The 51,783-nt window shown below is 70.8% G+C and carries 52 protein-coding genes; 30 read left to right on the top strand and 22 right to left on the bottom strand.

The genetic code is table 11. The features are described 5' to 3' along the window. The 6 genes from AB0H32_RS20625 to AB0H32_RS20600 form a co-directional block, all read left to right on the top strand. Nucleotides 1-648 (top strand): F0F1 ATP synthase subunit delta (locus tag AB0H32_RS20625; RefSeq protein ID WP_361122352.1); only part of this gene is annotated, 648 nt, incomplete at its 5' end. A gap of 139 nt (nt 649-787) precedes the next feature. After that, nucleotides 788-2,380 (top strand): F0F1 ATP synthase subunit alpha, encoded by a 1,593-nt coding sequence (gene atpA / locus AB0H32_RS20620; protein WP_361122349.1) that lies wholly within the window; start codon nt 788-790, stop codon nt 2,378-2,380. A 21-nt stretch (nt 2,381-2,401) separates the two neighbouring features. Continuing rightward, complete coding sequence (locus tag AB0H32_RS20615) at nt 2,402-3,319, top strand: F0F1 ATP synthase subunit gamma (protein ID WP_361122346.1); 918 nt, start codon at nt 2,402-2,404, stop codon at nt 3,317-3,319. Next, nucleotides 3,319-4,755: a F0F1 ATP synthase subunit beta gene (gene atpD / locus AB0H32_RS20610; protein ID WP_361122343.1), complete on the top strand. Its 1,437-nt coding sequence runs from the start codon at nt 3,319-3,321 to the stop codon at nt 4,753-4,755. Before AB0H32_RS20615 ends, atpD begins: the two co-directional genes overlap by 1 nt. A 111-nt stretch (nt 4,756-4,866) precedes the next feature. Next, complete coding sequence (locus tag AB0H32_RS20605) at nt 4,867-5,244, top strand: F0F1 ATP synthase subunit epsilon (protein ID WP_361122340.1); 378 nt, start codon at nt 4,867-4,869, stop codon at nt 5,242-5,244. Between the two features lie 164 nt (nt 5,245-5,408). Continuing rightward, nucleotides 5,409-5,855, top strand: a complete 447-nt coding sequence (locus tag AB0H32_RS20600; protein WP_361122337.1) for a DUF2550 domain-containing protein — start codon at nt 5,409-5,411, stop codon at nt 5,853-5,855. 89 nt (nt 5,856-5,944) lie between these two features. Here AB0H32_RS20600 and AB0H32_RS20595 read toward each other — a convergent pair whose 3' ends face one another. The 3 genes from AB0H32_RS20595 to AB0H32_RS20585 all read right to left on the bottom strand — a co-directional run bounded on the left by AB0H32_RS20595 (nt 5,945) and on the right by AB0H32_RS20585 (nt 9,734). Further along, nucleotides 5,945-7,777 (bottom strand): glycoside hydrolase family 18 chitinase, encoded by a 1,833-nt coding sequence (locus AB0H32_RS20595; protein ID WP_361122333.1) that lies wholly within the window; start codon nt 7,775-7,777, stop codon nt 5,945-5,947. Nucleotides 7,778-7,914: 137 nt separating this feature from the next. Next, nucleotides 7,915-8,565: a response regulator transcription factor gene (locus AB0H32_RS20590; protein ID WP_361122331.1), complete on the bottom strand. Its 651-nt coding sequence runs from the start codon at nt 8,563-8,565 to the stop codon at nt 7,915-7,917. Beyond that, nucleotides 8,562-9,734 carry a histidine kinase gene (locus AB0H32_RS20585; RefSeq protein WP_361122328.1) on the bottom strand — a complete coding sequence of 391 codons (1,173 nt, stop codon included), beginning with the start codon at nt 9,732-9,734 and terminating at the stop codon, nt 8,562-8,564. The genes AB0H32_RS20590 and AB0H32_RS20585 overlap by 4 nt, the downstream gene beginning before the upstream one ends. A gap of 152 nt (nt 9,735-9,886) precedes the next feature. Here AB0H32_RS20585 and AB0H32_RS20580 point away from each other — a divergent pair, with 152 nt between their 5' ends. Both AB0H32_RS20580 and AB0H32_RS20575 read left to right on the top strand, forming a co-directional pair. After that, nucleotides 9,887-10,483: a hypothetical protein gene (locus tag AB0H32_RS20580; RefSeq protein WP_361122325.1), complete on the top strand. Its 597-nt coding sequence runs from the start codon at nt 9,887-9,889 to the stop codon at nt 10,481-10,483. Beyond that, complete coding sequence (locus AB0H32_RS20575) at nt 10,480-10,983, top strand: DinB family protein (protein WP_361122322.1); 504 nt, start codon at nt 10,480-10,482, stop codon at nt 10,981-10,983. Before AB0H32_RS20580 ends, AB0H32_RS20575 begins: the two co-directional genes overlap by 4 nt. 22 nt (nt 10,984-11,005) lie before the next feature. Here AB0H32_RS20575 and AB0H32_RS20570 read toward each other — a convergent pair whose 3' ends face one another. Genes AB0H32_RS20570 through AB0H32_RS20560 form a run of 3 tightly spaced genes read right to left on the bottom strand, consistent with a single transcriptional unit; the run spans nt 11,006 to nt 13,177 of the window. Further along, nucleotides 11,006-11,578 (bottom strand): cob(I)yrinic acid a,c-diamide adenosyltransferase, encoded by a 573-nt coding sequence (locus tag AB0H32_RS20570; protein WP_361122319.1) that lies wholly within the window; start codon nt 11,576-11,578, stop codon nt 11,006-11,008. Nucleotides 11,579-11,591: 13 nt separating this feature from the next. Continuing rightward, nucleotides 11,592-12,341: an ABC transporter permease gene (locus AB0H32_RS20565; RefSeq protein WP_361122316.1), complete on the bottom strand. Its 750-nt coding sequence runs from the start codon at nt 12,339-12,341 to the stop codon at nt 11,592-11,594. Nucleotides 12,342-12,391: 50 nt separating this feature from the next. After that, complete coding sequence (locus AB0H32_RS20560) at nt 12,392-13,177, bottom strand: ATP-binding cassette domain-containing protein (RefSeq protein WP_361122313.1); 786 nt, start codon at nt 13,175-13,177, stop codon at nt 12,392-12,394. 79 nt (nt 13,178-13,256) lie between these two features. Between AB0H32_RS20560 and AB0H32_RS20555 the strand changes: the two genes are divergently transcribed. The 4 genes from AB0H32_RS20555 to AB0H32_RS20540 all read left to right on the top strand — a co-directional run bounded on the left by AB0H32_RS20555 (nt 13,257) and on the right by AB0H32_RS20540 (nt 18,248). Continuing rightward, on the top strand, nt 13,257-13,898 hold the full coding sequence (locus AB0H32_RS20555; protein ID WP_361122310.1) for a TetR/AcrR family transcriptional regulator: 642 nt from the start codon (nt 13,257-13,259) through the stop codon (nt 13,896-13,898). Between the two features lie 122 nt (nt 13,899-14,020). Continuing rightward, nucleotides 14,021-14,869, top strand: a complete 849-nt coding sequence (locus AB0H32_RS20550; protein WP_361122306.1) for a 3-hydroxyacyl-CoA dehydrogenase family protein — start codon at nt 14,021-14,023, stop codon at nt 14,867-14,869. A gap of 156 nt (nt 14,870-15,025) precedes the next feature. Continuing rightward, nucleotides 15,026-15,349 carry an STAS domain-containing protein gene (locus tag AB0H32_RS20545; protein ID WP_067300662.1) on the top strand — a complete coding sequence of 108 codons (324 nt, stop codon included), beginning with the start codon at nt 15,026-15,028 and terminating at the stop codon, nt 15,347-15,349. Nucleotides 15,350-15,617: 268 nt separating this feature from the next. Then, nucleotides 15,618-18,248 (top strand): ATP-binding protein, encoded by a 2,631-nt coding sequence (locus AB0H32_RS20540; protein ID WP_361122303.1) that lies wholly within the window; start codon nt 15,618-15,620, stop codon nt 18,246-18,248. Nucleotides 18,249-18,755: 507 nt separating this feature from the next. On the opposite strand, the gene nucS is transcribed toward AB0H32_RS20540, so the two are convergent. Continuing rightward, nucleotides 18,756-19,427 carry an endonuclease NucS gene (nucS, locus tag AB0H32_RS20535; protein ID WP_361122300.1) on the bottom strand — a complete coding sequence of 224 codons (672 nt, stop codon included), beginning with the start codon at nt 19,425-19,427 and terminating at the stop codon, nt 18,756-18,758. A 299-nt stretch (nt 19,428-19,726) separates the two neighbouring features. Here nucS and AB0H32_RS20530 point away from each other — a divergent pair, with 299 nt between their 5' ends. Next, complete coding sequence (locus AB0H32_RS20530; protein WP_014675028.1) at nt 19,727-20,119, top strand: SCO5389 family protein; 393 nt, start codon at nt 19,727-19,729, stop codon at nt 20,117-20,119. A 115-nt stretch (nt 20,120-20,234) separates the two neighbouring features. On the opposite strand, the gene AB0H32_RS20525 is transcribed toward AB0H32_RS20530, so the two are convergent. After that, a complete protein-coding gene (locus tag AB0H32_RS20525; protein ID WP_361122296.1) occupies nt 20,235-21,263 on the bottom strand; it encodes an LLM class flavin-dependent oxidoreductase in 1,029 nt (342 codons plus the stop codon). Nucleotides 21,264-21,483: 220 nt separating this feature from the next. Here AB0H32_RS20525 and AB0H32_RS20520 point away from each other — a divergent pair, with 220 nt between their 5' ends. Further along, nucleotides 21,484-21,816, top strand: coding sequence for an ATP/GTP-binding protein (locus tag AB0H32_RS20520; protein ID WP_361122294.1), 333 nt, complete (start codon nt 21,484-21,486; stop codon nt 21,814-21,816). A 1-nt stretch (nt 21,817) separates the two neighbouring features. Here the strand turns inward: AB0H32_RS20520 and AB0H32_RS20515 are convergent, their stop codons facing one another. The 8 genes from AB0H32_RS20515 to mce all read right to left on the bottom strand — a co-directional run bounded on the left by AB0H32_RS20515 (nt 21,818) and on the right by mce (nt 31,723). Next, nucleotides 21,818-22,699, bottom strand: a complete 882-nt coding sequence (locus AB0H32_RS20515; RefSeq protein ID WP_361122291.1) for an ABC transporter permease — start codon at nt 22,697-22,699, stop codon at nt 21,818-21,820. After that, nucleotides 22,696-23,976, bottom strand: coding sequence for an ABC transporter ATP-binding protein (locus tag AB0H32_RS20510; RefSeq protein ID WP_361122288.1), 1,281 nt, complete (start codon nt 23,974-23,976; stop codon nt 22,696-22,698). Before AB0H32_RS20510 ends, AB0H32_RS20515 begins: the two co-directional genes overlap by 4 nt. A 130-nt stretch (nt 23,977-24,106) precedes the next feature. After that, nucleotides 24,107-24,880: an ABC transporter permease gene (locus tag AB0H32_RS20505; RefSeq protein WP_361122285.1), complete on the bottom strand. Its 774-nt coding sequence runs from the start codon at nt 24,878-24,880 to the stop codon at nt 24,107-24,109. Between the two features lie 3 nt (nt 24,881-24,883). Next, nucleotides 24,884-25,837: an ATP-binding cassette domain-containing protein gene (locus AB0H32_RS20500; RefSeq protein ID WP_361122282.1), complete on the bottom strand. Its 954-nt coding sequence runs from the start codon at nt 25,835-25,837 to the stop codon at nt 24,884-24,886. A 9-nt stretch (nt 25,838-25,846) separates the two neighbouring features. Next, a complete protein-coding gene (locus tag AB0H32_RS20495; RefSeq protein ID WP_361122279.1) occupies nt 25,847-26,053 on the bottom strand; it encodes a hypothetical protein in 207 nt (68 codons plus the stop codon). Nucleotides 26,054-26,103: 50 nt separating this feature from the next. After that, nucleotides 26,104-27,039, bottom strand: coding sequence for a cellulose-binding protein (locus tag AB0H32_RS20490; protein ID WP_361122276.1), 936 nt, complete (start codon nt 27,037-27,039; stop codon nt 26,104-26,106). Between the two features lie 184 nt (nt 27,040-27,223). After that, the gene (scy, locus tag AB0H32_RS20485) at nt 27,224-31,072 is read right to left on the bottom strand and encodes a polarized growth protein Scy (RefSeq protein ID WP_361122273.1); all 3,849 of its coding nucleotides are present in this window, start codon (nt 31,070-31,072) and stop codon (nt 27,224-27,226) included. Nucleotides 31,073-31,282: 210 nt separating this feature from the next. Beyond that, the gene (gene mce, locus AB0H32_RS20480; protein WP_361122270.1) at nt 31,283-31,723 is read right to left on the bottom strand and encodes a methylmalonyl-CoA epimerase; all 441 of its coding nucleotides are present in this window, start codon (nt 31,721-31,723) and stop codon (nt 31,283-31,285) included. Between the two features lie 148 nt (nt 31,724-31,871). Here mce and AB0H32_RS20475 point away from each other — a divergent pair, with 148 nt between their 5' ends. The 3 genes from AB0H32_RS20475 (at nt 31,872) to AB0H32_RS20465 (ending at nt 35,592) form a co-directional block, all read left to right on the top strand. Then, nucleotides 31,872-33,071, top strand: coding sequence for an acetyl-CoA C-acetyltransferase (locus AB0H32_RS20475; protein WP_361122267.1), 1,200 nt, complete (start codon nt 31,872-31,874; stop codon nt 33,069-33,071). Between the two features lie 138 nt (nt 33,072-33,209). Next, a complete protein-coding gene (gene meaB, locus AB0H32_RS20470) occupies nt 33,210-34,166 on the top strand; it encodes a methylmalonyl Co-A mutase-associated GTPase MeaB (protein ID WP_361122264.1) in 957 nt (318 codons plus the stop codon). Between the two features lie 181 nt (nt 34,167-34,347). Beyond that, nucleotides 34,348-35,592 (top strand): MFS transporter, encoded by a 1,245-nt coding sequence (locus AB0H32_RS20465; RefSeq protein WP_361122261.1) that lies wholly within the window; start codon nt 34,348-34,350, stop codon nt 35,590-35,592. 84 nt (nt 35,593-35,676) lie between these two features. On the opposite strand, the gene AB0H32_RS20460 is transcribed toward AB0H32_RS20465, so the two are convergent. From AB0H32_RS20460 to AB0H32_RS20445, 4 genes are all read right to left on the bottom strand, one after another. Then, entirely contained in the window at nt 35,677-36,153 is a 477-nt protein-coding gene (locus AB0H32_RS20460; RefSeq protein WP_361122258.1) for a MarR family transcriptional regulator, read from the bottom strand. Nucleotides 36,154-36,245: 92 nt separating this feature from the next. After that, complete coding sequence (locus AB0H32_RS20455; RefSeq protein WP_361122255.1) at nt 36,246-37,052, bottom strand: AIM24 family protein; 807 nt, start codon at nt 37,050-37,052, stop codon at nt 36,246-36,248. Continuing rightward, nucleotides 37,049-37,699, bottom strand: coding sequence for an AIM24 family protein (locus AB0H32_RS20450; protein ID WP_361122252.1), 651 nt, complete (start codon nt 37,697-37,699; stop codon nt 37,049-37,051). The genes AB0H32_RS20455 and AB0H32_RS20450 overlap by 4 nt, the downstream gene beginning before the upstream one ends. Before the next feature lies 1 nt (nt 37,700). Then, nucleotides 37,701-38,333, bottom strand: a complete 633-nt coding sequence (locus tag AB0H32_RS20445; protein ID WP_361122355.1) for an AIM24 family protein — start codon at nt 38,331-38,333, stop codon at nt 37,701-37,703. Nucleotides 38,334-38,527: 194 nt separating this feature from the next. On the opposite strand from AB0H32_RS20445, the gene AB0H32_RS20440 reads away from it, so the two are divergent. From AB0H32_RS20440 to AB0H32_RS20425, 4 genes are all read left to right on the top strand, one after another. Then, complete coding sequence (locus tag AB0H32_RS20440; protein ID WP_361122249.1) at nt 38,528-38,878, top strand: DUF3817 domain-containing protein; 351 nt, start codon at nt 38,528-38,530, stop codon at nt 38,876-38,878. Beyond that, nucleotides 38,875-39,168, top strand: coding sequence for an MTH1187 family thiamine-binding protein (locus AB0H32_RS20435; protein WP_361122246.1), 294 nt, complete (start codon nt 38,875-38,877; stop codon nt 39,166-39,168). The genes AB0H32_RS20440 and AB0H32_RS20435 overlap by 4 nt, the downstream gene beginning before the upstream one ends. Nucleotides 39,169-39,313: 145 nt before the next feature. Further along, on the top strand, nt 39,314-40,066 hold the full coding sequence (locus AB0H32_RS20430; RefSeq protein WP_361122243.1) for a hypothetical protein: 753 nt from the start codon (nt 39,314-39,316) through the stop codon (nt 40,064-40,066). Between the two features lie 28 nt (nt 40,067-40,094). Beyond that, nucleotides 40,095-40,808 carry a TetR family transcriptional regulator gene (locus AB0H32_RS20425; RefSeq protein WP_361122240.1) on the top strand — a complete coding sequence of 238 codons (714 nt, stop codon included), beginning with the start codon at nt 40,095-40,097 and terminating at the stop codon, nt 40,806-40,808. A gap of 112 nt (nt 40,809-40,920) precedes the next feature. On the opposite strand, the gene AB0H32_RS20420 is transcribed toward AB0H32_RS20425, so the two are convergent. Then, nucleotides 40,921-41,901 (bottom strand): DUF5937 family protein, encoded by a 981-nt coding sequence (locus AB0H32_RS20420; RefSeq protein ID WP_361122237.1) that lies wholly within the window; start codon nt 41,899-41,901, stop codon nt 40,921-40,923. A gap of 99 nt (nt 41,902-42,000) precedes the next feature. Between AB0H32_RS20420 and AB0H32_RS20415 the strand changes: the two genes are divergently transcribed. The 5 genes from AB0H32_RS20415 to AB0H32_RS20395 all read left to right on the top strand — a co-directional run bounded on the left by AB0H32_RS20415 (nt 42,001) and on the right by AB0H32_RS20395 (nt 46,594). Continuing rightward, a complete protein-coding gene (locus tag AB0H32_RS20415; protein ID WP_361122234.1) occupies nt 42,001-43,242 on the top strand; it encodes an MFS transporter in 1,242 nt (413 codons plus the stop codon). An 11-nt stretch (nt 43,243-43,253) separates the two neighbouring features. Next, nucleotides 43,254-43,763: a MarR family transcriptional regulator gene (locus AB0H32_RS20410; protein WP_361122231.1), complete on the top strand. Its 510-nt coding sequence runs from the start codon at nt 43,254-43,256 to the stop codon at nt 43,761-43,763. Between the two features lie 43 nt (nt 43,764-43,806). Next, nucleotides 43,807-44,145 carry a DUF3817 domain-containing protein gene (locus AB0H32_RS20405; RefSeq protein ID WP_361122228.1) on the top strand — a complete coding sequence of 113 codons (339 nt, stop codon included), beginning with the start codon at nt 43,807-43,809 and terminating at the stop codon, nt 44,143-44,145. Nucleotides 44,146-44,261: 116 nt separating this feature from the next. After that, the gene (locus AB0H32_RS20400) at nt 44,262-45,962 is read left to right on the top strand and encodes a methylmalonyl-CoA mutase family protein (protein ID WP_361122225.1); all 1,701 of its coding nucleotides are present in this window, start codon (nt 44,262-44,264) and stop codon (nt 45,960-45,962) included. A 23-nt stretch (nt 45,963-45,985) separates the two neighbouring features. Beyond that, nucleotides 45,986-46,594: a hypothetical protein gene (locus AB0H32_RS20395; protein WP_361122222.1), complete on the top strand. Its 609-nt coding sequence runs from the start codon at nt 45,986-45,988 to the stop codon at nt 46,592-46,594. 6 nt (nt 46,595-46,600) lie between these two features. On the opposite strand, the gene AB0H32_RS20390 is transcribed toward AB0H32_RS20395, so the two are convergent. Continuing rightward, complete coding sequence (locus AB0H32_RS20390) at nt 46,601-47,224, bottom strand: TetR/AcrR family transcriptional regulator (protein ID WP_361122219.1); 624 nt, start codon at nt 47,222-47,224, stop codon at nt 46,601-46,603. Between the two features lie 209 nt (nt 47,225-47,433). Here AB0H32_RS20390 and AB0H32_RS20385 point away from each other — a divergent pair, with 209 nt between their 5' ends. From AB0H32_RS20385 to AB0H32_RS20370, 4 genes are all read left to right on the top strand, one after another. Then, nucleotides 47,434-48,405 (top strand): tetratricopeptide repeat protein, encoded by a 972-nt coding sequence (locus tag AB0H32_RS20385; protein ID WP_361122216.1) that lies wholly within the window; start codon nt 47,434-47,436, stop codon nt 48,403-48,405. 622 nt (nt 48,406-49,027) lie between these two features. Beyond that, nucleotides 49,028-49,666, top strand: coding sequence for a DUF6230 family protein (locus AB0H32_RS20380; RefSeq protein ID WP_361122213.1), 639 nt, complete (start codon nt 49,028-49,030; stop codon nt 49,664-49,666). Between the two features lie 117 nt (nt 49,667-49,783). Then, on the top strand, nt 49,784-50,338 hold the full coding sequence (locus AB0H32_RS20375) for a DUF6114 domain-containing protein (protein WP_361122210.1): 555 nt from the start codon (nt 49,784-49,786) through the stop codon (nt 50,336-50,338). Continuing rightward, complete coding sequence (locus tag AB0H32_RS20370) at nt 50,328-51,689, top strand: hypothetical protein (protein WP_361122206.1); 1,362 nt, start codon at nt 50,328-50,330, stop codon at nt 51,687-51,689. Before AB0H32_RS20375 ends, AB0H32_RS20370 begins: the two co-directional genes overlap by 11 nt. Nucleotides 51,690-51,783 lie beyond the last annotated feature (94 nt).

Genomic DNA, 51,783 nt, shown 5'->3' with positions numbered 1-51,783 from the left:
GCCGGGGAGGCCAAGGCCGAACTGGTCCGGAGCCTGATCGGCGGCCAGGTCAGCGGCGAGACCGCCGACCTGGTGGCCGGCACCGCCCGCGCTCGCTGGTCGCAGTCCCGCGACCTGGTCGACGCGCTGGAGGAGCTGGCGAGCACCGCCGACCTCACCGCCGCGGAGAAGACGGGCACGCTGGACGACGTGGAGGACGAGCTGTTCCGGTTCGGCCGGATCGTCGTCTCCAGCACCGAGCTGCGCGCCGCGCTCACCGACCGTGGTGCCGGCACCTCGGCCAAGACCGAGCTGCTGCACCGGCTGCTCGGCGGACGGGCCAAGCCGGTCACCGAGCGTCTGGTCACGCGCCTCGTCACCGCGCCGCGGGGACGTAGCCTGGAAGCGGGACTGGAGTCCCTGTCCAAGCTCGCCGCGGAGCGCCGCGACCGGGTCGTCGCCGTCGTCACCTCGGCCGTGCCGCTGAGCGACACGCAGAAGCAGCGCCTCGGCGCGGCCCTCGCGAAGCTCTACGGCCGCCGGATGCACCTGAACCTGGACGTGGACCCCGAGGTCCTCGGCGGGATCCGGGTGCAGGTCGGTGACGAGGTCATCAACGGGTCCCTCGCGGACCGGCTGGACGAGGCCACCCGCCGCATGGCGAGCTGAGCAACGCTCGGTAATAGACAAAAGCAGTACGTACTTACGGCCCTGGTTGGGCCGTGCAGAGGATTCACCTCTTTCAGGGGGGAGTCCCCATCCCCCCAAAGTGAAACTTCGGGCCCAACAAGGAGAGCAGGGAACCCAGATGGCGGAGCTCACGATCCGGCCGGAGGAGATCCGGGACGCGCTGGAGAACTTCGTCCAGTCGTACAAGCCGGACGCGGCCTCGCGCGAGGAGGTCGGTACGGTCACCCTTGCCGGCGACGGCATCGCGAAGGTCGAGGGCCTGCCCTCGGCCATGGCCAACGAACTGCTGAAGTTCGAGGACGGCACCCTCGGCCTCGCGCTCAACCTGGAAGAGCGCGAGATCGGCGCCATCGTCCTCGGTGAGTTCAGCGGCATCGAGGAGGGGCAGCCGGTCACGCGTACCGGTGAGGTCCTCTCCGTCGCGGTCGGCGAGGGCTACCTCGGCCGCGTTGTCGACCCGCTCGGCAACCCGATCGACGGTCTCGGCGAGATCGAGACGTCCGGCCGCCGCGCCCTCGAGCTGCAGGCCCCCACGGTCATGCAGCGCAAGTCGGTGCACGAGCCGATGGAGACCGGCTACAAGGCCGTCGACGCGATGACCCCGATCGGCCGTGGTCAGCGTCAGCTGATCATCGGTGACCGCCAGACCGGCAAGACCGCCCTGGCCGTCGACACGATCATCAACCAGCGCGACAACTGGCGCTCGGGCGACCCGAAGAAGCAGGTCCGCTGCATCTACGTCGCCATCGGCCAGAAGGGCTCCACCATCGCCGGCGTGCGCCGCGCGCTGGAGGAGAACGGCGCCCTGGAGTACACGACCATCGTCGCCGCCCCGGCGTCCGACCCGGCCGGCTTCAAGTACCTGGCGCCGTACACCGGTTCGGCCATCGGCCAGCAGTGGATGTACGAGGGCAAGCACGTCCTCATCATCTTCGACGACCTCTCGAAGCAGGCCGACGCCTACCGCGCCGTGTCCCTGCTGCTGCGCCGCCCGCCGGGCCGTGAGGCCTACCCGGGTGACGTCTTCTACCTGCACTCCCGGCTGCTGGAGCGCTGCGCCAAGCTCTCCGACGACATGGGCGCCGGCTCGATGACCGGTCTGCCGATCGTCGAGACCAAGGCCAACGACGTCTCGGCGTTCATCCCGACCAACGTCATCTCCATCACCGACGGCCAGTGCTTCCTGGAGTCGGACCTGTTCAACGCCGGTCAGCGCCCCGCGCTGAACGTCGGTATCTCCGTCTCCCGAGTCGGTGGTTCCGCGCAGCACAAGGCGATGCGCCAGGTATCCGGCCGCCTCCGTGTCGACCTCGCCCAGTTCCGTGAGCTGGAGGCGTTCGCCGCCTTCGGTTCCGACCTGGACGCGGCCTCGAAGGCCCAGCTGGAGCGCGGTTCGCGCATGGTCGAGCTGCTGAAGCAGAACCAGTACCAGCCGATGGCCACCGAGGACCAGGTCGTCTCCGTCTGGGCCGGCACCAACGGCCGTATGGACGACGTCCCGGTCGTCGACATCCGCCGCTTCGAGAAGGAACTGATCGACTTCCTGCACCGGAAGCACCAGGGCCTGATGACCTCCATCAAGGAGGGCGCCAAGATGTCGAACGACACCATCCAGGCGATCGACGACGCCGTGGCCGAGTTCAAGAAGCAGTTCGAGACCTCGGACGGCAAGCTGCTCGGCGAGGACACTCCTGCCGCTGCCGCCAAGTGACGTAAGGAAGGGACCTGACTCATGGGAGCCCAGCTCCGGGTCTACAAGCGTCGCATCCGATCCGTCAGCGCGACCAAGAAGATCACCAAGGCGATGGAGATGATCGCCGCCTCGCGCGTCGTCAAGGCGCAGCGCAAGGTGGCGGCCTCCACGCCGTACGCGACCGAGCTGACGCGCGCGGTCACGGCGGTCGGTACGGGTTCGAACACCAAGCACCCGCTCACCACGGAGGCGGAGAACCCGGCCCGTGCCGCGGTCCTGCTCCTCACGAGCGACCGCGGTCTGGCCGGCGCCTTCAACTCCAACGCCATCAAGGCGGCGGAGCAGCTGACCGAGCGCCTGGAGCGCGAGGGCAAGCAGGTCGACGTGTACATCGTCGGCCGGCGCGGTGTGGCCCACTACAACTTCCGTGAGCGCAAGATCGCGGAGTCGTGGACCGGCTTCACGGACGAGCCGACGTACGCGGACGCCAAGAAGGTCGCGGCGCCCCTGATCGAGGCGATCGAGAAGGACACGGCCGAGGGTGGTGTGGACGAACTCCACATCGTCTTCACCGAGTTCGTCTCGATGATGACGCAGACGGCTCTCGACGCCCGGCTGCTGCCGCTGCGCCTCGAAGAGGTCGCCAAGGAGGCCGCCCCCACGGGGGAGATCCTCCCGCTGTACGACTTCGAGCCCTCGGCGGAGGACGTCCTCGACGCCCTGCTGCCGCGCTACGTGGAAAGCCGTATCTACAACGCGCTGCTCCAGTCGGCCGCTTCGAAGCACGCCGCCACGCGGCGCGCGATGAAGTCGGCCACCGACAACGCGGGCGAGCTGATCAACACGCTCTCCCGTCTTGCCAACGCGGCCCGCCAGGCCGAAATCACCCAGGAAATCAGCGAGATCGTCGGTGGCGCGAGCGCCCTGGCCGACGCGACCGCGGGGAGTGACCGATAATGACCACCACTGTTGAGACCGCGACGGCTACGGGCCGCGTCGCCCGGGTCATCGGCCCGGTCGTCGACGTGGAGTTCCCCGTCGACGCGATGCCGGACATCTACAACGCCCTTCACGTCGAGGTGGCCGACCCGGCCAACGCCGGCGAGAAGAAGACGCTGACCCTGGAGGTCGCCCAGCACCTGGGTGACGGCCTGGTCCGCACCATCTCCATGCAGCCCACCGACGGTCTGGTCCGCCAGGCCCCGGTCACCGACACCGGCAACGCCATCACGGTGCCCGTCGGTGACTTCACCAAGGGCAAGGTGTTCAACACCCTCGGTGAGGTGCTGAACGTCGACGAGAAGTACGAGGGCGAGCGCTGGGGCATCCACCGCAAGGCCCCGAACTTCGACGAGCTCGAGTCCAAGACCGAGATGTTCGAGACCGGCGTCAAGGTCATCGACCTGCTGACCCCGTACGTCAAGGGCGGCAAGATCGGTCTGTTCGGCGGTGCCGGCGTCGGCAAGACGGTGCTCATCCAGGAGATGATCTACCGCGTCGCCAACAACCACGACGGTGTCTCCGTGTTCGCCGGTGTCGGCGAGCGCACCCGTGAGGGCAACGACCTGATCGAGGAGATGTCGGACTCGGGCGTCATCGACAAGACCGCGCTGGTCTTCGGTCAGATGGACGAGCCCCCGGGCACCCGTCTGCGCGTCGCGCTGGCCGGCCTCACCATGGCCGAGTACTTCCGTGACGTCCAGAAGCAGGACGTGCTGTTCTTCATCGACAACATCTTCCGCTTCACGCAGGCCGGTTCCGAGGTCTCCACGCTGCTCGGCCGTATGCCGTCCGCGGTGGGTTACCAGCCGAACCTGGCCGACGAGATGGGCCTCCTGCAGGAGCGCATCACCTCGACCCGTGGTCACTCGATCACCTCGATGCAGGCGATCTACGTCCCCGCGGACGACCTGACCGACCCGGCCCCGGCCACCACCTTCGCCCACCTCGACGCGACGACGGTTCTCTCCCGTCCGATCTCCGAGAAGGGCATCTACCCGGCCGTGGACCCGCTGGACTCCACGTCCCGGATCCTGGACCCGCGCTACATCGCTGCGGATCACTACAACGCGGCCATGCGCGTGAAGACGATCCTGCAGAAGTACAAGGACCTCCAGGACATCATCGCGATCCTCGGTATCGACGAGCTGGGCGAGGAGGACAAGCTCGTCGTCCACCGTGCCCGTCGTGTGGAGCGCTTCCTGTCCCAGAACACCCACGTCGCCAAGCAGTTCACCGGCGTGGACGGCTCGGACGTGCCGCTCGACGAGTCGATCGCCGCGTTCAACGCGATCTGCGACGGTGAGTACGACCACTTCCCCGAGCAGGCGTTCTTCATGTGCGGTGGCATTGAGGACCTCAAGGCCAACGCCAAGGAGCTGGGCGTCTCCTGAGCCTCGCGCTCGTGTGAGGGGGCGGGCCGCGTCCCGTCCCCTCATCCACGCCCATTAGAATTGACCCCAACACCCGGCACTACCGCCGGGTGGTGACCCGAGGAGCCACCCTTGGCTGCTGAGCTGCACGTCGAGCTGGTCGCCGCCGACCGCCAGGTCTGGTCCGGTGAGGCCACCCTGGTCGTCGCGCGCACCACGTCCGGCGACATCGGCGTCATGCCCGGTCACCAGCCGCTGCTCGGTGTGCTGGAGTCGGGCCCGGTGACCATCCGTACGAGTGATGGTGGAACGGTCGTCGCCGCGGTGCACGGCGGTTTCGTCTCGTTCGCGGACAACAAGTTGTCGCTGCTCGCCGAGGTCGCCGAGCTGTCGGACGAGATCGATGTCCAGCGCGTGGAGCGCGAGCTCGAGCGCGCGAAGGCGGAGGACGACGCGGAGGCAGCGCGCCGCGCGGATGTCCGTCTGCGGGCGGCGACCGCAGCGCGTTGACCCACCGCGCCGCGTGATGACGTCACTCAGCCGCGGCCGGCCCGGAGCAATCCGGTGCCGGTCGCGGCTGAGGCAGATACGGGTGTTTTTTCCGTTTCATTACTCAGCTACATATTCAGCTTCGGAATCAGTTCCATTGCCTAGAGACGAGGAGGTCGGTGCCGATGGTCCTCGCTCTGACTGTGTCCGGGATCGTGGTCGCGCTCGTGGTGGTGGGACTGTTCCTGTTCGGCCTGCGTCGCAGACTCATCCAGCGTTCCGGCGGCACCTTCGACTGCTCGCTGCGCTGGGACGTGGCCGAGAAACCGGACGCCAACGGCAAGGGCTGGAGCTACGGCGTCGCCCGCTACAGCGGTGACCGCATCGAGTGGTACCGCGTCTTCTCCTACGCCCCCCGTCCGCGCCGGATCCTGGAGCGCTCGCAGATCGAGGTGGCCGGCCGCCGGCTGCCCGAGGGCGAGGAGGAGATGGCCCTGCTCTCCGACGCGGTGGTCCTCGCCTGTACCCACCGGGGCACGCGCCTCGAACTCGCGATGAGCGAAGACGCGCTGACCGGTTTTCTCGCGTGGCTTGAAGCAGCCCCGCCCGGACAGCGAGTGAACGTGGCGTAGCCACGTTCACTCGCTGGGTGGGGGCTCCCCCGGACGAAGTCCGGGGGAGCGTCAATGTCGCTTGAGGTGCCGTAACTCTGCGAACCGTCTTACGACAGCCCGCTGCTGATGGCGCTCACCAGCTCACCGTTGCTGGTGTCACCGCTGAACTCCCAGAAGAACGCGCCGCCGAGACCCTGGGACTTGGCCCAGCTCATCTTCCCGGCGATCGTCGACGGGGTGTCGTAGGACCACCAGTTGCTGCCGCAGTGCGCGTACGCCGTGCCGGCGATGGTGCCGGTCGCCGGGCAGGACGTCTTGAGCACCTTGTAGTCCTCGATGCCCTGCTCGTACGTACCCGCGGCCGGACCCGTGGCCGTGCCGCCCGGGGCGTCCTGGGTGACGCCGGTCCAGCCGCGGCCGTAGAAGCCGATGCCGATGAGCAGCTTGCTCGCGGGGACGCCGGTCGCCTTGTACTTGGCCATCGCGTCGGCGGTGGTGAAGCCCGCCTTCGGGATGCCGGAGTACGAGGTGAGCGGGGAGTGCGGGCCGGTCGGGCCCTGCGCGTCCCAGGCGCCGAAGAAGTCGTACGTCATCACGTTGTACCAGTCGACGTACTGCGCGGCGCCCGCGTAGTCGGCGGCCTCGATCTTGCCGCCGGAGGAGCCGTCGGCCGTCACGGCCGCGGTGACCAGTGCGGAGGAGCCGAACTTGGCGCGCAGCGCGGCCATCACGTTCTTGAAGGCCGCCGCTCCGCTGGTGTCACAGGACAGACCGCAGGCGTTCGGGTACTCCCAGTCGATGTCGATGCCGTCGAAGACGTCGGCCCAGCGCGGGTCCTTGACCAGGTTGTAGCAGGACTGCGCGAAGGCGGTCGGGTTGGCCGCCGCCTGTCCGAAGCCGCCGGACCAGGTCCAGCCGCCGAAGGACCAGATGACCTTGATGTTCGGGTACTTGGCCTTCAGCTCGCGCAGCTGGTTGAAGTTGCCGCGCAGCGGCTGGTCCCAGGTGTCGGCCACGCCGCTCACCGACTGGTCGGCGGTGAACGCCTTGTCGTAGTCGGCGTAGGAGTCGCCGATGGCGCACTGGCCGTTCGTCACGTTGCCGAAGGCGTAGTTGATGTGCGTGATCTTCGAGGCGGAGCCGGACGTCACCAGGTTCTTGACGTTGTAGTTGCGGCCGTAGATGCCCCACTCGGTGAAGTAGCCGAGCTTGACCTTGTCGCCGGTGGGCGGGGGAGTGGTGCCGCCGCCGGTGGTGTGCACCTTGACCGCGCCGCTGACCGGGCCGGTCTGGTCGGCGGTGTCCCGGGCCTGCACGGTGTAGGAGTAGTCGGTGCCGGCGGTGAGGCCGCTGTCCGTGTACGACGTGGTCGTCACGGTGCCGACGACCTTGCCGTCGCGCAGCACGTCGTAGTTCTTGACGCCCTTGTCGTCGGTGGCCGCGCTCCAGCCGAGCTTCACCGAGGTGTCGGTGACGGAGGAGGCGGTCGGGGTGCCGGGGGCGGAGGGGGCCGCGTCGCCGGGGACCGTGGCGCCGTCGCAGCTGTCGCCGTTGAGCTTGCAGTTGGACGGGGAGCCCGATCCCGCGCCGTTGAAGCCGAAGGTGACGGAGGCTCCCGGGGCCAGGGTGCCGTTGTAGGACTTGTTCTTGGCGGTCCAGTGGGTGCCGGAGCTGGTGACGTCCGCGTCCCAGGCGGAGGTGACGGACGTACCGGAGGGGAAGTCCCACTCGACGGTCCAGGAACTGATGGAGCTGGTACCGGTGTTCTTGACGGTCCACTGCGCGCCGAAGCCGGTACCCCAGTCCTGGGTCTTGGCGTAGGTGGCGGTGGCCGAAGCGGAGTCCGCCGCGGCCTCGGCGGGTCGTGTGAGACCGACCAGGCCGGCCAGCGGGAGCAGCAGGGTCGCGAACCCCGCCGCGGCTCTGTGTCTGAAGCGCATGCTGCGCCTCCCTCGTGTGTGGGGCATTCATCGGGGATGTCAGGGGCATGACTGAGCCTTCACGCCCACGGTGCCGCGAGAATAGAAAGGTCTGGACCACAGGTCAATAGGTCTGGACCACTCGCCCCGTGTGCCCGCTAGATCCCCAACTCCTGCGCCAGCACGGCCGCTTGGACCCGGCTGCGCAGCTCCAGCTTGTTCAGCAGACGGCTGACGTGCGTCTTCACCGTGCCCTCCGCCATCTCCAGACGCTCCGCGATCCCGGCGTTGGACAGCCCCTCGCCGATGCACGACAGCACCTCGCGCTCGCGCCGGGTGAGACCGTCCAGCACGGCCGGATCGGCCGTCGGCCGGCGCACCGGCTTCGCGGCGAACTCGGCGATCAGCCGCCGGGTGACCGCCGGTGCCACGATCCCCTCCCCGCGCGCCACCGTCCGCACCGCCTGGAGCAGGTCCGTCGCCTCGGTGTTCTTCAGCAGAAAACCGGCCGCACCCGCCCGCAGCGCCCCGAACACGTACTCGTCGAGGTCGAAGGTGGTCAGCACCAGCACGTCCGCGGTCTGCTCGGCGACTATCTGCCGGGTCGCCGACACTCCGTCCAGGCGTGGCATCTGCACGTCCATCAGGACGAGATCCGGCCGCAGCTCCCGGGCCAGCTCCACGGCCTGCTTGCCGTCCGCCGCCTCCCCGGCCACCTCGATGTCGGGCGCGCTGCCCAGGATGAGCACCAGCCCGGCGCGGACGGCGGACTGGTCCTCGGCGACCAGGACCCGGATGGCGCGGTTCATGCGAGATCTCCTTCGGTGAGCGGAAGGGTGGCGCACACGGACCAGCGGCCTTCCTCGGGCCCCGCCGTGAAACTGCCGCCGAGCAGTGCGGCCCGCTCCCGCATCCCGGTCAGACCGGAGCCGGAGCCGGGCGCGCGTGGAGTGTCGCCGGCCCGATAGGGGCTGGTCACCCGCACGTGCAGGGCGCTGCCGTGCCTGCCGAGGCTGACGTGGACGCGCCCCGGCGCCGCGTGTTTCAGGGCATTGGTCAGTGACTCCTGCACGATCCGGTAGGCGGCCAGCTCGACCGGCGCGGGCACACTGTCGTGGCTGGTGTCGAGGGTGACGTCCAGGCCGTTGGCGCGGGCGCCGTCCACCAGGGTGCCGAGTCCGTCGAGGGTGGGGGACGCGGCGGGCTCGTGGTCGCCGGAGCTGTCCCGCAGGATGCCGATCAGCCGCCGCATCTCGGCCAGCCCCTCGACGCTGTTCTCCCGGATGACGGCCAGGGCGTCCTTCGAGGTCTTCGGGTCGTCGAGGGAGAGCGCGGCCGTGGAGTGGATGGCGATCGCGGAGAGATGGTTGGCGACCATGTCGTGCAACTCCCGTGCGAACCTGGACCGTTCGGCGGTGACCGCCTGGGTCCGGTCCAGCTCGGCGAGCAGCGCGGTCTGTTCGGCGTGCAGCCGGGCGGCCTCGGCCGCGTCGCGGTGGTTGCGCACCACCCAGCCGGTGGAGGCGGGCGCGAACGCGACCACGCCGACGCCCACCCCGATCAGCAGGCCCTGCGGGTCGCGCCAGAGGGCGGCGGGCACGACTCCGCCGAGGACCGTCAGCATGCCGGTGACCCAGGGGAGGCGACGGGCGGCGGCGGGGCTGCCGTACAGGACGGCCGCGTACATCAGGTCGGTGTACAGCACGATCGTGACGACGTTGCCCAGCGTCACCGTGTCAAGGACCAGTGCGGCGGTGCCGACCAACAGGCCGAGGCGGGGCCGGATGCGGCGCAGCGGCTCGCAGGCGGCGGTGACCGCGAGCGGCGCCAGCGGCGCCCAGGACGCGTGCCACAGCACGAGGCTGTCCGAGGCCACGCGCGGGTGGATGCCGAGCACCCACAGCAGCACCCCGCCGAGCAGCCCGCCCACGGCGATGCGCAGGTCGTCACGGTGCGGGCGGGGCAGTGCGAGGGACATGACCCCCATCCAACACGGCCCGCGGCCGCTTCGCCTGCTCCCCGGGAACGGTCCTGGACTGCAACTTTCGATTACGGCGACTTCGCCCGGGGCGACGATGACCCGGGCACCGGCCCAGGCGAGCCTGGAGGGGTGAGCGAAGGGAGTGAACCGTGATCGTCGGGTTGATCATCGCCTGTGAGGTGGCGTTCTGGGTCCTGCTGGCCGCGGGGCTGGCCTTCCGGTACGCGTTCCGGATGCCCCGCCTCGGCCTCGCCCTGCTGCTGTGCGAGCCGCTGCTGGAGGTCGTGTTGTTCACCGTGACCGCGATCGACCTCAAGAACGGCGCGGAACCCGACTGGCGGCACGGTCTGGCCGCCGTGTACATCGGCTTCACCGTCGGCCTCGGCCACTCCACGGTCAAGTGGGCCGACGCCCGGGTCGCCCACCGCTTCGCCGGCGGTCCGCCGCCCGCTCGGGCGCCGAAGTACGGCACGGCACGCGCCGTCCACGAGTGGAAGGTCGCGGGCCGCTGGATCCTGGCCGCGGTCGTCGCCATGGCTCTGCTGCAGGGCGCGGTCTGGTACGTCGGGGGCGACGGCGACACCGGCTCGCTGCGGACGTGGCAGCAGCGCATGCTGTGGCTGATCGGCATCAACGTGGTCGTCGCCGTCAGTTACACGCTGTTCCCGAAGCGGGAGCCCCGGGGCGGGGCCGGTGAAAAAGCGCTCGCGGGGACCGAGCGCGCTGAGCGATCATCCCGGCAATGACACGGACTGACACGCCTCCCGCCTGGGACGAGCGCACCCAGCTGACCACCTTCCTCGACTACGTCCGCGCCACCGCGCGCGCCAAGTGCGAGGAACTCTCCGACGAGGACGCCCGCAAGGCTCTCCTCCCCGGCTCGCCGCTGATGACCCTGAGCGGTCTGATCAGCCATCTGCGCTGGGTCGAGTACTACTGGTTCCGGGTCGTCTTCCTCGGCGAGGAGGACGAGGGACCCTGGACCGACGAGGACCCCGACCGCGAGATGCGCATCGCCGTCGACGTCCCGCTGTCCCGGCTGCTAGCCGAGTACGCCGAGCAGTCCGCGCGCCACAACGAACTGGTCGCGGCGCACGACCTGGACACCAAGGCGCAGCGGAAGCGGGACGACGGCAGCGCGCTCGACCTCCGCTGGATCCTGCTGCACCTCGTCGAGGAGACGGCCCGGCACAACGGCCATCTCGACATCCTGCGCGAGATGGCCGACGGTCGCACCGGCGTCTAGCCGGAACCGGGCGCAGAAGGGCTCAGCGCTCCCCGCCCGGCACCCAGAGGACGTCCCCGGTCTCCTTGTTGGCGGTCCTCGCCAGGATGAACAGCAGGTCGGAGAGGCGGTTGAGGTAGGTCGCGGTGAGCGGGTTCATGTGCTCACCGTGCACCTCCAGGGCCGCCCAGGTGGAGCGCTCGGCCCGGCGGACCACCGTGCAGGCCTGGTGCAGCAGGGCCGCGCCGGGTGTACCGCCGGGGAGGATGAAGGAGCGCAACTTCTCCAGCCGCTCGTTGAAGCGGTCGCAGTCCGCCTCCAGCCTGTCGACGTAGAACTGCTCGACCCTCAGCGGCGGGAACTCCGGGTTCTCCACGACCGGCGTCGACAGGTCCGCGCCCACGTCGAACAGGTCGTTCTGGACGCGGGTGAGGACCGTGACGACCTCGTCGTCCAGCCCGCCCAGCGCGATCGCGGTGCCGATCACCGCGTTGGCCTCGTTGGCGTCGGCGTAGGCCGAGATCCTGAGGTCGGTCTTGGCGACCCGGCTCATGTCGCCGAGGGCGGTGGTGCCCTGGTCGCCGGTCCTGGTGTAGATGCGCGTCAGATTGACCATGTGGCCAGCGTAGTTACGCTCCGGCCGTCCGGAACACACGTGTGCCCACCGTCACGGCCAGCACGGCGAAGCCCACGGCCACGAGCGAGCCGTAGAGCATGTGTGCACTCGTGTACCGGCCGACGTACGCGTCGCGCACCGCGTCCACCAGGTAGCGGAACGGGACGAAGTGCGAGAGCACGTCCAGCCAGGCGGGGGCGAGCGTCATCGGCAGCATCAGCCCGGACAGCAGCATCGACGGCATCGACACCGCGTTGATCAGCGGACCGAACTCCTGCGGGGTGCGGACCTTCATCGCCATCGCGTACGACAGCGAGGCCAGCGAGAGCGTGAGCAGGGCGACGAACGCGAACCCGATCAGGACGCCCGGCAGGGGCGCGCGCAGGCCCATCGCCACCGCGGCGAGCACCAGCAGCACCGCCTGGAAGACGAAGACGGTGGCGTCCCGCAGCACCCGGCCGAGGAGCAGCGCGAGGCGGCTGACAGGGGTGACGCGCATCCGTTCCACCACCCCCTGGGCGTTCTCCATGATCACCGTGAACCCCGCGAACAGCGCCCCGAACAAGCCGAGTTGGAGCAGCAGTCCGGGCACCAGAACCTGCCAGGAGCTGCCCTCCTCGCCCAGTGGCAGGCCGGTGAGCAGGGGGCCGAAGAAGAGGAGATACAGCAGCGGGGTCAGCACGCCGAAGAGCAGGGCGAAGCGGGAGCGCAGGGACTGGCGGAGATAGCGGCCGTAGACGAGGGCCGTGTCGTGCACAAGCATGTGGGCGGGTCCTAACGGGCGAGCCTGTCGGGCGGCCTTGCCGGGCGGTCCTACACGGCGACGGGGGCGGCGTCGGCCGGGGCGGGGCCGCGGCCGGTGATGGCGAGGAACGTGTCCTGGAGGGTGGCGTCGACCGAGCCGCCGTGCGCCAGCTTGAGCGCGCCCGGCGTGCCCTCGGCCGCGACCACGCCGTGGTCGACGATCACGAGCCGGTCGGCGAGGGCGTCGGCCTCGTCCAGGTAGTGGGTGGTCAGGAAGACGGTCGTGCCGTGCGCGTCGCGCAGCCGGCGGACCAGGTCCCACAGGTCGGCGCGGCTGCCCGGGTCGAGGCCGGTCGTCGGCTCGTCCAGGAAGAGCACCTTCGGCCGGTGGGTGAGCGCCATCGCGATGTCCAGGCGGCGGCGCTGGCCGCCGGAGAGCGCGGCCGTTTTCCGGTCGAGCAGCCCGGTGAGGTCCAGGTCCCGGGCGAGTTCCGTGGCCCGGTCGACCGCCTCGGCCTTCGCCAGGCGGTACATCCGGCCCTGGGTGACCAGCTCCTCCCGGACCGTGATCTGCGGGTCCACCCCGCCGGACTGGGCGACGTAGCCGCAGGCCCGGCGCACTCCGGCCGGGTCGGCGGCCAGGTCGTGGCCGGCGACGGTGGCCGCGCCTCCGGTGGGTTTCAGCAACGTGGTGAGCATCCGAAGGGTGGTCGTCTTGCCGGCGCCGTTGGGTCCGAGGAAGCCGAGGATCTCGCCCTCGCGGACGGTGAGGTCGATGCACCGTACGGCCTCCACGGGGCCGGATTTCGTCAGGAAGGTGCGGGCCAGTCCGGCCGCGCTGATGACTGCTGCCATGCCCCCAGAAAAACAGAGACATTGAAATTTTGCAATGACCCCAAGTTTTCAGCAGACCCAGCGAAGCTAGGATGCGGGCATGGCTGAGGGGCTCAGGGAGCGGAAGAAACGGCAGACCAGGCAGTACATCTCGGACGTCGCCACGGGTCTGTTCCTCGAGCGCGGCTTCGATGCCGTGACGGTCGCGGAGATCGCCGAGGCGGCGAACGTCTCCGTCAACACCGTCTACAACTACTTCCCGGCGAAGGAGGATCTCTTCTTCGACCGCTCCGCCGGTATGGTCGACCGGCTCGCCCGCTGGGTGCGGGGCCGCCCCGCCGGAGAGTCCGCGGTCGGCGCGGTCCTGCGCGAGCTGCGCGAGGAGGTCGAGGCGGTCTCCCCCCGGGTCGGCCTGATCCCCGGGTACGCGAGCTTCATGAAGGTCGTCGAGGAGACCCCCGCGCTGCGTTCCCGGCTGTGGGCCATCGCCCAGGAGGTGCAGGCCAACCTGGAGCAGGCCCTGCGCGAGGAGACCGGTGCGGCGGACGGTGACGACCTGCCGACCCTGATGGCCGGTCAGATCGGCTGGGCGCACAGTGCGGTCATGGCGGTCATCTCACGCGAGATGGTCAAGGGGCGCGAACCGCGCGAAGTATCACGAGAGGTGCTCGACCTCCTCGATGACATCGAGGACCTGTTGAGCGAAAAGGTCCTCAACTACGCCGTCCGAGACGCGCCCTGACCCCTGCCGGTGTGATGTCCGTCAATTGAGACGTGACGCGCGTTACTTACCGGTCACACAGCGGCTCCGGAGCGCTATGGTCCGCCGAAGAGGCAGACGTCAACAGCGTTCAGGGAGTCGGAGTGGCAGGGAAGCTCGCCGTCATCGGGGCCGGTCTCATGGGATCCGGTATCGCCCAGGTCGCCGCACAGGCGGGCTGGGACGTCGTCCTGCGCGACGTCACCGACGAGGCGCTCAAGCGGGGCACCGACGGCATCAAGGCCTCGTACGACAAGTTCGTCGGCAAGGGCAAGCTGGAGGCGCGCGACGCCGAGGCCGCCCTCGGCCGCATCACCACGACCACCGACCTGGACGCCGCCGCCGACGCCGACATCGTCGTCGAGGCCGTCTTCGAGAAGCTCGAGGTCAAGCACGAGATCTTCCGCACGCTCGACAAGCTCGTGCGCGAGGACACCGTGCTCGCCTCCAACACCTCCGCCATCCCGATCACCAAGATCGCGGCGGCCACCGAGCACCCCGAGCGGGTCGTCGGTGTGCACTTCTTCTCGCCGGTGCCGATGATGCAGCTCGTCGAGCTGGTCCGCGGCTACAAGACCAGCGACGAAACCCTGGCCACCGCACGGCGGTTCGCCGAGTCGGTCGGCAAGACCTGCATCGTCGTCAACCGGGACGTGGCCGGCTTCGTCACGACCCGTCTCATCTCGGCCCTGGTGGTCGAGGCGACCAAGCTGTACGAGTCCGGCGTCGCCACGGCCGAGGACATCGACCTCGCCTGCAAGCTGGGCTTCGGCCACGCCATGGGCCCGCTGGCCACCGCGGACCTGACCGGCGTGGACATCCTGCTGCACGCCACCGGCAACATCTACACCGAGTGCCAGGACGAGAAGTTCGCCCCGCCGGAGCTGATGCGCCGGATGGTGGATGCCGGTGACATCGGGCGCAAGAGCGGGCAGGGCTTCTACAAGTACTGATCCGCATCCGACCGGAGAAGCGCCCCGGGAGTTTCACTCCAGGGGGTGAATTCGGTATCGGTTCGCTTACAAACAGCAACCGTACTGCCGCAAAGGCAGTCAGAGGTTGCACAGCACCGTCATGGAGTACGCCACCGCATTCAACGGGGAGCGCATATGTACATCAGGGGCGACCACGCCGAGCTGGTCGTCGGGGGCCGCCTCGACGTCCGCAGCGCGGCGGACGCCCGTACGGCCCTGCACTCGGCGGTCGACGACGGAGTCGGCGACCTGGTGCTCGACCTGTCCGAGCTGGACTCCTGGGACGCCACCGGACTCGGGGTGATCATGGGAGCCCACCGACGGGCCGGCCGCTGCGGTCGCCGCCTGGTGCTGCGCGGCGTCCCGCCGCAGATGCAGCGCCTCCTGGTGGCCACGCGGCTGCACCGCATCCTCGCCATCGAGGGCGGCATCGGGGCGGAGTCGGCACCCCGGGTGTGACGCGTAGCCCGGGTGTGCACCGGGCGACGGGTGAGACCCGGACGCAGCTGCCGAACCGCACGTCGGGGGCAATCCTCACCGGACTGTGATGTCTCGGACCGCGCGGCACCCCGCCCTGTCGTAGATACTGTGCAAAGGTTTAGGGTTCGGTCGCCCGCAGCCTCGCAACCCTCGAGCGGGCCCGGACCAGAAGCGACAGCGCGGTGTGCAGCAGGCCGGGAGGGGCCGGTAATCAAGGGCACACGACGCTTTTGGGGGGTTTGAACCCATGGACCCGATCACTCCGGGACCCGAGGAGCACGGCCAGGCTCCGGGCCGCCGTCCGCCCCGGGAATCCCTCAACTCCGACTTCGGCCAGGGCACACCCGGGCCGGCCCGCACGGCGCGACTCGTCTCCGGCGGCTTCCTGCTGACCGTCAACCCCGTCGACGGCAGCGAGATAGAGCCCTGCCCGCCACTCGAACGGCCGGACCGGCCCCGCAAGCGCACCTCGGCCGAGCGCACCGAGACCGAGCGCGCCGCCCGGCCACCGGTGCCGCCCGGCCCGGCGCAGCCCGCGCTCTCCCTCCTGGAACGCCAGGACGAGCGCGAGCGCCTGGTCCGGCTGCTCGCCCGCGGCCGTTCCGTCCGCCTCACCGGCCCCGGCGGCTCCGGCCGCACCGCCCTGCTCGACCTCGTCGCCGAGGACTGCTTCGACCTCGCCCCCGACGGCGTGGTCCGGCTCACCGGCTTCCGCCGCACGGCCGCCGATCTTCTCCACGACCTCTTCCACGCCGTCTACGACGCCCCCCGGTACCGGCCCGAACGGGACCAGCTGCTCGAACTGGTCGCCGAGATCGGTGCGGTCGTGGTCGTGGACGACCTGGAGCTCGGCGGCGCCGCCCTGGACGAACTGCTCGCCGCCACCCCCGAGTGCGCCTTTCTGCTCGGCGCCACTCCGCACGTGCCCGCGCCGTCCGCCGATGCCGATGTCGAGGAGGTCTTCCTCACCGGCCTGGACCGCGCCTCCGGCGTGGAGATCCTGGAGCGGGCCGTCGGCCGTGTCCTCACCGAGGACGAGGCCAACTGGGCCGGCGACCTGTGGTTCGAGTCCGAGGGACTGCCCCTGCGGTTCGTGCAGGCCGGCGCCCTGCTCCGGCAGCGCGACAGCCTGCGGGCCAGCACCGGGGCCGTCGACGCGTACGGCGTCTTCGAGGACGTACGACCGCCCGTCGAGGAGCCCCTGGACGCGGCGGAGACGGAGGACGTCCCGCTGCCCTCCCTCGGCGAGGCGGCCGCGCCCGCCCCGCTGCTGGCCTCCCGGCTCAGCGCCTCCGCCCGCACGGCCCTCCGCTTCGCGGTCGCCCTCGGCGGCGAGGTGCCGCACCAGGCGCATCTGCCCGCGCTGGTCGGCGACACCCACGCGGATGCCGCGCTCGGCGAACTCGCCGGCTGCGGACTGATCTCCCCGGTCGGCTCCCGCTACCGCCTCGCGGCCGGCGTACAGACCCAGCTGGAGGCCGCCGGGTACGCCGCCGACGCCCCCGCCCGGGCCCTCACCGCCGCCGAGCACTACACCTGGTGGACCGGACACCCCTCGGTCGCCCCCGAGCGCGTGTGCGCCGAGGCCGACGCGGTCCTCGCCGCACTCGCGATGGCGGTGCCGGACACGGCACACCCTGCCGGGGGCGAGGACAGCTGTGCGGTACGGCTCGCGCGCACGGCCGCGCCCGCCTTCGCCGCCGGACTGCACTGGAGCGCCTGGGAGCGGGCGCTGCGCTCCGGCGCTGAGGCCTCCCGGCTCTCCGGCGAGGTCTCCGAACAGGCCTACTTCCATCACGAGTTGGGCATCCTCGCACTCTGCGGCGGGCAGCTCGACCGGGCCCGTGCCGAGCTGGAGACGTCCGGCGGCCTGCGCGGGGCGCTCGCCGACAAGCGGGGTACGGTCGCCGGGCGCCGCGCCCTGGCGCTGGTCGCCGACCTCACGGGAGACGCGGCCGCACCGATGGTGGGCGAGGAGGTACCCGACGCCCGCCACGAGGAGTCGGCGCTCCCTCCCGGCGCGCTGCCGACTCCCTTCCCGCCGCTGTACACGCCAGCCGACGACACTCTGGTCACCCGTCAGGCCCCGGCCCGCACGTCCCTGAGCGGCATCCGCCGCCTGGCCCGCCGCAACATGGTCGCGGCCGGCTCCGGGGCCCTGCTCGCCGCGGTTCTCGGCACGGTCGTCACCCTCGGGATGACGTCCGACCAGAACGCGGGCAAGAACCCGGCCGGCAAGGTCGACGTCCCGTCCGCGAGCCAGGGCACGGACGACGGCGGCCTGGGCGCGGACCCGAAGCAGAACGACGACGTGGGCGGCAGCACCGCAAGGCCCACCAGCAGCCCGACGAACCCCGGCCCCGACGGCACCTACGGCACGTCGGACGATCCGACGTCGCCGTCGGCCACCGTCCGGCCCTCCGAGAGCGTCAAGCCGTCCGGTGGCAAGACCTCGGGCTCACCTTCCAAGTCGCCCAAGCCGTCGGGGTCGTCCAGCTCGCCGGGTGGCGGCTCGACCGGCGGAAGCACCGGTGGCTCCACGGGCGGGTCCACCGGCGGCACGACGGGTGGGCCGACGGGCGGCACGACCACGGGAGGCGGCACCAACGGCGGGACCACCGGCGGCACCACGGGAGGCACGAACGGCGGGACCACCGGCGGCACCGACGGCGGAACCACGGGCGGCACGACCACGGGAGGCGGAACCACGGGAGGCGGAACCACCGGCGGCAACGACGGCGGAACCACCGGGGGGACCAGTGCCGGCACGACCGGGGGTACGACGGCAGGTTCGTCGTCGCCCGCCTCCAGCAACTCGGCGAGCGCACCGCAGAGCACGGGCGTCGGGACGCCGAGCGGCACCGGTGCGGTGATCTAGCGGATCGGCGCGAACACCTCTGCGCGCCGGCTTCGCCCGACCATGACGGTGTGGGCCGACGGTGCCGGTTGCTGTGGGACCGGCGGTGCCCCACGGGCCCGGGCCGGCTCGGCACCGCCGGTCACCGCCGTACCGGCGGAGCGCCGTCGCGGCGGGAACTGGGGTGCCGGCTCGATGAGGAGGGCCGCAGGCCTGGTGCCCGGTGCAGGTGCGATGCCGGGTGCAGGCCCGACGCCGGCGCAGGTGCGACGCACGCAGGTCGATATCGGTCGCAGGTGCGCTGCGTGCAGGCCCCGATGCCGGATGCAGGTGTGATGCCGGGCGCAGGTTCGATGTCGGATGCAGGTGTCTGCCGGGTGCAGCCCCTGCGCCGGACGCCGGTGCACTGCACGCAGGACCGATGCCGGATGCAGGTTTGCTGCCTGCAGGCCCCGATGCCGGATGCAGGTGCGATGCCGGGCGCAGGTTCGATGTCGGACGCGGGCCCGGCGTGGCGGAGTGTTCGGGTCAGAACAGCCGGAGCTTGTCGTCCTCGATGCCGCGCAGGGCGTCGTAGTCCAGGATCTGGCAGTTGATGCCGCGGTCCGTTGCGAGGACCCGGGCCTGCGGCTTGATCTCCTGGGCGGCGAAGACGCCGCGGACCGGGGCGAGATGCGGGTCGCGGTTGAGCAGTTCGAGATAGCGGGTGAGCTGCTCCACGCCGTCGATCTCGCCGCGTCGCTTGATCTCGATGGCGACGGTCTGGCCCTCGGCGTCCCGGCACAGGATGTCCACCGGGCCGATCGCCGTCATGTACTCGCGGCGGATGAGCGTGTAGCCCTCGCCGAGTGTCTCGATGCGGTCGGCGAGCAGTTCCTGGAGGTGTGCTTCCACGCCGTCCTTGATCAGACCCGGATCCACGCCGAGTTCGTGCGAGGAGTCATGGAGGATCTCCTCCATGGTGATGATCAGTTTCTCGCCTGCCTTGTTGACGACGGTCCACACACCCTCCTCGTCGCCCGTTCCCTCCTTCAACGTGCAGGGCGGCGACATCCAGTTGAGGGGCTTGTAGGCCCGGTCGTCCGCGTGGATGGAGACGCTGCCGTCCGCCTTGACCAGGATCAGTCGAGGCGCCGAGGGCAGGTGGGCGGTGAGCCGGCCGGCGTAGTCGACCGAGCAGCGGGCAATGACGAGACGCATGGTCGGCAACGCTACTCGACACCCACGGGTGGGCGCGATTCGCCCTCGTCCCGACCGTCCCCGCCGACCACCGCTGTCCGTCGGGCCACCCCATTTATCCCTGGAAACTCTTGTTCATCCCTGGCCGATTGTGCGCCTAAAGGGACCGTTCCATATACGTATTCTGCTGGTGCGGTCACCGACGGTTGCCTACCGTAGGGAACGGGAGGTCGCGATGTGTGTACGGAGCGTGTTCGGTATCGCGAACTCCGCCATCTGTCCGGCAACCCCTGCTCAACGGGGGTGCGAGAGGAGAACCCATGTCGCTCGACGTCTCACCGGCCCTACTCGAACAGGCCGAGCGAGGCGAGGTCGACGAAGCAGCATTCGTCGACTGCGTCCGGACCTCCCTGCCCTATGCGTGGGAGATGATCAGCTCCCTGGTGGCCCAGCTGAAGGTTGACGGCGGCCCCTTCGCCGACAACCAGACGCCCCCGCCGGACGAGCAGGCACGCGGTCAGCTGCTGCGTGCGCTCGCGAGTGACGCCATCCGCGGCGCGCTGCAGCGGCACTTCGGTGTGCGGCTGGCCTTCCAGAACTGCCACCGGGTGGCGGTCTTCCCGCTGGACGCCTCGGTGGACGAGACGCTCGCCCGCTTCACCTCGGTGCGCAACCAGCTGCTGAACCAGTCGCCGGAGCTTCGGGACTGCTGACCGCGGCACGCGTGCTGCCCGGGCAGCGAGCCGCTTGCTTGCCGCTCCACCCGCGGGAGGTGCATTCAGTACTGGGGCGGCAAGCCCCCCATGCGGAAAGGGAGTCGGCGGCCCGTCAGCGCAGCTGGGGCAGCACCTCGGCACCCAGGCGCCGCAGGTTCTCCTCCGTCGCCGCGAGGTCGCCCGAGCCCTCGACGAGCAGGGCGAAGCGGGAGATCCCGGTGCGCTCCGACGTGGCCGCGAGCCGGTCGGCGGCGAGCCGTGGCGTGCCCACCGGGTGCAGCCCGCAGAGCAGTTCGGTGTAGGCGAGCGGATCGCGCATCGCGCGGCTGCGGCCGTCGACGGTCACATGGGCGTCCAGGCCCTGCTTGAGCCAGCCCGGCATCGCCTTCAGCAGTGTCTCCGCCGCGTCGGTGCGCCGGTCCGCGATCTGGCAGACCCCGGCGGAGACATGGGCCGCGCCGGCGATCTCCTCGGGCGGGCGGCCCGCGGCCCGCGCGAACTGCCGCCAGAGGGCGACCATCTCGGCCTTTTCCTCGTCCCCGACGTGCATGCCGAGCAGCATCGGCAGACCGCGCTCGGCGGCCAGCCGCACGCTCCCCGGCGAGGTGCAGGCGACCACGACCTCCGGACCCGGGGTCTCCGTCAGCCCCTCCGAGGGGCGGGGCACGACGGGTACCTCACGGAAGGAGAACCGTTCACCCGAGGCCGAGACGGACGGTTCGCGCAGCCAGCGCACCAGCAGATCGAGTGATTCCGGGAACCCGTGCTCGTACGCGCCGACACCCGCGCCGAACACCTCGAGGTCCACCCACGGTCCGCCGCGCCCGACGCCCAGCGTGAACCGCCCGCCGCTCGTCAGGTGCAGCAGCGCGGCCTGCTCGCCGAGGGCGACCGGGTGCGCGGTGGGCAGTACGCTGACCGCCGTGCCGACGTGGATACGCCGGGTGCGGCCGAGCAGTAAGGCGGCCAGGGTGACCGCGGACGGGCATGTGCCGTACGGCACGAAGTGGTGCTCGGCCAGCCACACCGCGTCCAGTCCGGCCTCCTCGGAGACCTCGGCCGAGCGGACCGCCCGGTACAGGGCTTCACCGGGGCCCTGGCCCGGGAACTGGGCCGCCAGCAAAAAACTTCCTACGTGCATCGCATTCCTGCTTCCTTGGCTCCGACCCGGAGCTCCCCCACCCGCATAACCGTCTGACACGTGCCGAGGACACGGCCTGGCGGGGAGATTTGCGGATTGTCTGCAGAATGGGCCGCCCCGAGGGGGGACTTGTGAGGATCGGTGCGCCCCGTGTACCCCTGCGAGTGCCGCGTAGGCTGGACGGGAACCGTGCTCCCTGTATAGCCCCGAGAGGTGTCCCGTGTCCCCGCGTCGCAACCGACCGAAGGCAGCCGGATCGTCCGGGCACAGTGCCGAGGACGACTCGGCCGGCCGGTACGGCGGCTGGCAGTCCTCGGAGAGCTGGCAGGGCGAGGAGTGGAACGTGCGCCATGTCGCCGGGGCGAGCGCCGAGGGCAAGACCTACCGCTGCCCCGGGTGCGACCAGCTGATCCCCTCCGCCGTTCCGCACGTGGTGGCCTGGCCGGAGCACGCGGGCGTCGACGACCGCCGCCACTGGCACAAGGCCTGCTGGAACGCGAAGGACCGCCGCACCACCCGGGTGCAGCGGTCCCGTAACGCGCCGAGGTTCTGAGCTACACGTCCCGGTTCTGCAGCAGCGCGTAGGCGCCGGCGTACGCGGCCGCCGTCACGCCCAGGATGATCCACAGCGGGTCCCAGCCCGACGGGCCGGAGTGGCTCAGGGTGTTGTCGTAGAAGACGCCCATCTGGCTCGGGATCGAGTACTCGAGCAGTGCCTTCTGCACCGACTGGAGCGACGAGGCGTTCATGAACAGCGCGATCACCAGCGGCGCGAGCACCGCGCCGATCATGATCGTGATGGCGCCCGCCGAGTGCCGGATGACCGAGCCGATCAGCAGCGAGACCAGCCCGAGCAGAGCGATGTAGAGGCTGATGCCGAACGTGGCCTTCAGCCACTCCCCGGTGGACGGGCTGCTCGCGCCGTGGCCCTTCAGCATGGACGTCTGCACCATCGCCACGAACGACACGGTGGCCAGCGTCACCACGAAGGCGAGGACGAAGAACACGATCGACTTGGCGGCCAGCACCCGGCCCCGGCTGGGGCAGGCGGTCATGGTCGTACGGATCATGCCCGTGCCGTACTCGGACGCCGTGGTCAGCACGCCGAGCGTGATGATGCACATGATGCCGATCAGCACGCCGAAGAAGCCGAGGCTCAGCACGGTCTGGCCGGACAGGTCGGAGCTGGAGCCGCGGACCGCGACACCGGTCAGCAGGCCGATGCCGACCACGAGCAGGATGAAGACACCGAGCGTCCACATCGTCGAACGGACCGACTTGATCTTGGTCCACTCGGAGGCCAGCGCGTGCCCGAGGTGGGTACGCACGACCGGGATCGGCGAGCTGTAGCCGGGGTGGGGACCACCGGGCGCCGCCTGCCACTCAGCGGGGGAGGCTGAAGGTGCCTGCGGCATCGGGGGCTGCTGGGTGCTCATCGGGCGTCCTCGGGCTTGGTCGTGTCTACGGCGGGGGCCGCGGGAGCGGGCTGGGACGGCGGGGCTGCGGGAGCCGGAGGAGCGGCGACCGGGGCAGCGGCTGCCGGAGCCTGCCCCTGAGGGGCCTGAGGGGCTTGCGTGGGGGGTGCGGCGTACGGGTTGGGGGCTCCTGCGCCGGGAGCGCCGTACGCGCCCGCGGGAGCACCGCCGTACGGTCCCGAGGGCGGCGTCGGCATCGTGAACGGCTGGCCCTGCTGGGGCGGCGGCGGGGCGTACCAGCCCGGCTGGCCCTGACCGGGGACCGGCATGGGCGGCTGGGCGCCCGGCGGAAGGGGCTGCTGGAGGCCCGCCTTCTGGTCGATGGTCGAGCGGTAGTCGACGGCGCCCTGCGTCATGCGCATGTACGCCTCCTCCAGCGAGGCCTGGTGCGGCGACAGCTCCCACAGCCGTACGTCCGCCTCGTGCGCGAGGTCGCTGATGCGGGGAAGCGGCAGCCCGGTCACGCGCAGCGCGCCGTCCTGCTCGGGCAGCACATGGCCGCCGGCCTCGGTGAGCGCGGAGGTCAGCTTCTCGCGCAGCTGGGGCTCGGTGTCGGGGGTGCGCACGCGAGCGAAGTCGGCGGAGTTGGCCGAAATGAAGTCCTTGATGCTCATGTCGGCGAGCAGCTGACCGCGCCCGATCACGATGAGGTGGTCGGCGGTCAGCGCCATCTCGCTCATCAGGTGAGAGGAGACGAAGACCGTACGGCCCTCGGCCGCCAAGGCCTTCATCAGGTTGCGGACCCACAGGATGCCCTCGGGGTCGAGGCCGTTGACCGGCTCGTCGAAGAGCAGCACCTGGGGGTCGCCGAGCAGCGCGGCGGCGATGCCGAGGCGCTGGCCCATGCCGAGGGAGAAGCCCTTGGAGCGCTTCTTCGCCACTTCCTGCAGACCGACGACCCCGAGTACCTCGTCGACCCGCCGGGCCGGGATGCCCGACAGCTGGGCGAGGCTCAGCAGGTGGTTGCGGGCGGCGCGGCCGCCGTGCACCGCCTTGGCGTCGAGCAGCGCACCGACCTGGCGGGGAGCGTTGGGGAGCTTGCGGTACGGGTAGCCGCCGATGGTCACCGCGCCGGACGTCGGGTTGTCCAGCCCGAGGATCATCCGCATCGTCGTCGACTTGCCCGAGCCGTTGGGCCCGAGGAAGCCGGTCACGGCTCCCGGTCGCACCTGGAAGGAAAGGTTGTACACGGCGGTCTTGTCGCCGTAGCGCTTTGTCAGGCCTACAGCCTCGATCATGCTCCGCACCCATCGAAAGGTTCAGGACAGCGGGGCACACGCCCCCGTAAGGGTTAGGAGGATATCCGGGCGCTGACGGTTCCGCCCAAAAGAAAGTAAAGCCAGAGCATCACGAAGCGTGGACGGACATCTACTGGGCGTCCCGGTGCTTGAGCAGGACGTAACCGCCTGCCACCGCCGCGATCACCCACAGGGCCATGATCCCGAGCCCGCCCCAGGGGCCGTAGGGCGTGTCGTCGCCGATCCTCGGCACCACCTGCATGATGCGGCTGCCGGCCTGGTCGGGCAGGAACCGGCCGAGCTTCTTCGTCGCGTCCACGTTGCCGAGGATGTTGGAGATCAGGAAGAAGAACGGCATCAGGATGCCGAGCGAGAGCATCGGCGAGCGCAGCATCGCGGCGACGCCCATGGAGAACATCGCGATCAGGGTCATGTACAGTCCGCCGCCGAGCACCGCGCGCAGCACCCCGGTTTCGCCGATCCCGGTGCCGAGCGGACCGAGCATCGCCTGGCCGAGGAAGAACGCGGCGAAGCTGGTGACCATGCCGACGACCAGCGCGAGCGCGGCGGCCACGGCGATCTTGCTGAACAGGAAGGTGCCGCGCTGGGGTACGGCGGCGAGCGAGACACGGATCATGCCGGTGCTGTACTCGTTCGACACGACGAGCACCCCGAACACGATCATGGCGAGCTGGCCGAGGGTCATGCCCGCGAAGCTGATCACGGTGGGGTCGAAGGAGATCCGCTCGCGCAGCGGCATGTTCTCGTACTGGCTCCTCGACAGCGCGGAGATGAGCATGCCGAGGGCGACCGTGACCACCACGGCCAGCGACAGCGTCCACACCGTCGACGCGACGGACCGGATCTTGGTCCATTCGGACCGGATGACCTGCACGGCCGCCATGGGTCAGGCCCCTTTCCAGCCGGCGCCCCAGTCCTGCGGCACGGGAGTGGGTCCGGCGTGCGCGTGGTACTCCACCGACTCCGCCGTCAACTGCATGAACGCCTCCTCCAGCGAGGCCTGCTGGGGGCTCAGCTCGTGCAGCACGATGCCGTGCTGTGTGGCCAGCTCCCCGATCCGCTCGGCCTTGCCGCCCTCCACCTCCAGCGTGCCGCCGCCCGCCTCGACGACGGTGATCCCGGCCTCGTGCAGCACGTCCGTGAGCCGCTCGCGCTGCGGCGAACGGATCCGTACGTAACTGCGCGAGTGCTGCCGGATGAAGCCGGCCATGGAGGTGTCGGCCAGCAGCCGTCCCTGGCCGATGACCACCAGGTGGTCGGCGGTCAGCGCCATCTCGCTCATCAGATGACTCGACACGAACACCGTCCGGCCCTGTGCGGCCAGCGACTTCATCAGGTTCCGGATCCAGTGGATGCCCTCGGGGTCGAGGCCGTTGACCGGCTCGTCGAACATGAGGATCCGCGGATCGCCGAGCAGCGCGGCCGCGATGCCGAGCCGCTGGCCCATGCCGTACGAGAACCCCTTGGCCTTCTTCTTCGCCACGGCGGTGAGCCCGACGGCGTCCAGCACCTCGGCCACCCGCCGGTCCGGGATCCCGTTGCTCTGCGCGAGGCAGAGCAGATGGTTGTAGGCGGTGCGCCCGCCGTGCACGGCCTTCGCGTCCAGCAGGGCACCGATGTACGTGAGCGGATCCCTCAGCCGGTCGTAGTGCCTGCCGTCGATCCGGACGTCCCCGGAGGTGGGCCGGTCGAGCCCGAGGATCATGCGCATGGTCGTGGACTTCCCGGCACCGTTGGGCCCGAGGAACCCGGTCACGATGCCTGGCCGCACGGCGAAGGTGAGGTTGTCGACCGCAAGTTTCTCGCCGTACCGCTTGGACAGCCCCTCCAGCTCGATCATGCGGCCACGCTAAGACCGCGGTTCGGGGGCTGCCACTTGAGCGGGCACCCGGCTCGCCTCCTGCTGCCGGGCGGGGAGCAGGAGCGCGACGCCGGCCGCGAGGAACGTGAAGAGGGCCGTCCACAGGAAGGTGCGGTCGAAGGCCGCAGCGAGCCGCTGACCCCGGCCGCGCTGGTGGAGATCGTCGACGAGGTGTTCCTGCCGCTGGTACACCACAGGCCCGTACCTTCGGGGGAGACGGTACGGGCCTGTGAACGTGCTACGGACTAGCGGGACTGCTGAGCGGGAACCCCACGGGAGATCGGCTCGTCCTCGGCCGGCGAACCGGCGGCGGCCACCGCGGCGCCCGTGAGCGTCGCGAGCATCTCGCGGACGTTCGTCAGCTGGGCGTTGATGCTGTCGCGGCGGTTGGTGAGCGCCGCCAGCTCGCGCTCGGATTCCGAGCGGATGCGGTCGGCCTTGGCATTGGCGTCGGCCACGATGTCCTCGGCCTGGCGCTGGGCCGTCTCCACCGTCTGGCGGGCGCGGCGCTCGGCGTCCGTGCGCAGCTTCTCCGCCTCCAGGCGCAGCTGCTCGGCGCGGTGCTCGATCTCCGCGAGGCGCTTCTCGGCCTTCTGCTGACGCGAGGCCAGGTCGCGCTCGGACTGCTCGCGACGCTTGGCCAGGTTCGTCTCGAAGTCGGCGGCGGCCTGCGCGGCCTTGGCGCGCGTCTCCTCGAAGAGGGCGTCCGCCTCCTCGCGCTTGGACTGCGCGTCCTTCTGGGCCTCGGACCGCAGCTGCGAGGCGTCACTCTTGGCCTTCTCGACGATCCGGACGCCCTCGTCCTCGGCCTTCGCCTTGCGCTCTGCAGCGAACGATTCTGCGTCGTTGCGGACCTGCTGCGCCGCGGACTCGGCGAGCTCGCGGTGCTGCTCGGCCGCGCGCCGGGCCTCCTCGCGCAGATCCTTGGCCTCTTCCTCGGCGAGGCGCAGGATCTTCTCGACACGCGCACCGAGACCGGCGTACGACGGCTCGGCGTCGGTCACCTGGGCCTGGGCGTTCTGCGTCTCGAGGTGGAGCTCTTCGATGCGCTTTTCCAGAGCGGTGATGCGGGCGAGAGCGCTGTCACGGTCGGAGACGAGCTTGGAGATCCGTTCGTCCACCTGAGCGCGGTCGTACCCACGCCGCACAAGCTCGAAGCCGTAGGGGGAAGTGTCGCTCATGGGGTTCCTGTCGAAAGAGACCGGTGAGGTGATAGGGGGAATCCTAGGGGCCGAAGCGGTGTGTCATCGAGCGGATACGTGTTTGATCTGGAGAATGACACCTCTTTTGGGTGGCTGACCGCCGGACGGCTTGCCAAATAGTGGGTCAAAGCTCCCCAGGAGACACGGAATCGGCCATCTTTCGCTAGCCGTCCGAGGACTTGCCACCCGATCGGGGGGCGCCGACCGTGGCGCTCGCCTTGACTCCGCCGTCCTTGCCGGACGACGGGGCCTCGAAGGACTCCAACGCCTCCAGGACGTCCTGGACACGGGAGATCTCGGCGTTGATGTCCTCGCGCCGGCGCACCAGGATCTCCAGTTCGCGCTTGCCCTCCTCGACCGTGCGCCGGGCCTCGCGGATCGCCTCGGCCTTGAGCTCCTGGGCCTCCTTGATCAGCGTGGCCTTCTTCTGCTCGGCCTCCTTGAGCAGCCCCTCCGCCTTCTTGACGGCGGCGATACGGACCTTGCCCGCCTCGGAGCTGGCCTCCGACACCATCTCCTTGGCCTTCGCCTCCGCCTTGGCCAGCTGTTCCTCGGCGGCCGTGATGAGCGCGTCGCAGCGGTCGCCGGTCGACTTCATCGTCTCCGCGGCCTCGCGCCGGGCCCGCTCGTGCAGCTCCTCGATCTCGGAGGTGATGCGGTCGCGCAGCTCCTCCGCGCGCTCCCTTATGGCGGTCGCGTCCCGGCGGGCGCCGACCAGCAGCTCGTCCGCGTCCGTGCGGGCCTTCTCCACCTGCGAGTTGCCCTCGACGGTCGCCTCGGAGACGATCCGCTCGGCCTCGCTGCGGGCCGCGCCCACCATCGTGTCGGCCTGGGACTCCGCGTCCGCGGTGGTCTTCAGCGCCTGCTGCTGGGCCTCGGTGAGCAGCTTGTCCGCCTCGGCCGTGGTCTCCGTGATGAGCGTGTCGACCTGCTCGGCCGCCTCCGAACGCCGCTTGTTGGCGTCCTTGCGGGCCCCGTCGAGGGTCTGCTCGGCCTCCTCGCGCGCTGAGTTGACGAGCCGCTCGGCCTCCGCCTGCGCGTCCGCCCTGACCCGCTCGGCCTCGCTGCGCAGCCGCTCGGCGTGCTGCTGGGCGGAGCCGATCGTCTCGGCGGCCTCGGCGCGCAGCCGCTCGGCGTCGCCGGAGGCGTCCGCGACGAGCTGCTCGGCGCCCGCGACGGCCTCGGCACGGACCCGGTCGGCCTCGGCGACGGTCTCCGACTGGAGCCGCTCCGCCTCGTTGCGGGCCTCGGTGATGAGCGTGTCCGCCTGGCCCGCCGCGTCCGAACGGATGCGGTTGGCGTCCTCGCGGGCGTCCGCCCGGGTGCGGGCCGCGGCCTGGTCGGCCTCGGCGAGCGCGTCCGACGCCTCCGTACGGACCCGCTGGGCGTACTCGGCCGTGTCCGAGCGCAGCCGGTCGGACTCCGTGATCGCCTCCGCGACCGTACGCTCGGCGAGCGCCCTGGCGGCCTCCGCCTCCTCGTTGGCCTCCCGCCGGATCCGCGAGGCGTCCTCGCTCGCCCGCTCCCGCTCGGCGTAGGCGTCGGCGCGGACCCGGTCCGCCTCCTCCTCGGCCTCCGTACGGGTACGGTCCGCCGCGTGCTCGGCGGCCGAGCGCAGCCCGGTGATCTCCTCCTGCGCCTGCTCGTGCAGCCCGGCGACCGAGTCGCGCACCTGCTGGGCGTGCTGCTCGGCGGCGGACACCATCTCGGTGGCGCGCCGGTCGGCCTCCTCCACGAGGCGGACCGCCTCGGCCTGCGCGTCCTCCACCCGCTTGCGTGCCGAGGCCAGCAGCTCCTCGCTCTGCTCGCGGGCCCGCTCGCGCTCCTGGTCGGCCTCGGTGCGTGCGGCACCGAGGAGTTCCTCGGCCTCGCGGCGGCGCCGGGCCGCCTCCTCCTGCGCGGCGGCCAGCGTCTCGGACGCCTCGGCGCCGAGCCGCTCGGCGGCTGCCTGTGCCTCCGCGCGCACGCGGTCGGCGGTGTCCTGGGCCTCCGCCTTGAGCCGCTCGGCCTCGGCCGCGGCCTCCGAGCGCAGCCGTACGGCGAGGGCCTCGCCCTCGGCACGCGAGGCCGACGCGTCCGACGCGGCCTCCGTGCGCAGCCGCTCGGCCTCCTCCTCGGCCTGCTGCCGGAGCGTGCGGATCCGCTCGGTGGACTCGGTGCGCTGCCGCTCGGCCTCCTCGGCGGCCTCGCGGCGGATCCGGGCCGCCTCCTCGCGGGCGTCGACGAGCGCCTGCTCGGCCGCCTCCAGCCGCTCCTGGGTCTCCGTCTGCAGCCGGGTCAGTTCCCCGGCGGCCTCGGCATGACGCGCCTCGACCGCGCGCTCGGTCTCCTCGCGCAGCTCGCGCGCGGCCTGCTCGGCGTCCGACGTGATCGACTCGGCCTGCTCGGTGGCCTCCGCGCGGTGCCGCTCGGCCTCCTTGCGGGTGCGCTCCAGGGTCTCCTCGGCCTGCCGGCGCAGCGTGGTGGCCCGCTCGATGGCCTCGGTGCGGACCTTCTCGCTGTCCGCCGTCGCGGTCTTGCGCAGTTCGTCTGCGTCCGCCTTGGCCTTGGCCAGCAGCTCCTCGGCGGACTTGGCCGCCTCCTCGATCTGCACCACCGCCTCGCGGCGGGCCTCGGCGCGGATCGACTCGCCCTCGGCGACCGCGTCGGCACGCAGCTGCTCGGCCTCGCCGCGCAGCCGGCGCGCCTCCTCCTGCAGCTCGACCGTCTTGGCGCGGTACTCCTTGGTGTCGTCCTTCGCCGCGCCCTTGAGCTGCTCGGCGATGTCGTGCGCCTCGGCGCGCAGCCGGTCCGCCTCGGTCTCGGCCTCCGTGCGGATCCGCTCGGCCTCCTCGGCGGCGGCCTTGGTGGTGTTCTTGGCCTCCTCCGACGCCCTGTTCAGGACGTCCTCGGCGGTCTTGGCGGCCTTGGACAGCTGGGTCGCGCTCTCCTCGGCGGTGACCGTACGGGCCTTCTCGGAGGCCTCCGCGAGGATCTTCTCGGCCTCGGCACGGGCGTCGGCGACCAGCTGCTCGGCATCGGCCTTGGTGGTCTCGGCCTCCTTGGTGGCCTCTTCGACCAGCCGGGCGACCTGCTCCTTGGCGGTACGGGTCCGGGTCTCGTTGGCGGCCTCGGCGCTCGACAGCGCCTTGGCGGCGGACTGCTCGGCCTCGGTGACCAGCTTCTCGGCCTCGGACTGCGCCTTGCGCAGCGCCTCCTCGGCCTGGGCCATGCGCTCCTCGGCGGCCCGGCTCAGCTCGGTGGCCTGGCGGCGGGCGGCGTCCGACTCCGAGACGGTGCTGGTGCGCAGCTGCTCGGCGTGGTCGGTGGCCTCCTGGGCCTGGGTGGAGGCGGCGTTCAGCAGCCGCTCGGCGTCCGTGCGGGCGCGGCGCAGGATCTGGTCGGCCTCGCTGCGGGCCGACTCGGCGTCGTTCTGCAGCCGCTCCCGGGCCTCCCGGGTCAGCCGCTCGGCCTCCGCGCGGGCGGTGGCCATCGCCTGCTCGGCCTCGCCCCGGGACTCGTCCAGCAGCCTGCGCGCCTGGGACTCCGTGCGGGCGCGCAGCTGCTCGGCCCACGCCACGTTCTCGTTGACGTGGGACTCGACGGTCTGCCGGCGCTCGGCCAGTTCCTGGTCCAGCTGCTGGCGGCGGGTGACCGCCTCCTGGTGCAGCTCGGCCTGGAGCCGGGCGGCCTGCTCGGCGTGCTCCTGCAGGATCCGCTGCGTCTGCGCGCGGGCCTGGCTCAGCTCCCGCTCGGCGTCCTGGCGCAGCTGATCCGCCTGGATCTGGGCATTGCGCAGCAACTGCTCGGCCTGATAGCCGATGTCACCGCCGTCGTAGGCGGGCCTGGTCATGAGGGTGCGGCGCGCCTCGTGCAGCTTGGCGCGCAGCACCTCGACCTGGTAGCCGAGGTCCTCGGCGTGCTGGATCGCCTTTTCCCGCTCGGTCTTCAGCCGTTTCATCTCGGCCTCGAACCGAGAGAGGTGGTCGACGTCAGCCGCCGGCTCTCGCTCCTGGCTCTCGTAGCCCCGCACTGCGCGGTCCCATCCGTCCCCTGGTCGCAAGCTTCTCCAACGAGCTCCGTCCATCCGCCGAACGGAGCCCCCGGGGAATGGTGTCAGATCAACGGCGGAGCACGGGCTGTTGCCCCGACGCTCGTCCCCCGAAACCCGGACCCCGGCGTGCGGCCACCCGGCCTTGTGAGGGCGACCGCCCCCAACCCTACCGGCCCTTATGTACGGGGGTCAGTGCTCGGGCGACTCAACAGGGGCCGAAGTGACCAGTTCTGTCAGGACACCGTGACAATCCTTCGGGTGCAGGAAGGTGATCCGCGACCCCATGGAGCCGATCCGTGGCTCCTCGTACAGAACGCGTACGCCCTTTTCGCGGATGGCGGCTGCGTCCCCGTCGACATCTGCCGTACCGAAAGCGATGTGGTGGACGCCCTCGCCGTTCTTCGCCATCCACTTGCCGACCGCCGAGTCCTCCCGGGTCGGCTCCAGCAGCTGGAGGTAGGAGGCGCCGCCGTCGGACGTCTCGTTGATCTTGAGCATGGCTTCGCGCACGCCCTGCTCCTCGTTGACCTCGGTGTGGAACACCTCGAAGCCGTAGGTGGCGCGGTAGAACTCGATGGTGGCGTCCAGGTCGCGACAGGCGATCCCGATGTGGTCGATTCGCGTCAGCATGGATTCAGTGCAGCGCTCCCGAGGTGGTTACGCAACGTGCGCGCGATCACACCGACGGCCCGATGACGGCACGGAGTGCCATCAGTACATTCGAAGTAAACCCTCGTTCACTCCTCGGCTGTGCAGGCCGGTAAGGGGATCGCAGCTCATGTCTTCTGGAACGACCAGCTCTGTGATCGTCGCGGGCGCCCGTACGCCCATGGGGCGGTTGCTGGGCTCGCTGAAGTCCTTCTCCGGAGCCGACCTCGGCGGCTTCGCGATCAAGGCCGCCCTCGACCGTGCGGGCATCGGTGGCGACCAGGTGCAGTACGTGATCATGGGGCAGGTGCTCCAGGCCGGGGCAGGGCAGATCCCGGCCCGCCAGGCAGCGGTCAAGGCCGGCATCCCGATGAACGTCCCGGCGCTCACCATCAACAAGGTGTGTCTGTCCGGCCTCGACGCCATCGCGCTCGCCGACCAGCTGATCCGCGCCGGCGAGTTCGACATCGTGGTCGCCGGCGGCCAGGAGTCCATGACCAACGCCCCCCACCTGCTGACGAAGTCCCGCGAGGGCTTCAAGTACGGCGCGGTGGAGATGCTCGACGCGATGGCCTACGACGGCCTGACCGACTCCTTCGAGGGCGTCGCCATGGGCGAGTCGACGGAGAAGCACAACACGCGCCTCGGCATCCGGCGTCCCGAGCAGGACGAGATCGCCGCGCTGTCCCACCAGCGTGCCGCCGCCGCGCAGAAGAACGGCATCTTCGAGGCCGAGATCACCCCGGTCGAGATCCCGCAGCGCAAGGGCGAGCCCGTCGTCTTCAGCAAGGACGAGGGCATCCGCGGCGACACCACCGTGGAGTCGCTGGGCAAGCTGCGCCCGGCCTTCAGCAAGGACGGCACGATCACCGCCGGCACCTCCTCGCAGATCTCGGACGGTGCGGCGGCCGTGGTCGTGATGAGCAAGGCCAAGGCCGAGGAGCTGGGCCTGGAATGGCTCGCCGAGATCGGCGCGCACGGCAACGTGGCCGGCCCGGACAACTCCCTGCAGTCCCAGCCGTCCAACGCGATCGAGCACGCCCTCAAGAAGGAGGGCCTGGAGGTCTCCGACCTGGACCTCATCGAGATCAACGAGGCATTCGCCGCGGTCGCCGTGCAGTCAATGAAGGACCTCGGTGTTTCCACGGAAAAGGTGAACGTCAACGGCGGCGCCATCGCCCTGGGGCACCCCATCGGTATGTCCGGCGCCCGTGTCGTGCTCCACTTGGCGCTGGAGCTCAAGCGGCGGGGCGGCGGCGTCGGTGCGGCCGCGCTGTGCGGTGGCGGCGGCCAGGGCGACGCGCTCATCGTGCGGGTGCCGAAGGCCTGAGTTCTCGGTGCACCGAGTCCTCCGTACGCCTGAGTTCTCGGTGCGCCCGAGATCTCCGTACGCCCGAGTTCTCGGTACGCCCGAGATCTCTCCACGCCCGAGTTCTCTGTACGTCGGTGAAGTGAACGGAGCTGTTTGATGCAGGACGTCTCCTCTCTGGTGGCCCAGGCCAGGGAAGGCCGGCCGCGGGCCGTGGCCCGGCTGATCTCCCTGGTGGAGGGGGCGTCCCCGCAGCTCAGGGAGGTCATGGCGGCGCTGGCCCCGCTGACCGGCAACGCCTATGTGGTCGGTCTGACCGGCTCGCCCGGCGTCGGCAAGTCCACCTCCACCTCCGCGCTCGTCACCGCCTACCGCAAGCAGGGCAAGCGGGTCGGCGTCCTGGCCGTCGACCCGTCCTCGCCGTTCTCCGGCGGCGCCCTGCTCGGCGACCGGGTCCGCATGTCGGACCACGCCTCCGACCCCGGCGTCTACATCCGCTCCATGGCCACGCGCGGCCACCTGGGCGGCCTGGCCTGGTCGGCGCCCCAGGCGATCCGCGTCCTGGACGCGGCGGGCTGCGACGTGATCCTGGTGGAGACGGTCGGCGTCGGCCAGTCGGAGGTGGAGATCGCCTCCCAGGCCGACACGTCCGTGGTTCTCCTGGCCCCGGGCATGGGCGACGGCATCCAGGCGGCGAAGGCCGGGATCCTGGAGATCGGCGACGTGTACGTCGTCAACAAGGCGGACCGGGACGGCGCCGACGCCACGGCCCGCGAACTGAACCACATGCTGGGCCTCGGTGAGGCCCGAGGTCCCGGCGACTGGCGTCCGCCCATCGTCAAGACCGTCGCGGCCCGATCCGAGGGCGTCGACGAGGTCGTCGAGGCCCTGGAGAAGCACCGCGCGTGGATGGAGGAGCACGGCGTCCTCGCCGAGCGCCGCCTGGCCCGCGCCTCCCGTGAGGTCGAGACCATCGCCGTCACGGCCCTGCGCGAACGCATCGGCGACCTGCACGGCGACCGCCACCTGGGCGCCCTCGCGGAACGCATCGTCGCGGGCGAACTGGACCCCTACCGGGCCGCGGACGAGCTGGTGGCGGGGCTCACCGAGAGCTGACCGCGGCCTGGCCGGTAAACACCGTGGTCAACCCCGGCCGCCCGCTGCTACCTTGATCCGTATGTTCCTCTCCATGGCATAGAGCGCACACCCGCGCCCGCGTACGCAGCCGACGCACGACCGTCGGCCGACGCGGCGCTCAGGTGTCCCCTCTTCATGCCTTCACGTGAGGAACTCCACGATGTCCGCGTCCACGTCGTCGCGCCCTGTCCTGCCCTCGCGGCCCTCCTACGCCGCCGTCCTGCGCGTCCCGCACGCGCGCCGCACCTTCGCCGCCGCGCTGACGGCCCGCCTGTCCTACGGGACGGTCTCGCTCGCGGTGATGCTCTCCGTCACCCGCGCCACCGGGTCCTACGCCGTCACCGGCGCAGTGATGTCCCTGTTCGGGGCCGCGACGGTCTGCCTCATGCCCCTGCGGGCCTCCCTCGTCGACCGATACGGCCCGCGCCGCGCCCTGCTGCCCATGGCGATGGTCTACGGCGCCCTGCTGTGCGCCCTGGCCGCCCTGACCTGGCGCCCCGGGGTACCGTCGGCGGCCATCGCCACGGCCGCCGCCCTCGCCGGCGCCTGCGCACCCCCGCTCGGCCCCACCATGCGCTCCCTGTGGTCCGAACTGGTCGCCGACCGGCGCCTGCTGCAGCGCGCCTACAGCCTGGACGGCGTCGCCGAGGAGCTGCTGTACGTCTCCGGCCCGGCCCTGGTCGGCGTGCTCGTGGGTCTCGCACCGCCGGCCGCGGGCATCCTGCTCAGCGCCCTGCTGATCGTCTTCGGTACGGCCGCGTTCGTCACCTCGCCGGCGATGACCGGTCCGCGCCCCTCGCCGCGCAGGCAGAAGCGGCGCGGAGGCGTCCGTGGCCTGTTCGCGCCGGTCGCCGCGGCCGCGGGCGTCGGTCTGGCCCTCAGCGGCATCGACCTGCTGGTGATGGCCTTCGCCGCCGAGCGGTCCCACGGCACCGCCGTGGTGCCGTGGGTCCTGGGTGCGCTCTCGGCCGGCAGCGCGGTGGGCGGCCTCGTGGGCGGGGCGATCGACTGGCGCCGGCCCGCCCGGGTCAGGCTGGCCGGCTTCGCGGCGGGCCTCGGCCTGGTGATCGCCGCGGCGGGCCTCGCCCCCGGCCTGTGGACGCTCACGGCGGCCATGGCCTGCGCGGGAGCGTTCATCGCCCCGGCCCTGACGACCGCGTACCTGCTGGCCGACGAGACGGCGACAGAGGACTCCCGCACCCAGGCCGGGGCCTGGGTGAACGCCGCCGTGAACGCGGGCGGTTCGACCGGCGCGCTCACCACGGGTCTGCTGATCGGCCGGCTGCCGCTGCCCGTGTGCTTCGCCCTCGCGGGCGCGACGGCGCTCGTGGCTGCCGCTGCTGCGGGCAGTCGTGCCGCTGGGGCGGCACGGGTGGGCGAGGGGGGTTCCCCCGCTCGCGTGTAGTGGGCGGCGGGGGAGGAACCCTGCAGGCGCCGGTAGGCGTCACACCCCCGCCCGGCTGCGACTCCCTGAGGTTCCGAGTGGGCCTCAGGGACGCCCTCGCTGCCCCCTCAGATGCTCGGCGATCGGCTTCAGCGCCTTGTCCAGCTCCGTCAGCGCCTCCGGTGACAGCAGATCGATGAAGTGCTTCCGCACGGATGCCACGTGGTGCGGCGCGACCTTCTTCATCGTCTCCAGACCGTGGTCGGTCAGAACCGCGTACAGCCCCCGCCGGTCCGACTCACAGTTCTCCCGGCGCACCAGATTCGCGTTCTCCATCCGCGTGATCTGGTGCGAGAGCCGGCTCTTGGACTGCAGGGTCGCCGAAGCCAGATCGCTCATCCGCATCCGGTCGTCGTCCGACTCGGACAGATTTACGAGGATCTCGTAGTCGTTCATCGTCAGGCCGAACGGCTGCAGATCCTTTTCGAGCTGGTACGTCAACAGCCTGTTGACCTCCAGGTGGGTGCGCCAGGCGCACTGCTCCGCATCGGTCAGCCAGCGCGTGGCCGTTTCGGTCTCCATGAATGAAGTCTACCTAAGAAGTTGAAAGACGAACTACTTCGGGTGGTGTGACAGTGCGCACGCGTTCGACGTCACACTCCGCAGACTACCGCTCACAGCCCGAAGCGACGCTGGAGGTCCCCCAGCTGTCCGGGAAGGCGCGGTGCGCCCGACGATTGCGGACCGTGTCCGCCCGGTGTCGCTGAGCCACCGCCGGGCACCCCCGGCTCGGCCGGAACCGCCCCCGTTCCCGGTTCGGCCATGAGGGTCTCGCTGGACTGCAGCAGGACCGTCCCGGCGCCCACGAACTCGAACTGGTGCTCCTCGCCGGAAACCCCGCCGAGGCCTGTCATTGCACGTAGACCGCCCAGCACACCCGTCAGGTACCCGTGGTCGTAGTGATGGCAGGGTGACGGGCAGTCGGCCCACCCGACCAGTGCCTGGGGGTCCACCCGGAGCGGAGGTTCCAGGAACACCACCGGACCGTTAGATGCGGCCACAAACTTTCCGGTTCCGATAAGGGTCAGAAAACCCGGCACGATCGACTGCTTGAGCGCGAGACTTGGCTGAAAAGCGAGCAGGTTGCCCGCGCGAATGGTCAAGTTCCCGTCGTCCAGGTCGTAGGAGTTGACGTCGAAGGCCCGGTCGGCCAGCAGCATCTTCCCCGAGCCCGCCGCGACGACCCAGTCGCTCGCGTGCAGAGGCGAATGGAACGAGGTGCGGACAAGTCGGTCGAGTCGCCCGTGCCCGATGCCGTTGAACTCGATCGCCCCGTAGTAGGCGATCATCTTCCCCTTCTGCAGGAACCACTCCCCGCTCTTGAGCTCGACACAGAACGTGTACTTGTTCACGTTGTCGTCGGCGGGCAGTGTCATCGGGTCGTACACCACCGGGCCGCCGGGGGTTCCGTACGCGCTCACAGCTTCTCCTCCGAGGCCTGTACGTACACCGTGCCGCTTCCGCTCAGCTCCAGCTGGAACGCCTCGCCGGAGCCGCGGCCCACCATGTCGCGCCAGCCGAGCGCGGTGGACAGCTTGTTGCGGACCTCGCCGTGGTGGGCGACGTACGCCTGAGGGTCCACGTGGACCGGACGCTGCGGTGTGATCGGGATCTCGAAGACGCCGCCGTGCGCCATCACGGCCACGGACCCGTGGCCCTGCAGTGTCGTGGTGAACAGTCCCTGCCCGGTGACCTGCCCCCGCACCATGCCCATGACCCCGCCCTGCGAGCCCATGAACATCGTGCCCTGCTGGAGGGTGCCCTCGAAGGCGAGCAGCCGGTCGGCCTCGACGTACAGGGTGTCGCCGGAGAGGTTGATGACGTGCACGTGGTGGCCGCCGTGACCGAAGAAGACGGTGCCGCTGCCCTCGACGGACATCAGCGGGGTCGCCTCGCCGGCCACCCGCCGTCCGATCATGGACATCAGGCCGCCCTGGCCGCCCTGGAGGCTGGGGGTGAAGGACACGTCCCCGCGGTAGGCGAGCATCGCCCCGCGCTGGCTGAACAGCCGCTGCCCGGGCAGCACGGTCGCCTCGACCATCTTGGAGTTGATCTCCCGGAAGCTCATCTCACAGGTCCCCCGCGATCGTGTTCCGCTCGCTCGGCTGCACATAGACCAGCCCGTCGCCCTCGAAGCGGATCTGGAAGGCCTCGCCGCCGCCCTCCCCGAAGAACGTGCGGAACGTCACACCGGACTGGAAGGACTGCCGTACGTCTCCCTGATGGGCGATGTACGCGCCCGGGTCGACGATCAGCGGGTACTGCGGGCTGACCCGGAGCACCACGGCCGGGCCGTCCGACATGACGGCGGCCTGCCCGTGCCCCTCCACGGTCGTGGTGAACAGGCCGTTGCCCTGCGAGGCGCCGCGCAGTCCGGTGAACGTCGTGCCCGTTCTCAGTCCCGCGTCGGTCGCGAGGAGGTTGCTCGACTCCACGTAGAGCTTGTCCCCCTGGAGCTGTACGAGATTGATCTCCGAGGCGCGGTCCGCGAACCAGCAGGTCCCCTGCCCTCTCACCTCCATCACCGTCATCTGCTCGCCGGTGAGCCGCCGGGTCACCATCCCCCGCAGCCCCTCGCCGCCACCCGTCAGCTTCTTGAAGGCCATCTGCCCGTCGTACGCGACCATCGAGCCGTTCTTCGCCTTCACGGCATCCCCGGTCATGTCGACGGCGAGCACCTTGCTCCCTTGGAGTCGGAACATCGCCACGCAGCGAACGTAGCGGCGACGCGGGCGGGCGGAACAGGGCCCGTGGGTGGAGAGCGACCCTGACCGCACCCCTAGGGACACCGTTTGCCACAATGGGCGACGCTTGTGCTTCCGTTCACAAAGCGGATCACGAAGCGCCGATCGACGAAGCGACCGCGCCTCAGCGACACTCCCACCGAAGGTGACCCGTGGACATCAAGACCGCATCCGCCATCCGCCGACTCCGCCTCGTCTCCGTGCCGGAGGGCATCTCCTGGATCGTGCTCGCGGCCTGCACGGTCATCAAGTACACGGTGGCCTCGGGCTTCAACGTCGCCCCGGTGCTGGGCCCGATCCACGGCGTGCTGTTCATCCTCTACGTGATCTTCTGGCTGGACGCCTGGAACCGCACGAAGTGGAGCAAGGGGACCGGCGCCCTCTACTTCGCCTACTCGATCATCCCCGGCGGCGGCTTCATCGCCGAGCGGCGGCTGCGCCGTGAGTCCGAGGACGCCGTCATCGCCGCCCGGGCCCGCAAGGAAGGGGTCGTCAACGCATGATCGTCGCCTTCTCCGTGACGCCGCTGGGCGTCGGCGAGGACGTCGGGGAGTACGTCGCCGATGCCGTCCGCGTGGTCCGCGAGTCGGGCCTGCCCCACCGCACCGACGCCATGTTCACCTCCGTCGAGGGGGAGTGGGACGAGGTCATGGACGTCGTCAGGCGGGCCGTCGCCGCCGTCGAGCAGCGCGCACCGCGCGTGTCCCTCGTCCTCAAGGCCGACATCCGGCCCGGGGTGACCGACGGGCTCACCTCGAAGGTCGAGACCGTCGAGCGGCACTTGGCGCGGTAGCGCCGGCGATCTCGCGCGAACCCCGGCCCGCGCGGCCGGGGTTCACTCGTACGCGCGTTTGAGCGATCGCTCAAGGAAGGTGTATTTTTCCCACGCACATCGTTTGAGCAGTTGCTCAAACACTGCTCTGACGTGGGGGAACACCATGGGTCTCTATATAGAGACGCGTATCCGCGCCGACCTGGACGAACTCTGGGCGCGCACCCAGGACCCCGCCCAGCACCGGCGCTGGGACCTGCGGGTCCGGGAGATCCGGTACCTCCCGCGCCCCCAGGGCGAGCCGCGGCGCTTCCGGTACGCCGCGCGCGTGCTGCCGTTCCTCACCGTCTCCGGCACCGGCGTCTGCGCGAGCGAGAAGGAACGCCCCGACGGCAGCCGCACCTCCGCCCTGCGCTTCTCCTCCCGGCACCCGCTCTCCCCGCTCGCCGAGGGCAGCGGCTACTGGCGCTACGTGCCCGAGGCCCAGGGCGTCCGCTTCCTCACCGGCTACGACTACCGTCCCCGCGGGGGCGCCTTCGGCGCGGTGGCCGACCGGCTGGTGTTCCGGCCGCTGACGGGCTGGGCGACCGCGTGGTCCTTCGACCGGCTGCGGCTGTGGCTGGAGCGGGGCATCACCCCCGAGCGGGCCCTGGCCAACTGGCTCGCCGAACTGGCGGTCCGCGCGCTGGTGCTCACCGTGGGCTGCGCCGGTCTGGGCCTTGAGCCCGTCGTCCGCGTCTTCGGCGAGTTCGCGGCCGCCGTGGCCTATCTGTGCCCGCTGCTGCTGATGGTCGTGATGTCGCTGGCCCTCCTGAAGGAGCCGCTCGCCTGCACCCCGGCAGCCCGCCGCTGCCTGCGTTCTCCGGTCACCCAGGCGTGCGCACCCCGTCTTCTGCGCACCCTGGAGAAGCACGGATGACGGCAACGACCTCGGAGGTGACACGCGCATGAGCGCGGAGCGGGGGAAGGACCGGGAGACTCGGGGAAAGGACCGGGAGACGCGGGGCAAGGACCAGGAAACTCGGGGGAAGGCCCAGGAGACCAAGACCAAGCTGCTGGAGGGCGCCCTGCGCACGCTCACCGAGCAGGGCATCGCCAAGACGTCGGCCCGTACGGTCGCCTCGGCGGCCGGGGTCAACCAGGCGCTGGTCTTCTACCACTTCGGATCGGTGGACGAACTGCTCGCGGCCGCCTGCCGATACGGCGCCGAGCAGGCGGTGGCCAGGTACCGTACCCGGCTCGCCGCAGCAGGCTCCCTCTCCGAGCTCCTCGCCGTCGGCCGCGAGATCCATGAACAGGAGCGGACGGGCGGCCATGTGGCCCTGCTCGGGCAGCTCCTGGCCGGTGCCCAGACCCATGCCGCCCTGGGGCCGGCCGCGGCCGCCGGGCTCGACCTGTGGATCGCCGAGATCGAGCAGGTGCTGCGGCGGGTGCTCGCGGCGACGCCCCTGGGTGAGTGCGCCGACCCGGCGCGGCTCGCGCGCGCCGTCGCCGCGTCCTTCGTCGGCATCGAGTTGTACGAGGGTGTCGACGAGGCGGGGGCTCAGGCGGCCCTGGACGCCCTTGAGCAACTCGGTGTGCTGGTCGCGGTTCTGGAGGAACTGGGGCCGGTCGCCCGGCAGGCGGTCCGGCATCGGCTGCGTCGGAAGGATGCGACGTAGGGACACGCCGCGGGGGGTGCGGGTGCTCTCCCGGGTGCGGGTCCGTTGGGGCTGGTTGCGCCCACGCGGCGGAGCCGCATGTCGATACAGCCCCCGCGCCCCTTCGGGGCGCTCAGCCCCCCGACGTCAGCGCCATCCCCAGGGGGGTCCGTTCGTACAGGACCTGGTGGCCGTAGCGGCGGGCCGTCAGCAGGCCCGCGTCCCGTAGGACCGTCAGGTGCGCCGATACGGAGGAGGGGGCGAGCCCGAGGCGGTGGGCCAGGGCGGTGGTGGTCGCGGGTTCGTCGAGTGCGGCCAGGACGGCAGCGCGGTTGGGGCCGAGCAGCCGAACGAGCGCCTGCGGAGTCCGGTCGGCGGGCTCGGCCCACAGCCCGGCGATGCCGCGGGCGGGGTAGACGACCGTCGGCTGCCACGGAGGGTCGAAGCCCGTGATCACGTCGGGCCAGGAGAACACGCTCGGCATCAGCACCAGGCCCTGTCCGCCGAGGTCGCGCGCGTACTCGCCGTGCAGCGGGACTGTCAGCGTCCGGCCGTTCCAGGACAGCCGCGCATCCAGCTCCGACAGCAGCGTGCCGAGCCCCACCTCGGCCAGCCGCCGCGAGTGGAAGGCCACGTCCGCCTCCAGCAGGGCCCGCAGCCGGGGCCACTCCGGCTCGACCAGCACCCGCCAGGCCTCCTGCATCGCGTCCGCCAGCTCCCGCACCATCCGCGCCGGATCCGCGAGCCAGGACCGGCCCTGCGCCGACTCCAGGGCACCCGGGGTGCAGGCGAGCGAGCGTGCGGTGTCGTCCCGGGCCGCGTCCGGATCGGCCCCGCGCACGGCCGCGATCTCCTCCTCGAAGGTCGCCGCGGGAGAGATCGGCGGCGGGCCGAGCCAGTCGGGGGCGTGGCCCCGGCGGGGCATGAGCAGCCACAGCGGGGTCAGGTCGAGACCCGCCGCGGCCGTACGGATCCGCCGCAGCCAGGGCACGTGATAGCCGTGCCGGTCGGGCCGCTTGAGCGTCCGCACCGCCTCCTGCGTCTCCCACAGCGGCGACACGGCGAACCGGCAGCGCAGAAAGTCGTCCTCACCGAAGTGGAGACGTGAGGCCACGGCGATCCCCTCGGTCGGACCGGACACCTGCGGCCTGGAACATTCGGCCTGAGCCGAAACTCTACGTCGCGCGGTGCGGGTGCGGGCACGCTGCGCGGCATGTCCGCATCGTCCGAAGCCGAGGCGCCCGCGCGTGCCGGGTACGGCCGCGTCCTCGCCGTACCCGAGTTCCGGGCGGTCTTCGCCGCCCACGTCCTGTCCATGCTCGGCGTGATCGTCAGCGAAATCGCGCTGTCCGTCCTCGTCTACGACCTCACCCGCTCGCCCCTGATGAGCGCCCTCACCTTCGCGCTCGGCTTCCTGCCCTACGCGGTCGGCGGCACCCTGCTCGCCTCGGTCGCCGACCGCTTCCCGGCCCGCCGGGTACTGGTGACCTGCGACCTGGTGTGTGCGGGGTGCGTGGCGCTGATGGTGGCCCCGGGCGCCGGCATCGCCGTCCTGCTCGCACTGCGCTGCTGCCTCGCCGTCGTCGCCCCGGTGTTCGCCGGCACCCGGATGGCGACCCTCGCGGACGTCCTCGGCGACGGCGAGCCGTTCGTGCTGGGCCGCTCCCTGCTGCGGATCGTCGCCCAGAGCGCGCTGCTGGTCGGCTACGGCCTCGGCGGGCTGCTCCTCACGGTCGTCGCCCCGCGTCACGCGCTGCTGATCACCGTCGGTACCTTCCTCGCCTCGGCGGCGCTGCTGCGCGTGGGCACCCGCCCCCGCCCCGCCCGCGCCCGGCAGCCGGGGGAGCCCGTGCCCGGCGCCCGCCGCCTCCTCGCCGACCGGCGCATCCGCGTGCTGCTCCTTCTGTTCTGGGTGCCCGCGATGTTCTCCGTCGTCCCCGAGGCGCTGGCCGCGCCCTACGCCGACGCGCTCGGCGCCGGATCCACCGGCCTCGGCCTGCTGATGTGCGCCCTGCCCGTCGGCACGGTGGCCGGCGAGCTGTACGCAGGGGCGCGGCTCGGTTCCGCGGCCCGGGAGCGGATCGCGCTGCCGTTGCTGTGCCTGACCCTGCTGCCCTACCTCGGCTACGCGCTGCACCCCGGCCTGGCGCCCTCCCTGCTGCTCCTGCTGCTGTCCGGGGCGGGATCGGCGTACACGCTGGGCCTGGACCAGTGGTTCGTCCGGGCGGTGCCCGAGGAGCTGCGCGGGCGGGCCATGACCGTGCTCAGCGCGGGGCTGATGACGATCCAGGGCGTCGGCATGGCGCTGGCGGGGGTCGCGGCCCAGGTCATGGGGGTGCGGGCGGCCGTCGTGGGGGCCGGGGTGCTCGGTGTGCTGTGCTGCGGCGCCCTCGCCATGGCCTGCCGGGCGACCGAAGACCGAGACAGAGCTGACCGCCATATGACCGGCCGGTAGGGTCTGATGACGTGCCCAAGCCTCTCAGTCTTCCGTTCGACCCCATCGCCCGTGCCGACGAGCTCTGGAAACAGCGCTGGGGAAACGTGCCCGCGATGGCTGCGATCACCTCGATCATGAGGGCGCAGCAGATCCTGCTGGCCGAGGTCGACGCGGTGGTCAAGCCGTACGGTCTGACCTTCGCGCGCTACGAGGCACTGGTGCTGCTCACCTTCTCCAGGGCCGGGGAGCTGCCGATGTCCAAGATCGGCGAGCGGCTCATGGTGCACCCCACGTCCGTGACGAACACCGTGGACCGGCTGGTGAAGTCCGGTCTGGTGGCCAAGCGCCCCAACCCCAACGACGGCCGCGGCACCCTCGCCGTCATCACCGCCAAGGGCCGCGAGGTGGTCGACGCGGCCACCCGCGACCTGATGGGGATGGACTTCGGCCTCGGGGTCTACGACGCCGAGGAGTGCGCGGAGATCTTCGCGATGCTCCGTCCGCTGCGGATCGCGGCACACGATTTCGACGAGGAGTGACCCGGGTCAAGATCTCCCGGAACGGGTGGTTACGCTCGTCGGCATGAAGAAGAGCGTGCTGACCCGCTACCGCGTCCTGGCCTATGTCACCGGTGTGCTGCTGGTCCTGCTGTGCCTGAGCATGATCGCGAAGTACGGGTTCCACATCGACGGTGCCGCCGACGTCACCCGGGTCATCGCCATCGCGCACGGCTGGCTGTATGTCGTCTACCTGGTCTTCGCCTTCGACCTGGGCTCCAAGGCGAAGTGGCCGGTCGGCAAGCAGCTGTGGGTGCTGCTGGCGGGGACGATCCCGACGGCCGCCTTCTTCGTCGAGCGGAAGATCAGCCGCGAGCTGGCGGCCGGGGCCGCCGGCCCGGCCCCGGCCGTCGCCAAGGTCTAGAGCCTCCTCCGGCCGAGCGGGGGCCCGGCGTCGCTCCGGGCCCGTCACCGCCGTACGGCACTCGTACGGCGGTTGCCCATCGACATTTACTAGGACGTCCTAGTAAATTCGAAGGTATGGACGCTCACGCCATCGAGGAGGGCCGCCGGCGCTGGCAGGCCCGCTACGACGCCGCGCGCAAGCGCGACGCAGACTTCACCACGCTCTCCGGCGATCCCGTGGAGCCGGTGTACGGGCCCCGACCGGGGGACACGTACGAAGGATTCGAGCGGATCGGCTGGCCCGGGGAGTACCCCTACACGCGCGGGCTCCATCCGACCGGCTACCGGGGGCGCACCTGGACGATCCGGCAGTTCGCCGGGTTCGGCAACGCCGAGCAGACCAACGAGCGGTACAAGATGATCCTCGCCGCGGGCGGCGGCGGCCTGTCCGTGGCCTTCGACATGCCGACGCTCATGGGCCGTGACTCCGACGACCCGCGCGCGCTCGGCGAGGTCGGGCACTGCGGGGTGGCCATCGACTCCGCCGCCGACATGGAGGTCCTGTTCAAGGACATCCCGCTCGGTGACGTCACGACCTCCATGACCATCAGCGGGCCCGCCGTGCCCGTCTTCTGCATGTACCTGGTCGCCGCCGAGCGGCAGGGCGTGGACCCGTCGGTGCTCAACGGCACGCTGCAGACCGACATCTTCAAGGAGTACATCGCCCAGAAGGAGTGGCTCTTCCAGCCCGAGCCGCACCTGCGCCTCATCGGCGACCTCATGGAGCACTGCGCGGCCGGCATCCCCGCCTACAAGCCGCTGTCCGTCTCCGGCTACCACATCCGCGAGGCCGGAGCGACGGCCGCGCAGGAGCTGGCGTACACGCTCGCGGACGGGTTCGGGTACGTCGAGCTGGGCCTCTCGCGCGGGCTCGACGTCGACGTGTTCGCGCCCGGGCTCTCCTTCTTCTTCGACGCACACGTCGACTTCTTCGAGGAGATCGCCAAGTTCCGCGCGGCGCGGCGCATCTGGGCGCGCTGGATGCGTGACGTGTACGGCGCGAAGAGCGACAAGGCACAGTGGCTGCGCTTCCACACCCAGACGGCGGGTGTCTCGCTGACGGCCCAGCAGCCGTACAACAACGTCGTCCGTACGGCCGTGGAGGCGTTGGCCGCGGTGCTCGGCGGCACCAACTCGCTGCACACCAACGCCCTGGACGAGACCCTCGCGCTGCCGAGCGAGCAGGCGGCGGAGATCGCGCTGCGCACGCAGCAGGTGCTGATGGAGGAGACCGGGGTCGCCAACGTGGCCGACCCGCTGGGCGGTTCCTGGTACATCGAGCAGCTGACGGACCGGATCGAGGCGGACGCGGAGAAGATCTTCGAGCAGATCAAGGAACGGGGACTTCGGGCGCACCCCGACGGACAGCACCCGATCGGGCCGATCACCTCGGGCATCCTGCGCGGGATCGAGGACGGCTGGTTCACCGGGGAGATCGCCGAGTCCGCCTTCCAGTACCAGCGGTCGCTGGAGAAGGGCGACAAGCGGGTCGTGGGCGTCAACGTCCACACCGGGTCCGTCACCGGGGACCTGGAGATCCTGCGGGTCAGCCACGAGGTGGAGCGGGAGCAGGTGCGGGTGCTCGCCGGGCGCAAGGCCGGGCGGGACGAGGGCGCGGTACGGGCCGCGCTGGACAGCATGCTGGCCGCCGCGCGCGACGGCTCCAACATGATCGGCCCGATGCTGGAAGCCGTCCGGGCGGAGGCCACGCTGGGCGAGATCTGCGGGGTGCTGCGGGACGAGTGGGGGGTGTACACCGAGCCCGCAGGCTTCTGAGTCCTGTTGGCGCCGGGGGGATCGTGACCGACGACAGGGTGCCGGCTGCCCGCTGGGGAGACAGGCCGGAGTCCGTGTCCGGGTGCGCCGGGCGGCTGGCCCTGTCCCTGACCGGGCTGGCCGCTCTGCACCCCGGCCTGCGGGAGTGGAACGGCCTGGTCGGGGACGACGGGAGCGTGCCCCCGGGGTCCTGGCCGCTGCGCCCGGAGCCGGCGGAGCTGGAGCGGTTCGTGCGAGCCGGTGACGAGGGAAGGTGGGGCTTCCGGCTGTCCGTCCTGTCACCGTCCCTCGACCTGCCGATGTCCGTCGACAGCGGCCGCGAGGGCATGTGGGACATCGAGAACAGTGCCTTCCTGTGGTTCAGGGATCCCGCCGGGAGCGTCGTGCGCGACCTCGGCCCGGAGGTGATCGAAGGCCCGCCGGCGGCGGTGGTCGAGGCGTGGGAGCCCGAATGGGCCACCTTCATCGGCCTCTCGGCGTGGGAGGCCGAGGGCGGATGGCGGCGGAGCCGGCCCATCGGCCTCGCGACCTACGTGGCCGGCTCTCCGGCGGAGATCCTGGCGGAGGTCCCCGGCCTCGCCGTACGGGACCTGGGGCGCGGGGTGCTGCTCACCCGCCCGTGGGCCGGGTGATCCGGCTCAGCCGTCCGTGGCGCCCGTGAGGCCCAGCAGCAGTACCCGCGTGAAGTCGTGCACCCACTCCTCGTCGGCCGGTTTGCCGCTCACCAGGGTGCGGTGCACGACTGCTCCCGCCACCATGTCGAAGATCAGGTCCCCCGTGCGGGTGGCCTCCGCCTGGTCCGGTTCCGGCGGGAGTTCGCCGCGGCACTGCGCCCGCGCGCGGCCCTCCAGGACCAGGCCCATCTGGCGTTCCACGATGGACGCGCGGATGCGCTCGCGCAGCGCGTCGTCGCGGGTCGACTCGGCGACCACCGCCATCAGGCCGCTCTTGGCCTCCGGACGGGCCAGGATCGCCGCGAACTGCAGGACCACGCCCTCGATGTCGGCGGCCAGGCTGCCGCGGTCGGGCAGTTCCAGCTCGTCGAAGAGTTCGGCGACCGCGTCCACCACCAGCTCGTGCTTGCCGGCCCAGCGGCGGTAGAGCGTCGTCTTTGCAACCCCGGCCCGCGTCGCCACGTCTCCGAGGGTGAGCCTGGACCAGCCCAGCTCCACCAGCGCCTGGCGCGTGGCCGCAAGGATCGCGGCATCCGCCGCCGCGCTGCGCGGGCGTCCGGTACGGCTGGCGGGGGTGCGGCTCTGCATCCCACGACCATAACCGGCCGTTCTCCCGGCGTCGTGAGAGAGATCACCGGGGCGTGGTGTCGCGAGGGCCCCGCATGGCATTACGCTACGAGTCGTAGCGAAAGCTCGTGAGGGACGTACACGGGCGACGGCCACCGGCGCGCGGTGGGGACCCTGCGCCACCCACACCACTTTTTCCTTCATGCACCGGATCGGGGGAGGATAGACGCATGCAGCCACGGAACATGTCCATGAGCGGCGTCGTCGACCTCGCCGCGGTCAAGGCGGCCCAGGAGGCCAAGACCAAGGCCGAGCAGGTGCGCGCCGAAGCCGCCCGGCAGGGCGGGGCGGGGGCCGTCTCCCCGGCCGATCTCGTCATCGACGTCGATGAGGCGGGATTCGAGCACGAAGTCCTGCAGCGCTCCGCCGAAGTACCCGTCGTCATCGACTTCTGGGCCGAGTGGTGTCAGCCCTGCAAGCAGCTGAGCCCGGTCCTGGAGCGGCTGGCCGTCGAGTACAACGGGCGCTTCCTGCTCGCCAAGGTCGACGTCGACGCCAACCAGATGCTGATGCAGCAGTTCGGGGTCCAGGGGATCCCGGCCGTCTTCGCCGTCGTCGCGGGGCAGGCGCTGCCGCTCTTCCAGGGGGCCGCCGGCGAACAGCAGATCCGGCAGACCCTGGACCAGCTCGTACAGGTCGCCGAGGAGCGCTTCGGCCTGACCGGTCTGGCCGTCGACCCCGACGCGCAGCCGGGCGACGGTGCGCAGCAGGCGGCGCCGGCCGGACCGTACGACGCCCTGCTGGAGGCCGCCGTCCAGGCGCTGGACGCGGGAGACCTGGGCGGCGCCGTCCGGGCGTACCAGAACGTGCTGAGCGACGACCCGGCCAACACGGAGGCCAAGCTCGGTCTCGCGCAGGCGGAGTTGCTCCAGCGGGTGCAGGGCATGGACCCGCAGCAGGTGCGCAAGGAGGCGGCCGACAAGCCGGCCGACGTCGACGCGCAGATCGCCGCCGCCGATCTCGACCTGGTGGGCGGTCATGTCGAGGACGCCTTCGGGCGGCTCATCGAGACCGTGCAGCGCACGGCGGGTGACGACCGGGACGCGGTGCGGCGCCGGCTGCTGGAGCTGTTCGAGGTCGTGGGCCCCGAGGATCCGCGGGTGGTCGGGGCGCGCCGGGCGCTGGCGCGGGCGCTGTTCTGACCAGTTACTAAACGCCACGGCTTGTGATGCCGAGGTGAAAGATTTGCCGACGAGGCGTCAGGGCGACTCCGCTTTGCCAAATCTTGGTAATTGGAGCTGCTGTTACTCCGAGTAAATCAGAGCCGTTGATCTGTCTGGTTTCGTCCAGGGATCAACGGCTTTGCTCTGCCCTCGGATGCCACCCAGGGTTGTACTCCGAGACCGCTGGGTCGTTGTTCGGTTATCCGGCCGTTACTAGCGAGTAACGAACCCCCTTGTGCCCGGCGCGAGAATGCACCACGATCGGCCACGCTCGGTCCATTCCCGCACCCCCGGCAGCCGGTCGGGTCACGGGAGACTCTGGGTCCCCACCGAGCAGAGTCGGCGGCAGTGGCGCCGGCTCTTGGGCAGGGGGGTCTTCGTCGCAAGGCGAAGCCTGTCCAGAAGGTTGTGCGTGATGCGTGTCAGGCGCGACCAGTGGTTGTCGCTCGGGGGTGATCGCCGGTGATTCGGGCGCGGTTCGTGTCTTCGAGTGCAGGCGCTCTCCTTCCCGAGGACGTAGCACTTCTCCCATCCCTGCCTGGCTGAGCCGCCGACTGGGGCGAGTCCGGGCCAGGAGATGTACGTCCGAGAAGGAGGAAATATGGAGTCCCAGGTGCGTGGCGGGACCAGATGGAAGCGGTTCGCTGTGGTCATGGTGCCCAGCGTCGCCGCGACGGCCGCGATAGGTGTCGCCCTCGCGCAGGGCGCTCTCGCCGCTTCGTTCAGCGTCTCCGGGCAGTCGTTCAAGGTGTCGGCCGACGAGCTGGTCGGTACCGGCTTCTCGCAGTACGGCGCCATCGACAGCGGTTACACGCTGGACGGCAAGAAGACGGCCCACCCGGTGGCCGTCTCGGCGTTCAAGCACGCCGACATCACCAACCTGTGCCAGTCCGTGGTCACCCCGGACGTGCCGATCTTCGGATCCGTCAGCCTGATCCTGAGGGCCGGCGGCGCGGGTGCCGACAAGGTCCAGGCCGACAACATCTACATCGATGTTGCCGACCTCAACGCCGACGCGACGTTCGACAACATCGACATCGGTGTGGCTGCCAAGGACGCCGGCAAGGGTCCGGGCATGAAGGGCGGGGGCGAGCAGGCCAACCCGTACGGCTTCGCGCAGCAGGCCGACAAGGCCACGCTGGAGAACGTGAAGCAGACGGCGTGGGCCACCACCGCCGGAACCTTCAAGCTGAGCGGCCTGAAGATGTCCGTGTCGACGGGTTCGCACGAGTGCTACTGAGCACTCGCTGATGGGCGGGGGAGCCGGTGGCGCCCCCGCCCGTCCACACTTCGGCCGCGTCTTCACGCGCGGCACACATCACCACCACAGCAACGCCGCACCAGGGAGCTGTTTTCCATGAGCGCCGAGACTCCTGCCGCAACCGGCCAGTTCACCGCCCGGAGGCTGCAGTTCCGCGCCTGGCGGGGCAGCCGTCCGTTCTGGGCCGGTCTGTATGTCCTGCTCAGCGGTCTGCCGATCATGTACTTCCCGTACTTCCATCTCCAGCTCGGTCATCTGACGCTGGCCATGGCGACCACGGCCGGAGCGGGATCCCTGATCATCGGCGTGCTGCTCGTCGTCCTGGGCATCAGCCTCTGGTTCCAGAAGCACGTACGGACCTTCGCGGGCGTCGCCGCGATCCTGCTGGCGCTGGTGTCCCTCCCCGTGTCCAACTTCGGCGGCTTCGTCATGGGCTTCCTGCTCGCCCTCATCGGCGGAGCGATGGCCGTGGCCTGGTCGCCGGGCACACCGCCCCAGCCGGAGCCGCCGGCCGATGCCGCACCGGGCGAGGGTGGTTCCCCCGAGGCCGCACCGCTGCCCCCTCAGGGCGCGGACGGGGTGAACGCGATGAGTGACCTGTCAGGAACGAGCCCGGCCAACGGGGCGAACGGGAGGCACAGTGCCGGCTGACGAGGTGGCCCTCGGGACCGATGTGGACGGGTCCCGTGAGAGAACCGGGCCCCGCCACGCGGCACCCAGGAAGCCGCTGTTCACCAGGTTCCACATGCCGGCCGGCAAGGCCATCGCCTCCGTGGCGATGCCCACGGCGGTCCTGATGGGGATGGGCTTCACGTCGAGTCTCGCCCTTGCCGACAACGGCGGTACGTCCACGTCCAACAGCCAGAAGGCCGCGGAGTACAAGGATTGCGTCAAGGCGCTGGACGGCTCCAAGGACGCCTCGGCCTCGCCCTCGCCGTCCGCGAGCGAGTCCACCGGCACGGCCACGCCGAGCCCGACGGCCTCCGCCGACGGCAAGGACGCGAAGGACACCACCGGCTCGGGCCAGACCTCTTCGCCGGATTCGGGTTCCGCCGACAAGGCCACGCCCAAGCCGACGCCGTCCTCCGGCTCCGGTGCGGGATCGGGCTCGTCGGACTCGGGCAGCAAAGACACGGCCACGCCCACGCCGTCGGCGACCCAGAGCAGCGGTGGCGGCCTGCTGGACACCATCGGCACCACGATCGGTGACATCGGCAACGTCCTCACCGGCGGGGGCAAGGACTCCGGCACGTCCGCGAGCCCGACGCCGTCCGCGTCCCCGTCGTCCTCGTCGGCCGGTACCTCCGCAAAGACCGACTCCGGAACGGCCGACTCCTCCGGCACGGTCGGGGACACGGTGACCAAGGCCGCCGAGAAGGCCACGGACACCGTGAAGGACACCACCGACACGGCCTCCAAGACCGTCAAGGACACGGCCAAGACGGCCACGGACGCGACCAAGGCGGCCGGTGACGCGGCCGCGTCGGCCACGCCCAGCCCCTCCGCGAGCTCCACGACGTCCGCGGACGACTGCCCGGCGGCCACCGACGACAAGAGCGGCGTCGACAACAAGGTGCCGGTGGCGGACGACCCCTGGTACCTGAACGCCAGCTCGCTGTTGCTCAAGGGCGCCGACTACCAGGGCATCGTCGAGGTGAAGACGGCCGGCGGCACCACGAAGAAGGTGCTGAAGTACGTCATCTCCGGCGGCACGGACATCGGCGACCTGCACCAGACCGTGAACGACAAGCAGTCGGGCAAGACCTACCACGTGCAGGCCTCCGCCGGCTCGACGTCCACGATCCGCAACGGCGACACCGTGATGTACACCGAGAGCATCTCGGGCAACCTGTTCGGCCTGATCCCCGTGACGTTCAGCCCGGACAGCCCGCCCCCGCTCAACATCCCGCTGATCTACTTCACCCATGTGAAGGTGGTCCAGGCAGCACAGTTCGGCGGCTCCCTGCACGTGCCCGGCATGCACGTGTACACCACCGACTGAGCGCCCGCACAAGCCCGTTCGGGAGCCGCACGCCGATGGCCGCGCCACCCCCCAAGCCCGCCCGGCCCCAGCACAGACCCCCCACGGGGGCGAT

The sequence above is a fragment of the Streptomyces sp. NPDC020362 genome, from assembly GCF_040642095.1.
In the GTDB taxonomy this organism is placed as follows: Bacteria; Actinomycetota; Actinomycetes; order Streptomycetales; family Streptomycetaceae; genus Streptomyces.
The sequence above is the reverse complement of the archived record's forward strand: the minus strand, read 5'-3'. Positions and strand labels throughout refer to the sequence as shown.

Excerpts from the sequence above, each read along its gene's own strand:
- AB0H32_RS20600 (WP_361122337.1), top strand. The coding sequence starts at position 5,409 with ATGGTCCTCGCTCTGACTGTGTCCGGGATCGTGGTCGCGCTCGTGGTG.
- AB0H32_RS20445 (WP_361122355.1), bottom strand. The coding sequence starts at position 38,333 with ATGTTCCGACTCCAAGGGAGCAAGGTGCTCGCCGTCGACATGACCGGG.
- AB0H32_RS20475 (WP_361122267.1), top strand. The coding sequence starts at position 31,872 with ATGTCTTCTGGAACGACCAGCTCTGTGATCGTCGCGGGCGCCCGTACG.
- AB0H32_RS20375 (WP_361122210.1), top strand. The coding sequence starts at position 49,784 with ATGAGCGCCGAGACTCCTGCCGCAACCGGCCAGTTCACCGCCCGGAGG.
- AB0H32_RS20500 (WP_361122282.1), bottom strand. The coding sequence starts at position 25,837 with ATGATCGAGCTGGAGGGGCTGTCCAAGCGGTACGGCGAGAAACTTGCG.
- AB0H32_RS20415 (WP_361122234.1), top strand. The coding sequence starts at position 42,001 with ATGTCCGCATCGTCCGAAGCCGAGGCGCCCGCGCGTGCCGGGTACGGC.
- AB0H32_RS20555 (WP_361122310.1), top strand. The coding sequence starts at position 13,257 with ATGGCTGAGGGGCTCAGGGAGCGGAAGAAACGGCAGACCAGGCAGTAC.
- AB0H32_RS20545 (WP_067300662.1), top strand. The coding sequence starts at position 15,026 with ATGTACATCAGGGGCGACCACGCCGAGCTGGTCGTCGGGGGCCGCCTC.
- AB0H32_RS20425 (WP_361122240.1), top strand. The coding sequence starts at position 40,095 with ATGAGCGCGGAGCGGGGGAAGGACCGGGAGACTCGGGGAAAGGACCGG.
- AB0H32_RS20430 (WP_361122243.1), top strand. The coding sequence starts at position 39,314 with ATGGGTCTCTATATAGAGACGCGTATCCGCGCCGACCTGGACGAACTC.
- mce (WP_361122270.1), bottom strand. The coding sequence starts at position 31,723 with ATGCTGACGCGAATCGACCACATCGGGATCGCCTGTCGCGACCTGGAC.
- AB0H32_RS20565 (WP_361122316.1), bottom strand. The coding sequence starts at position 12,341 with ATGCTTGTGCACGACACGGCCCTCGTCTACGGCCGCTATCTCCGCCAG.
- AB0H32_RS20615 (WP_361122346.1), top strand. The coding sequence starts at position 2,402 with ATGGGAGCCCAGCTCCGGGTCTACAAGCGTCGCATCCGATCCGTCAGC.
- AB0H32_RS20590 (WP_361122331.1), bottom strand. The coding sequence starts at position 8,565 with ATGAACCGCGCCATCCGGGTCCTGGTCGCCGAGGACCAGTCCGCCGTC.
- AB0H32_RS20465 (WP_361122261.1), top strand. The coding sequence starts at position 34,348 with ATGTCCGCGTCCACGTCGTCGCGCCCTGTCCTGCCCTCGCGGCCCTCC.
- AB0H32_RS20530 (WP_014675028.1), top strand. The coding sequence starts at position 19,727 with ATGTCGCTCGACGTCTCACCGGCCCTACTCGAACAGGCCGAGCGAGGC.
- nucS (WP_361122300.1), bottom strand. The coding sequence starts at position 19,427 with ATGCGTCTCGTCATTGCCCGCTGCTCGGTCGACTACGCCGGCCGGCTC.
- AB0H32_RS20380 (WP_361122213.1), top strand. The coding sequence starts at position 49,028 with ATGGAGTCCCAGGTGCGTGGCGGGACCAGATGGAAGCGGTTCGCTGTG.
- AB0H32_RS20540 (WP_361122303.1), top strand. The coding sequence starts at position 15,618 with ATGGACCCGATCACTCCGGGACCCGAGGAGCACGGCCAGGCTCCGGGC.
- AB0H32_RS20405 (WP_361122228.1), top strand. The coding sequence starts at position 43,807 with ATGAAGAAGAGCGTGCTGACCCGCTACCGCGTCCTGGCCTATGTCACC.
- AB0H32_RS20435 (WP_361122246.1), top strand. The coding sequence starts at position 38,875 with ATGATCGTCGCCTTCTCCGTGACGCCGCTGGGCGTCGGCGAGGACGTC.
- AB0H32_RS20450 (WP_361122252.1), bottom strand. The coding sequence starts at position 37,699 with ATGAGCTTCCGGGAGATCAACTCCAAGATGGTCGAGGCGACCGTGCTG.
- atpA (WP_361122349.1), top strand. The coding sequence starts at position 788 with ATGGCGGAGCTCACGATCCGGCCGGAGGAGATCCGGGACGCGCTGGAG.
- AB0H32_RS20400 (WP_361122225.1), top strand. The coding sequence starts at position 44,262 with ATGGACGCTCACGCCATCGAGGAGGGCCGCCGGCGCTGGCAGGCCCGC.
- AB0H32_RS20505 (WP_361122285.1), bottom strand. The coding sequence starts at position 24,880 with ATGGCGGCCGTGCAGGTCATCCGGTCCGAATGGACCAAGATCCGGTCC.
- AB0H32_RS20570 (WP_361122319.1), bottom strand. The coding sequence starts at position 11,578 with ATGGTCAATCTGACGCGCATCTACACCAGGACCGGCGACCAGGGCACC.
- AB0H32_RS20510 (WP_361122288.1), bottom strand. The coding sequence starts at position 23,976 with ATGATCGAGGCTGTAGGCCTGACAAAGCGCTACGGCGACAAGACCGCC.
- AB0H32_RS20595 (WP_361122333.1), bottom strand. The coding sequence starts at position 7,777 with ATGCGCTTCAGACACAGAGCCGCGGCGGGGTTCGCGACCCTGCTGCTC.
- meaB (WP_361122264.1), top strand. The coding sequence starts at position 33,210 with ATGCAGGACGTCTCCTCTCTGGTGGCCCAGGCCAGGGAAGGCCGGCCG.
- AB0H32_RS20515 (WP_361122291.1), bottom strand. The coding sequence starts at position 22,699 with ATGAGCACCCAGCAGCCCCCGATGCCGCAGGCACCTTCAGCCTCCCCC.
- AB0H32_RS20585 (WP_361122328.1), bottom strand. The coding sequence starts at position 9,734 with ATGTCCCTCGCACTGCCCCGCCCGCACCGTGACGACCTGCGCATCGCC.
- AB0H32_RS20560 (WP_361122313.1), bottom strand. The coding sequence starts at position 13,177 with ATGGCAGCAGTCATCAGCGCGGCCGGACTGGCCCGCACCTTCCTGACG.
- atpD (WP_361122343.1), top strand. The coding sequence starts at position 3,319 with ATGACCACCACTGTTGAGACCGCGACGGCTACGGGCCGCGTCGCCCGG.
- AB0H32_RS20575 (WP_361122322.1), top strand. The coding sequence starts at position 10,480 with ATGACACGGACTGACACGCCTCCCGCCTGGGACGAGCGCACCCAGCTG.
- AB0H32_RS20490 (WP_361122276.1), bottom strand. The coding sequence starts at position 27,039 with ATGAGCGACACTTCCCCCTACGGCTTCGAGCTTGTGCGGCGTGGGTAC.
- AB0H32_RS20525 (WP_361122296.1), bottom strand. The coding sequence starts at position 21,263 with ATGCACGTAGGAAGTTTTTTGCTGGCGGCCCAGTTCCCGGGCCAGGGC.
- AB0H32_RS20390 (WP_361122219.1), bottom strand. The coding sequence starts at position 47,224 with ATGCAGAGCCGCACCCCCGCCAGCCGTACCGGACGCCCGCGCAGCGCG.
- AB0H32_RS20460 (WP_361122258.1), bottom strand. The coding sequence starts at position 36,153 with ATGGAGACCGAAACGGCCACGCGCTGGCTGACCGATGCGGAGCAGTGC.
- AB0H32_RS20385 (WP_361122216.1), top strand. The coding sequence starts at position 47,434 with ATGCAGCCACGGAACATGTCCATGAGCGGCGTCGTCGACCTCGCCGCG.